Below are 57,671 nucleotides of genomic sequence, written 5' to 3' on the forward strand. Positions count from 1 at the left end.
TGGAAAAAAGAGTATAAAGACGAACTACGCCAAAAGGATAAGGACAAACTTGAAAAGTGGCTAAAACTTAAACTAGATTTAGATACTTTAGTGGTACGTAGAATTAATTAAGGCGTCATCGTTGTTTCAAACTTATTTGAAAGGTAATGCATATTCGAAAAGAATGCCATGACAATGGGTTTCGAGGATACAGGGTCTCTAAGAAATAATAAAATAGCTAGGCTAAAGCGTGTTATAGTATTATGGCTTAGAGGTCAATATTAAAATTCCAAAAAGCTTTTTTGATTTTAAGTAGATAAAGCACGAATTAAAGCTTTATTTTAAGAGAAGTATTTTGTGTTTAGGTTAAGCTTCTGCTTTACTCATGATCCTCCAAGTACATCTTACGTACCTTTTTAAAGAGGTTGGAAGAGTAAACAAAATCGGTAACCACTTCGTTATCGGTTCTAAAAATAGTGTCGTTAGAGCCTTCCCAAGCTTTTAAACCATCTTTTAGAAAAACGATTTTTTCACCTATTTCCATCACCGAGTTCATGTCGTGTGAATTAATAACGGTTGTAATTTGGTATTCTTCGGTGATCTCTTGAATTAAATTATCAATAACGATAGCTGTTTTAGGATCAAGACCAGAATTAGGCTCATCACAAAACAGATATTTTGGCTTGTTTACAATGGCACGTGCAATGGCTACACGCTTTTGCATTCCTCCAGAAGCCTCACTTGGCATTTTGTTATGCGCATTTTCCAGGTTAACACGGTTTAAAACAAAGTCAACACGATCTCTCATTTCGCTTTTGCTTTGTTTGGTAAACATACGTAAAGGGAACATCACGTTTTCTTCAATGGTCATCGAATCAAATAATGCACTTCCTTGAAAAACCATGCCTATTTCGGCACGAATGTTTCTTTTTTCATCCTCACTTAATTTGGTTAGAATTTTACCATCATAAGCGATAGAGCCGCCTTCGTAATCAAAAATACCTAATAAACATTTTAGGAAAACGGTTTTTCCTGCACCACTTTGCCCAATAATAAGACTGGTTTTTCCTTTTTCAAAGTTGGTAGTGATACCTTTTAAAATCTCTGCGTCTCCAAACGATTTGCGTAATTCTTTAACTTCAATCATTAGCTTAATAACATTTGGGTTAGTAAATAGTTTAAAAGGATGATGAAAACACTTGTCCAAACAAAAGACGTTGTACTCGCTTTACCTACTTCCAAAGCACCGCCTTTCATGTAATAACCATGGTAAGAAGGAATTGTTGCTAATAGAAACGCGAAAACACAAGTTTTTATAAAGGCATAGGTAATGTGAAACGGATTAAAATCTAATTGAACACCAGTGATATAGTCTTCCGGCGCACTAAATCCGCCATACATACAGGCTACTAATCCCCCAACTATACCCAAAAACATTCCAATACAAATTAAAAACGGATATAACATTAAGGAAATAAACTTAGGGAAAACCAGATAGTTTATCGAGTTAATCCCCATAACTTCCAGGGCGTCAATCTGCTCGGTAACTCGCATGGTACCAATACTAGAGGTGATAAATGAACCTACTTTACCAGCCATAACAATCGATACGAAAGTAGGGGCAAATTCTAGTAATATGGATTGTCTGGTGGCAAAACCAACCAGGTATTTCGGGATTAATGGATTGTCAATGTTTAATGCCGTTTGTATGGTAACCACACCGCCAACAAAAAAGGATATGAAAGCCACGATTCCTAACGACCCAATAACTAAGTCATCAATATCTTTTAATATCAGCTTTTTCATAACGCTCCACTTTGTAGGTTTGCGAAACATTTCAGCAATCATCAAAAAATAAGTTCCAATATTATGAAGGTATTTCATATGTAGTTTTGTAGCTGCTAAAGTAAAAAAAACTTAGTGGTATTTAACGTTAATTTTAAATTATGATGTTCTTAATTATGTATTTTTGACCACTTACTTAAAAATCTATAATGAAAAAAATATACGTCTTACTTATCACTTTAGCTATCTTTTGCTCTACATTTAAAACCTATAGCCAGGCGAGTTCATCGTCTAATATGGATCAAACCCCTCCAAAACTTGTTGTTGGAATCGTTGTTGATCAAATGCGCTATGATTACCTAACAAGATTTTATTCGCGCTATGGAACAGGTGGTTTTAAACGCATGATGGATGAAGGGTTTAACTGTAAAAACAATCACTTCAATTACGTGCCTACCAAAACAGCACCAGGGCACGCATCTATTTTTACGGGGAGTACACCTAAGTACCATGGAATTATTTCAAATTATTGGTATGACAAAGACACAAAAAAACAAGTTTATTGTGCCGATGATGATAGTGTGTTACCTGTTGGAACAAGTGATAAGGCAGGAAAAATGTCACCTAGCCGCATGTTAACTACCACTTTTGCTGATGAAAATAAATTGTTCACACAAATGCGAGGTAAAACCATTGGAATTTCTGTTAAAGATCGTGGCGCTATTTTGCCAGCAGGTCATACAGCTGATGCGGCTTATTGGTTTCATGGCGACGATGAAGGGGCATGGATTACCAGTTCTTTTTATATGGAAGCACTTCCAAAATGGGTTGCTAAATTCAATGCAAGTAAGCAAGCTGCATCATATCTAAAAAAGTGGGATACCTATTATGATATAGATACCTATACCGCGAGTGGGTCTGATTTAAATGACTACGAAGGCGGATTTAAAGGTAAAGAAACCGCTACTTTTCCTTATAATTTGAAGAAATTAAAAGATGAAAATGGCAACTTTAGTATCCTTAAAATAACACCGTTTGGAAATAGTTTAACCACCGATTTTGCTATTGCTGCCATTGAGGGAGAAGCTTTAGGTGCCGATGATATTACAGATGTTTTAACGGTGAGTTATTCTTGTACTGATTATATTGGACATAATTTTGGGGTAAATTCTAAAGAGATTGAAGATACTTATATTCGATTAGATCAAGATTTAGAACGTTTCTTCAAAGTGTTAGATAAAGAAGTTGGAAAAGGGGAGTATGTTGTGTTTTTAACTGCTGATCACGGTGCTGTGGATGTGCCGGCATATTTACATGCTCATAATATCCCATCTGGATATTTGGATAATAAGGCTCGCAAGAAACAGTTTGATGACTTTTTATTAGCAAAATATGGAACTGCTGAGGTAGTTGAAAATATTAGTAATGATCAAATCTTTTTAAATAAAGATAAACTACAGATTCTAGGATTAAGTGCGATTGATGTGCAAAATGCGATTGTTGAAGAACAAATGACTTACCCACACATTTCAAAAGCCTATACTAGAGAAGCTATTGTCTCTAGAGATTTCACTGAAGGGATTGAGGCTTTAATTCAAAAAGGCTTTAACCAGAAGCGTTCTGGAGATGTGGTTTTAGTGAATGATCCTGCTTATATCTCATACGGAAAAACAGGATCTACACACGGTAGTGGTTTAAATTACGACACGCATGTACCGTTATTGTTTTTCGGAAAAGGGATTAACCATGGAGCAACTACCGAAAGAACAAATATTACCGATATCGCACCTACCATGTCTAGTCTGTTAGGCATTAGTTTCCCAAATGCTTCTATCGGAAAACCTTTAGGATACGTTTTAAAATAACAAAATTTTTCTTTACTTGGTTGGATTGAAACTGTCTAAAGGGAGCTAGAAATCTAACTAAATTTAAATAGATGAATAAACGTAGTATATACGCCATTTTAGCCGCTATCATTATGATAGCGGTTTATGGTTATGATCATTTTTTAGACACAAAAGTTCAAGCCGATATAGTTGCTGAAGGCGGCAAGCCTAAAACACAAACCAACGAATTTTTCTTGCCTACAAGTACTACAGGACAAGTTATTCATCATAACGGTTATTCCTTGTCTTACAGTGAAAAAGACGAACAAGCGGAATGGGTGGCTTATGAATTGAAAAAATCGGATCTTTCAAATAGTAATTTTAAACGCCCTTATTTTGAAATTGACCCTGCTGTAAAAACCGGAGCTGCCCATTGGCGTAATTATAAAAATTCGGGTTATGATCGCGGACACCTATGTCCGGCGGGTGATAGAAAATACAGCAAAGAAGCGCACGATGAAACTTTTTTAACCAGTAATATTAGTCCGCAAGAGCACAATTTTAATGCTGGAATTTGGAATACCTTGGAACAAAAGGTGCGTTATTGGGCTGCAAAATACGACGGCGTTTTTGTGGTTACTGGAGGCATACTTAAAGGGGATATGAAAACCATTGGAACCGAAAAGGTTGCCGTGCCTAATGCCTTTTACAAAGTGCTCATAGATACCAATTCGGGCCCAACAAAAATGATAGGCTTTCTTATGCCTCATGAAAATTCTAGCAAACCTTTATACCATTTTGTAGTGCCTGTAGATTCTATCGAGCGGTTAACAGGGATTGATTTCTTCCCACAATTAGATGATGAGTTAGAGAATAAACTAGAGGCTTCAAGCAGTTATAAAGCCTGGAGTTTTAACTAAGTTTGGAGCGCATGCCTTTCCAACGGAGGTTTCTAATAAACTGGCCTTCTTTTTCATTGACTAGAAAATCCACTTGTTTCTTTTTTGCCTTGAAATAACCAGTCATATAATCTTTAAATAAAGACATACTCTGTTTTTTATAAGCGAGTTTTGCTGCCGAAATTAGCGTGATCATAAAACCATAACGCATTTTGTACATGGCTTCACCTTGTAAATACTTTGAAGCTTTATTGTAACTGATACCTGTGGGTTTTAAATGTTTCACATGAAGAGTTTCGTCAGTTAAAATGGTCCAACCGTAATATTTAGCCAACAACTCATCAACGGTATCCCAACCCATAGAAGGTTTAAGTTGTCCGATTTCGATGAAACACTTTTTGCGATAGGCTTTTAGTGCACCGCGAATATGATCTTTTCGGGTTAGGTTTTCAAGAATCCAACCGCCATTTTTTTCAATATAGCAAAACCCTGAAGCCATGCCTAAGTTGTTATTGGCTTCAAAATGATTGGCGAGTTGCGCTAAATAGTTTTCAGGGAAAATCAAATCGGCATCAAACTTACAAATCACATCGTAATCATCATCTAAAGTTTCAAATCCTTTATAAAAGGCATTAATGATTTTTGAACCTGGTAAATGTTTGTTGGATGATATGGAATTAACTAAGGATATGAACGGGTACTTTTCCGCGAAAGCGCTAACAATTTTTTGAGTATCGTCGGTTGAATTATCATTCACCACCACCACACGTTTAGGCAACAGACTTTGATTGACTAACGACTCTAAGGTTTGTCCTATCGAGGTTTCTTCGTTATGTGCAGGAATGACAATATAAAAATTCAAAGTAGAAAGGTTTTGGCGTAAAGTTAAACCCTTTCGGCATAAACGATGTAATATCTGGGGGTAAACCATCTTAAAATAGGACGAATCCCTAATTTTTTAGTAGGGTTTGTCCATTTTTGACGGTCGATAATCTTCCAGCCTGCTTTTTCTAATAGCCAATCGAATTGCCAATCTTCAAACTCATGATAGTGTCGGTCCAACATATCGGTTTTACTTCTATAAGCGGAAGAAAACCAAAGTTTCAGCGGTACACTAGCCACTAATTTATCGGCTTTAATTGATTGAAGGACGGTAAAAGGGGAGAGTAGGTGTTCGAAAATCTCGAAGGCCGTTACCACCTCGGCTTTCGAATTTGTAATGTTTTGTGTGTCATGATCTAAATCTTCACCCTGGGTGTTTTCGACAGCATAACCATGTTGTGTCATAATTTCAGAAAACGGATTTACAACGCCTAAATCTAAGATGGATTTTGAGGTTGGGATGTGTTTTTCTAAAAAATTAATGGTATGCTTAAAACGTTTATTTGGAAATGTTTTTTCGTACATCAATCTGTTTTATTACTTCATTGCCATGACCATGGAAATCTCAAATAAGGGCTCAACACTTTATACTTCGTAAACAATAGCATTAATGTTCATGCCAGCACCTACGCTTGCAAACATAATAATATCACCTTGATTAATGGCTTGTCCTTCCATTTTTTCGTTAAGAATCAAATCGTATAAAGTAGGAACCGTGGCCACACTAGAATTTCCTAATTTTCCAATACTCATAGGCATGATGCCGTCAGGCATGTCCATATTGTAAAGCTCATAAAAACGTTTTACAATGGCTTCGTCCATTTTTTCGTTGGCTTGATGGATGAGTATTTTTTTGATTTTAGAAATATCAACACCACTTTTGTCCAAGCAAGACTTCATGGCTAAAGGTACGTTGGTTAAGGCAAATTCGTAAATTTTACGTCCGTGCATTTTAATATAGCAACGGTTGTCATCTACCTTTGGGTTATAGGTTTCTCCAAAGAAAATGAAGTGGGCTTCTTCCAAAGAAAATGTTGCCGCTTCATGGGCTAAAATACCGCCTGATTGCTCGGTGGCTTCTAAAATTACGGCACCAGCACCATCGCTGTAAATCATAGAGTCTCTGTCGGAAGGATCTAAGATCCGCGATAAGGTTTCGGCACCAATAACTAGGCATTTTTTTGCAATACCCGATTTGATAAATGCTTCGGCTTGAATAACGCCTTGAATCCATCCTGGGCAGCCAAAAAGTAAATCGTAAGCTACACACTTAGGGTTTTCAATACGTAAAAGATGTTTAACACGGGAGGCAATACTAGGAACTGTATCACTTTGAATGCTATCGTGTTTGATATCCCCATAATTATGGGCAACGATAATATAATCTAAGGCTTCTCCAGAAATATCTGCTTTTTGAAGGGCTTTCTCCGCAGCAAAAGTTGCGATATCCGAGGTAGTTAAATGTGGTTTTGCATAACGCCTTTCTTTAATGCCAGTAATGGCCTTAAATTTTTTAACGATAACCTCGCTCGGGGCGTTTATTGTAGAACCATCACTATTTAAAAACTCATGATTATGAAAGTCTTCGTTTCTTTCAATATCGGCAGGAATATAGCTTCCTGTTCCTGTTATTTTTATAGTCATAAAAAAGGAAAATTGCCTGATTAAAATTAGTATCAAGCAATATATGAGTTTTTAAATCGTGATGGTTTCTATTTTATTAAAATTTACGATGTTCAACCGTGCTTTTAAGCTTCAATATAATCTTCAATCGGTGCGCAAGAGCAAATTAGGTTTCGATCACCGTATGCATCATCAACACGTCTAACACTTGGCCAAAATTTGTTTTCTTTTACATAATCTAAAGGAAAAGCGGCTTGCTCACGCGAGTATGGGAAATCCCAAGTTTCGCTAGTAAGCATGGCTAAAGTGTGAGGTGCATTCTTTAAAACGTTGTTAGTCTCATCTTTAGAGGCATTATCAATTTCACTTTTTATAGCAATTAAAGCGTCACAGAAACGATCTATTTCAGCTTTACTTTCACTTTCGGTAGGCTCGATCATTAAAGTACCAGCCACTGGGAATGATAGGGTAGGTGAATGGAAACCGTAATCAATTAAACGTTTTGCGATGTCGGTTACTTCAATACCGTTAGCTTTAAACGGACGACAGTCTACAATCATTTCGTGAGCCGCTCTACCACGTTCACCAGAATATAAAGTGTCAAAACTACCTTGAAGGCGTTGTTTGATGTAATTAGCATTTAAGATGGCTACTTTGGTAGATTCGGTTAAACCTTCAGCACCTAACATTTTAATATAACCATAAGAAATCAAACAAACTAAAGCAGATCCAAAAGGCGCCGCTGAAATTCCAGTAATGGCATCTTTACCTCCTGTTTTCACAATTGGGTTTCCAGGTAAAAATGGTACTAGTTGTTCGGCAACACAAATTGGGCCAACACCTGGACCTCCACCACCATGAGGAATCGCAAAGGTTTTATGAAGATTTAAATGACAAACATCGGCTCCAATATTTCCTGGGTTTGTTAAACCTACTTGGGCGTTCATGTTCGCACCGTCCATGTAAACTTGTCCGCCATTATCATGAATAATTTTGGTGATTTCTTTAATCGCAGATTCGTAAACGCCGTGTGTTGAAGGGTAAGTTACCATTAAACACGATAAGTTATCGGCGTGTAGTTCTGCCTTTTCACGTAAGTCTTCTACATCGATATTACCTTCTTCGGTCGATTTGGTTACCACCACTTTCATACCAGCCATAACCGCACTGGCAGGGTTCGTACCGTGAGCAGACGATGGAATTAAACAAATATTTCTATGATGATCACCACGAGATTCATGATAAGCCTTAATAACCATAAGTCCGGCAAACTCACCTTGAGCACCAGAATTTGGTTGTAATGATGTTGCAGCAAATCCTGTAATTTCGGTAAGTTGATCTTCTAAAGCTTTAAGCACTTTTAAATAGCCTTTAGCTTGTTTTAAAGGCGCAAAAGGATGAATGGTTCCCCAGTTCACCGAACTTAAAGGCAACATTTCTGAAGCCGCATTTAACTTCATAGTACAAGATCCTAGAGAAATCATAGAATGATTTAAAGATAAATCTTTACGCTCTAGCATTTTGATGTAACGCATTAATTCGGTTTCAGAATGATAGCTGTTGAAAACAGGCTCGGTAAGGAAATCTGACTCACGTTGTAAATCCGCTGCAATGTTATTATGTTGTTCAACTTCAGAAATAACAATGCTCTTTTTATTTGCAGCTTTAGCAAAAACCGAAATTAGAACGTTTAAATCTGGAATTAAAGTCGTTTCATTAATGGAAATGGCTACCGTGTTTTTGTTTGGGTAGTAGAAGTTTACTTTTTTACCATTGGCTATTTTCTCAATCTTTTTAGCGTTGGCTTTAATAAGGATGGTATCAAAAAACGAGCTGTTAACTTGTTCATATCCTAATTTTTCCAATGCATTGGCAAGCGTAACCGCTTTATTGTGCACACGGTTGGCAATAAACTTTAAGCCTTTTGGTCCGTGATATACGGCATACATACTAGCCATAACAGCTAATAAAACTTGAGCTGTACAGATGTTAGATGTGGCTTTATCACGTTTAATATGCTGTTCTCTGGTTTGTAAAGCCATACGAAGTGCACGGTTTCCGTTGGTATCTTTGGTAACTCCAATAATACGTCCTGGTAAATCACGTTTGTAAGCTTCTTTAGTAGCAAAATAGGCAGCGTGTGGACCACCATAACCCATCGGGATTCCGAAACGTTGTGTGGTTCCAACCACCACATCGGCACCAAATTTACCTGGCGCTTCTAATTTTACCAAGCTTAAAATATCGGCAGCCACAGCTACTTTTATTCTAGCTTCGTTGGCTTGTTCTATAAATGATTTAATATCGGTAATTTGACCTTCTTTTCCTGGGTATTGTAAAATAGCTCCGAAAAATTCTGAAGAAAAGTTGAAATCTTCTTCGTTACCAACCACTAGTTCAATACCAATTGGCGTGGCTCTGGTTTGAAGTACCGATAAAGTTTGAGGTAAAATGTTTTCTGAAACGAAAAATTTATTAACGCCTGCTTTTTTCTGATCGCGTTCACGCACAGCAAATAATAAACTCATGGCTTCAGCAGCAGCAGTACTTTCGTCAAGTAGTGATGCATTGGCAATTTCCATTCCAGTTAAATCAATAACCATCGTTTGGAAATTTAGTAAGGCTTCTAAACGACCTTGAGCAATTTCAGCTTGGTAAGGTGTATAAGCTGTGTACCAACCAGGGTTTTCTAAAACATTACGTTGAATAACTGCAGGTAAAACCGTTGGGTGGTATCCTAAACCAATATAAGTTTTATAAACTTTATTTTTTAGAGACAATTTATGAATATGAAGTAAGTACTCATATTCAGTCATAGGCTCGTCTAAATTAAGCGGTTTTTTTAAACGAATATCATCAGGAATGGTTTCGTAGATTAACTGATCTAACGAATCTACACCTAAGGTTTGTAACATTAAATTTTGGTCCTCCTGGTTAGGGCCAATATGACGCAAAGCAAACGCGTTTGTATTCATAAAAGTATATTTGAATAAATAATTCGCAAAAATACTGAATATTTGTTGTGTTTTATTGCGAAAAATAGAAAGTTTTCAACCAAAAGAATTCCTTAACATCGCATTAGTTACATTTGTGTTATGAATTTATCAAAGAAACTTCTCGAGTTTTATGTTAATAGTAGTATTCACGTGGCTTTAGCAGTGTGTGCTCTTGTGGGAGTAACTACGGTGGAGTTGGGGTTAGAGGCCGATAACGTAATCTTTTGCTTCGTTTTTTTTGCTACCATTTCGGGTTATAATTTTGTTAAATTTTTTGGCGTAGCAAAGTTTCACTACCAACGCTTAGCAAAGTGGCTTAAAATGATACAGATTTTCTCTTTTTGTAGTTTTTTATTATTGTGCTTTTACGGCGTTCAGTTGCAGGTTGAAACTTTAGTTATTGTAGGTGTTTTTGCGGTGTTAACTTTCTTGTATGCCATCCCTTTTTTGAAGGATAAGACCAAAAGTTTAAGACATGTTGAAGGGGTAAAGGTATATGTTATCGCTTTGGTTTGGATGGGAGTTACGGTGTTTTTGCCTGTTATAGATACAGGTTTTGAGATGACCACCAATGTCGGAATCATGGGGATTCAGAGGTTTGCCTATGTTTTAGTGCTTATGTTGCCGTTTGAAATTCGCGATTTAAGGTATGATCCTAAGGGGTTACAAACCATTCCTCAGAAAATAGGAGTAAAAAAAACGAAGCAACTTGGGCTCTTTCTTTTGGTTTTTATCGTGCTGTTGGAATGTTTAAAAGTAGATTTAGAATATTCTAAACTAATAGTTTTAGGTGTTGTAGCTTTAGTAACAGTTGGTTTTGTCTGGAAGGCGGAGTTAAATCAAGGAAGGTATTATTCGGCTTTTTGGGTAGAAGCCTTACCTATTTTATGGTTGTTGCTGTTGCTGGTCTTTTAAAGCGATATCTATGGTTTTTCGCATGGATTCCTTACAATCATGGTCCAAGCATTTCACCTTCGATCTTTTGATAAACTTCGTGAGTTTCGAGTTGGTTTTTGCGTGACTTCTGCATGTTTTACAGTAGGCTATATGTAGATTAAGTTTAAGTTTATCCCATAGGGTTGCCTCCTTATATTGGACTTTGTCACATATTAGACACACTTCTTCGCAAGGCGCAAAAACCTTTATCTTACTCATCATTATAACCAATTTTCTTTTAAACAATCTGCCATAGCGGTTCGTGCTCTATGAATGATAACCCATAGGTTAGACGCTGTAATATTCAGTTCATTACAGATAGTTTCTGTTTCGTAGTTTAAAATCGTTTTCATTTTAAAAACGTCGGCTTGTTTTTTAGGTAGCTTACTTAAACAGTTGTGTATGGCATCCCCGAGCTCTGAATTTTCCAGAGCATCTTCTGCTGTTTTATCGAAAGGATCGGCCACACGTTCTTCTAGCCAGTCGCCGTCACCATCAGCATCTTTGTAATGCATTCGTACTTCAGCTTTGCCTTTATTCGAATTTATTTTACGGTAATGATCTATAATTTTTCGCTTTAAAATGGAGATGAGCCAAGTACGCTCACTAGCTTCTCCTTTAAAGTTTTTCATGGCTTTTAAAGCCGCCAAAAAGGTATCCTGAACCAAATCTTGAGCCATATCCCTATCACTTACACGCGAAATGGTGTAATTGAATAAGTAATCGGAATATAAATCGATCCACTTATTGGGGTTAATTTGATGATCAGGCATTGTTGAACAGTTTTATTGACTCAAAAGTAAGAGAAAAAAATGGATTTCTAATTAGTAATTAACCCAGCTCTTCGCAACAAAGCTTCCGGTTTTGGTTCTTGACCTCTAAAACGTTTGTAAAGCACCATTGGGTTTTCGGTGCCACCTTGAGACAATACATTATCTTGGAATTTTTTAGCCACAGTTTTATTGAAAATCCCAGTTTCTTTAAAATATTCGAAAGCATCAGCATCTAAAACCTCGGCCCATTTATAGCTGTAATATCCCGAAGAATATCCACCTTGAAAAATGTGTGAAAAAGCCGTACTCATACAGTTTTCTTCCACTTCAGGGTAAAGGGTTGTGTTTTTAAAGGCTTCTTTCTCGTGAGCTTTCACATTGGTAATACCTGACGGGTCAATGCCATGCCAGCTCATGTCTAATAAGCCAAAACTTAACTGACGTAAGGTTTGCATGCCTTCGTGAAAAGCAGCTGAAGCTTTAATTTTTTCAATCAAATCCATCGGGATTACTTCACCAGTCTCATAGTGTGTCGCGAATAATTCCAAGGCCTCTTTTTCATAACACCAGTTTTCTAAAACCTGACTCGGAAGTTCAACAAAATCCCAATACACGCTGGTTCCAGAAATACTCGGGTAAGTGGTATTGGCAAGCATGCCGTGAAGAGCATGACCAAACTCGTGAAACAATGTGGTAACTTCGTTAAAGGTTAAAAGCGATGGTTTGCTTTTTGTAGGTTTGGTGAAATTGCAAACTATAGAAATGTGCGGTCTGCTATTTTCGCCATCTTTGATATACTGAGGTTTAAAGGATGTCATCCAAGCGCCATTACGTTTTCCTGGTCTTGGGAAAAAATCGGCGTAAAAAATAGACACTAAGTTACCGTTTATATCGGTAACCTTATAAGTTAACACATCGTTGTGATATTTGTCGATATCTTGAATTTCTTCAAAATTAAGATCGAATAATTTGTTAGCAATCGTAAAGGCGCCGTTGATAACGTTTTCTAGTTTGAAGTAAGGTTTAAGTAATTCATCATCCAAACTGAATAATTTTTGCTTCAGTTTTTCAGAATAATAAGCCCCATCCCATTTTTCTAAATGATCGATGTTATCTAAATCTTTAGCAAAATTTTCAAGGTTTTTAAATTCTTTTTCCGCCGCAGGCTTCGCTTTTTCTAAAAGCTCATTCAAAAAGGTTTTTACGGTTTCAGGTGTTTCTGCCATGCGTTCTTCCAGTACAAAATCCGCGTGAGTTTCATAACCTAAAAGCTTGGCGCGCTGATGACGTAATTTTACAATTTGAAGCACGTTGTCCTGGTTGTCTAAGGCATCACCCTTAAAGGCTTTGGCTCCGGCCTCAAGGGCTAATTTTTTTCTTAACTCGCGGTTGTCGGCATAGGTAAGGAAGGGAATGTAACTCGGATAATCTAAGGTAAACATCCAGCCCTCTTTATCTTTCGATTCTGCGAGTTGTTTTGCAGCTTCAACCGTACCTTCTGGTAATCCGGATAAATCGGCTTCATCGGTAATAAGCATTTCAAACTTATTGGTTTCAGCCAGTACATTTTCTCCAAATTTAAGTTTTAAAGCGCTTAATTTTTTGTCGATGTCACGAAGTTGTTGCTTCTTATCTTCCGCAAGGTTAGCCCCATTTCTGGAAAAACCTTTGTATTTTTTATCTAAAAGCGTGTGTTGTTCTACGGTAAGTTTTAAGTCATCTTTAGCTTCATAAACGGCTTTAACACGTTTAAATAAGGCTTCGTTTAATGTAATATCATTACTGAATTCCGAAAGTAATGGTGATACTTCTTGAGCTATTTTCTGAATGGTTTCATTCGTTTCAGCCGAATTTAAATTAAAAAAGATACTCGATAAACGGTCTAAAGTTTCTCCCGAAAAGTCTAAGGCTTCAATCGTGTTTTCAAAAGTAGGTGCCTCGCTGCTGTTGGCAATGCTATCAATCTCTCTTTTAGCACTTTTAATGGCTTCTTTGAACGCAGGAAGGAAATCTTCGTTTTTTATTTTTGAGAAAGGAGCGGTGTTATAATTAGTGTTATACGGAGTTATTAATGATTTGTTTAGCATTTTTTTAATTTAAGTGTTAAATATTTATTTTGCTATGTGTGCATAATAAAATTTTCGTATTTTTGAAGTCATAATTGCAGAGTGACTAACTCAATAGAATTATTTGTTAATAGCTGAAAAGCCCTGAATTAATTTTCGGGGCTTTTTTCATTAACAGATATTTATAAGTCTTTTGCAGATTCATGGACCTTTACTTTAAGGCCTTCTTTGTACATGACAATTTTATCGAGCACACATTTATCGCTGGCACCAATAATTTGAGCAGCTAGGATGCCTGCGTTTTTAGCGCCGTTAAGGGCTACTGTAGCCACAGGAACACCACCTGGCATTTGTAAAATAGATAAAACAGAGTCCCAACCATCAATAGAGTTGCTGCTTTTTACAGGAACACCAATAACTGGAAGTGGTGATAATGAAGCAATCATACCCGGAAGGTGTGCAGCACCTCCAGCTCCAGCCACGATAACTGAAAACCCTCTAGTATGAGCGTTTTTACCGTAATCGAATAATTTTTCTGGGGTACGGTGTGCCGAAACAATATCGACTTCCACTTCAATATCAAATCCTTTTAAGATGTCTATTGCATCTTGCATAACAGGAAGATCACTTTTACTTCCCATAATAACGCCTACTTTGCTCATATCTATTCGCTTATTACTTTAATACTATTTTTAACTTGTTCTGCAACACGTCGCGCTTCATTTAAATCTTCGTTCACTATGGTCACGTGCCCCATCTTTCTAAAAGGTCGCGTTTGTTTTTTGCCGTATATGTGTGGGGTTACACCATCCATTTTCATAATGGTTTCGATGTTTTCATAAACCACATTTCCAGAATACCCTTCAGCACCTACGAGGTTTACCATAACACCTCCAACTTTGTTATCGGTACGTCCCAAAGGTAAGTCTAAAATAGCTCTAATATGTTGTTCGAACTGTGAAGTGTAACTGGCCTCAATAGTTTGGTGACCAGAATTGTGAGGTCTTGGTGCCACTTCATTAATTAAAATCTCGTCGTCTTGGGTTTGAAACATTTCTACAGCCAATAAACCAACATGATTAAAAGCTTGTGATGTGCGTAAAGCTACATCTTCGGCTTTTTTAGCAATCTTGTCTGGAATCCTTGCCGGACAAATTACATATTCGACTTGGTTGGCCTCAGGATGGAATTCCATCTCCACAACAGGATAGGTTTTTATCTCACCCGAAGCACTTCGCGAAACGATTACCGATAATTCATTTTTAAAAGGTACTAAAGTTTCAGCAATGCATTCTACATTTGGCAAGTCTGTTAAGTCGTCAACCGATTTTACGATTTTCACTCCCGTACCATCGTATCCAAATTGTGCCGATTTCCAAACAAAAGGCAAGGTTAAACCACCGTTGTTTACAGCTTCTTTAATTTCAGAAGTATAAGCAAAACGTGTAAATGGTGCCGTTGGTAAATCATGATCCACATAAAATAACTTTTGTGTGGCTTTGTTTTGTATAGTTCTTAAGGTTTTAGAACTCGGATAAACTTTTACACCTTCCTTTTCTAAAGCTTCAAGAGCATCTACATTAATATTTTCAATTTCAAAAGTTAAAACATCCACTTGCTTTCCGAAGTTATAAACCGCATCGTAGTCCATTAAATCGCCAAGCTGAAATTGATCGCAAGCAATCTTGCATGGCGCTTCGTTACTAGCGTCTAAAACGGCGGTATAAATGTCGAATTTGCGTGTGTTGTAAAGGAGCATTTTACCAAGTTGGCCGCCACCTAAAATACCAAGTTTAAAGTCTGATGAAAAATAATTCATTAATGTGTTTTTTTACTAAATCAAAATTTGGATAGGCAAAAATACGTTTAAATCTTAAAATACTTCCTAAAATCCTAAATCAAAAAATGGTTATTGCTCAATCTATTGATTATCTTTGCCTCTTTAAAAAAATATTTAAGTTTTGATAAAGCTACACGATAAGTTTTTTAAGCCCTTTATTTCAGCCAAACAAATTGATGACGCCATGGTACGGTTGGCTAAAGAAATTGCTGATGATGTGGGTGATGAAATTCCTGTTTTTATTGGAATTTTAAATGGCTCATTTATGGTGGTTAGTGATTTCGTAAAGAAATATCCGAACCCTTGTGAGGTGACTTTTATTAAGTTAGCGTCTTATGAAGGGGTGAAATCAACCGAAGACATTCAGCGTTTAATAGGCTTAACACAAGACTTAACGGGGCGTACGGTTGTTATTCTTGAAGATATTATCGATACCGGAAACACCCTAGCTGAGGTTCACCGTATTTTTAAAAATGAAAATGTAAAATCTTTAAAAATAGCCACACTTTTCTACAAACCTGAGGCTTATAAAAAGGATTTTAAATTGCATTACGTCGGTATAGAAATTCCTAATAAATTTATTGTAGGCTATGGTTTAGACTACGATGGCTTAGGAAGAAATTTACCAGAAGTATATCAAATAAAACAAACTCAACATATGACAAACTTAGTGTTATTTGGCCCTCCAGGTGCCGGAAAAGGAACGCAAGCAGAATTTTTAAAAGAAAAATATAATTTAGTACACATTTCTACAGGCGATGTTTTTAGATTTAATATTAAAAACGAAACCGCTTTAGGGATGTTAGCAAAATCATACATCGATAAAGGTGAGTTGGTTCCAGACCAAGTAACTATTGATATGCTTAACGCAGAAGTTGAAAAAAATGCCGATGCTAATGGTTTTATTTTCGACGGATTTCCACGTACTAATGCACAAGCAGAGGCTCTAGATAACTTAATGGATTCTAAAGATTCGCAAATTAATGCGATGATTGCTCTAGAAGTTGAAGATGAAATTTTAGTTAAGCGTCTTATCGGAAGAGGAAAAACGAGCGGAAGAGCCGATGACGCGGACGAATCTATCATTAGAAATAGAATAAAAGAGTATTACGATAAAACAGCGATTTTAAAAGATTACTATTCAGCTCAAGATAAATATTTTGGTGTTGATGGTGTTGGTAGTATCGAAGATATTACGGTACGTTTAAGTGCTGCAATCGACAATTTATAAATTCCTAATCATCCGATAGCTATCGGAAAGGAATCTCATAACCAAAAACTATAGCTTTGAGATTAAAGTTATAGTTTTTGTGTTTTATATTTAAATAAAAATCTTTCGCTTTCGCGGAAAAAAGAAAAGTTAGAGTACATAAACTTTTAACTTTTAACTCATAACTTTAACTTAATATCATGACTGAAGGGAATTTTGTAGACTACGTAAAAATGTATGTGTCTTCCGGAAACGGCGGTAAAGGTTCTTCGCATTTACATCGCGAAAAGTATATTGCTAAAGGTGGTCCCGATGGTGGTGATGGAGGTCGTGGAGGCCATGTTATTGTTAGGGGGAATCCTAATTTATGGACGCTACTTCATTTAAAGTTTAAAAAGCATTTTCGCGCTGGTCATGGTGAACACGGTAGTAGTGGAAGAAGTTTTGGGGGTGATGGCGAAGATGTTTACATCGATGTGCCTTTAGGAACTGTAATTCGTGATACTGAAACGAATGAGATTCTTTTTGAAATTACCAAAGAAGGTGAAGAACGTATTTTGGCTGAAGGCGGAAAAGGTGGTTTAGGAAACTGGCATTTTAAGTCGTCTACCAATCAAACGCCTCGTTACGCACAACCTGGCATACCGATGGAAGAAAGGTATGTGACCATGGAATTGAAAGTTTTAGCCGATGTGGGCTTAGTAGGTTTTCCTAATGCCGGAAAATCGACTTTACTTTCAGTTGTGACTTCAGCAAAACCTAAAATTGCCGATTACGAGTTTACTACCCTAAAACCTAATTTGGGTATTGTTAAATATCGTGATTTTCAAACCTTTGTTATGGCCGATATCCCTGGGATTATAGAAGGAGCAGCCGAAGGACGGGGTTTAGGACATTATTTTTTACGTCATATTGAGCGAAATTCTATATTACTGTTTTTAATTCCAGCCGATGCTGAAGATATTAGAAAGCAGTATGATATTTTGTTAGACGAACTACGTCGCTATAATCCTGAAATGTTAGACAAAGAGCGCATCATTGCCATCTCTAAAAGCGATATGCTAGATAGCGAGCTTAAAGCTGAAATGAAAGCGGAATTAGATAACGAATTACCTGTGCCTTATTATTTTATTTCTGCTGTAGCCCAACAAGGGATTACCGAGCTTAAAGATGTACTTTGGAAGTTGCTTAATTAAAGAGCGCCTATTCTGCCATTTTTGAAGTTGGTACATAGCGTGCTGCCTATTTAAAAGTGGTTTTGTTTTTTGAATGATTCGTCATGTAAAAAAATTGAGTTGTTTTATTACTTTTTGAGGTTAGTTTGATCTTTAATCTTGGATATAAGCTTAGTGTAATTTATTGATTGTCGTCTACTTACTAGTTTCTTTGTGGAGTTTGTATTCAGTTTTTATTTGTAAATTAGGTAATTAGATTGGAGGCCAGTTGTAACCAAACTGCTGCTTGCAACTTTAATTATGAATAGGACTTTTGCATTATTACTTGGATTAAGTGTGTTTTTTGGCAGTTTTAACTTGTCTCAATCGCAAGAAAAAATTTTCTATTCATCTTTTAGGCCACAAGGTTGGGATATATATTTATCCAAAGATGAAGGTAAAACTTTTGGCCAGTTTACTAAAGATTCAAGTCTTGACTACGATGCTAAGATTTCTCCAGATGGCCGTTGGATCGTATTTACTTCGGAACGTCTTGGTCGGCCCCACTTATTTATAAAAAGTACACAAAACGATTCTGTTCCAAGACTTTTAGTGAGTAGCCATTCAATGCAAGACCAAGTGGACTTTTCTCCTGATGGTAAATGGATTGCCTTTGTTTCAACCCATGAAGGAAACGCGGAAATATATAAGCTGCCCTTTTCACCACTAGAAACGCTAAATATTGATATGGCAGTAAACTTAACCAACAATGATGGTGGCGATTTTAGACCCAATTTTTCTAATGATGGAAAAAAGATAGCCTTTTCTAGTGACCGCGCTCACCCTACCACACCCATGAAGCGCTTTGTTTTTGCATTACAAAGAACAGGAGATATTTATACCATGAATTCAGATGGGAGTAACCCCAAGCGCTTGACGCGTTCAAAAAATTGGGATGGTAGTCCGGTTTGGACAAATGATGACCTGGAAATCATATTTTATTCTGCAAATAATAATGAATCATACGATCTCTTTAAAATAAAGCATTCTGGAGAAGATCCTGTAAAGGTTGGTCCCATTGGATATAAGTGTCTTTCTCCTTTTACGAAGAAAAATGGAGATATATTATTTACCAGTTTTGTTGAAGGTTCTAACGGATATTCTATCCTCAAATTTAATCCACAAACCAAAGCCATAGATTCAAGTTTAGTTCAAGAAATGAATATGATGAACGTTGATTATCACCAATCCGGAATCATGGTGTATCACGGTGGCAAAACCCCAAATCCGGAACCCACTAACTTGAGCGATTTTCCAGGAGACCTATTGGTTAAAAATAGTCCTGAAATCATAACTGATTTTCCAGATAAAAATCTTCTACTTTATGGTGTTAGACATTCGTTTGCGGCACCTCCAACACCTGATGGAAAGATTGTATATAGTATTTCTGGGGCTAATGGTATTCAAGATGTTATAAACCCGATTTCATATGTCTTTTTGTTCATTCCATTTTTTGCCATAGTTTGGTTTGTAGTAGGTGTTTTTAAAAGTGTAAAAAAGAGAAAAACAATAACTTTTTGGAAATACCTCCTTTTTTCTTTTACCGCACTGTCAGTTGGCCTTTTCTTAATAGGGGTTACATATTATTTATTATTTCCTCAGATGAAGTCTTTAGATGAAATTAAGACCATCATGTTAATAATAGCTTTAGTGCTTTTATCACTTGGAATTATGTTTTATTACTTTTTCAAAAATAGAAGACAATTACAGAAACCAATCGCTTCTTTATATAAAGCATACTCGATTCAGTTTTTCGTATATGCTTTAGTGCTATTATGTTCAAGCCTATTTATCAAGGATTTTTTTAACACTGTAAACGATTTTTATGCCGTTGATTATACGAAAAATGAGATAGAGCATCTGTTTGAATTTCAGCCTGATAAAAGTTTAAATCCTCAGTTTTCAAATATTATTGACATTAAAATGACTCCCGATGGTCAATACCTTCAGTTTTCGGTGGGAGGCTTTAGACAAAATCCAGATGCCAAAGGTGCCGTATACCGATATCATTTCGGGAATAAGGATATTAAGCCTATAACTGATCTGGAAAGCAATACGGGTTTTGCAGACTATTCAGAAGACAATAAAGTCATGGTTTACAGAAGCGGAAGATCAGGTAATATGGATATTTATGTAGAAGAAAATGGTCAAATAACCAATATTACTAATAGTCCTGACAAGGAGAATTTCCCTGCCATTTCTTATGATGGAAACAAAATTGTTTTTTGTTCCGATGTAAATGGAGTTGATAAAGAGGGCATTATCAAAACTATGGATCTTTATATTACAGAGCGGGTTGAAGGTGGATGGAGCATTCCAAAGCAACTTACTACCTATAATGGTCAAGAGGCTCATGCACACTTTTCTCCAGATGGAAAGTGGCTTATTTATACTACAGAGGAATTCGGGATTAATGACGAGCAGCCACTTGTTCAACCCTATATTTTTAGTCCTCAGATGTATGGGGAAATCACAGCAATTAGGTTAGAAGATGGTGAAAAAATAAGATTAACCCATAACAAATGGGAAGACGGAGCTCCAATTTGGCTCCATGAAAAATAATTTTATGCTGAAAATAAAGAGGGTGTTCCAACGATAGAAAAATAAAGAATCCCATTTAATTTTCATTTAAACTTTTTTACTTTTTTGGTACCTATATTAGAGTTTTTAGGAAGTGCAAATCACAGGAGCTTAAATAATTTCACTAACTTTATCTCTAAAACAAGTAGAAATGCGGTGGCTTTCAATCATTTTAGTGACATTCGTTTTTGTGGGATGCGCACCCATAAAGGTGCAATACGATTACGATAAAAATGTCGATTTTTCAACCTATAAAACCTATCAGTATTTTGCAGATATGGACACCGGTTTGAGTACTTTCGATACTAAGCGATTATTAGACGCTATCGATTTAAAAATGCAAACACTAGGGTTTAAAATTTCTGAAACCCCAGATTTCTATATCGATATTAAATCGAAAGCTTTTCAGACGAATCAACATAGTAGTGTTGGCGTCGGACTAGGAGGCGGTGGTGGTCATGTTGGTGGCGGACTCTCGGTTGGAATACCCATAGGATCTTCTCAAACCAATGCCGAACTTACCATCGATTTTGTAGATCATGGTAAAAATCAACTCTTCTGGCAAGCCAAAAGTACCTTTAGTTTTAATGCCAATCAAACCCCAGAACAAAAGGAGGCTCTATTTAAGACTCTCGTTGAAAAAGTACTAGCTGAATATCCTCCCAAAGGATTATAGACTTGATGCTTTTGGTTTTACGTTGAATACGATATGCGCAAAACAAATACGCGATGACGATCAATAAATAACCTATAATTATTTTAATTTGTGTAATGAGGAGGTAAATACTGTAAGCTTTATGCAATAGGCTTTATAGTAAATTATAAATAATCAATAAAAATTAAACGCATCATGAACACATTAAAAGATAAAGTAGCCTTAATTACAGGAGGTACAAAAGGTATAGGTTTAGGTATTGCTCAAGCGTTGTTAAACGAAGGGATTCATGTGGCTATAACCAGCAGAAGTGCTGAAGCCGCTGAAGAAGTTGCCAAGCAATTAAATTCTAGTACAAGCAAAGCAAAGGCTATAGGTGTTAAAGCTGATGTTCGCGATTATGAAAGTCAGAAAAATGCTGTACGCTTAGTATTAAGTGAATTTAAACAATTGGATTTTGTGATTGCGAACGCTGGTTTAGGGCATTTTGCAAGTATCGAGGAATTAACTTTAGAACAGTGGCAGGACACTATTGATACCAATTTAACAGGCGCTTTTTATTCGATAAAAGCCAGCGTTGAGGCCTTAAAAAAATCTAAAGGCTATTATATTTCAATTTCTAGTTTGGCAGGGGCAAACTTTTTTGCCAAAGGCGCGGCTTACAATGCTAGTAAGTTTGGCTTAACCGGATTTACACAAGCTGTGATGTTAGATTTAAGACAACATGGTGTGAAAGTGAGTACCATTATGCCAGGATCGGTTTCTACGCATTTCAATGGAAATGAGCCTGATTCTAGTGACGATTGGAAAATTCAAATTGAAGATATTGGCGAGTTGGTAGTCGATTTACTAAAAATGAATCCACGTACATTACCTAGTAAAGTAGAAGTGCGCCCTACGATGCCGCCATCAAAATAAAATGAAGAATTACCCTTGGTTGTGTTCGGTAATTAAATTTGAAATGACCTCCTCAGTTAGTTCATGACCTGGTAAGCTAGGCCAACCTTCCCAAACCACAATGCCTTCTGGGTTTATTATAATACAGTGTGGTATTCCTTGAATTTCAAGTTTGTTATACATGCGTCGTTTGGTATCTACCGCACTATGATATTTGATGTTAATGGCGGGATTGTTTTTAACTTTTTCAACCGGCTCATCACTTAAGCCAATAACCACTAAGTCCTTTTTAAATTGCTCTTGAAAATCGTTTAGTTCAGGAATAACTTTTCTGCAAGGCATACACCAAGTCGCCCAAAAATCAATCAACATAAACTTGCCTTTAACCTCTGGAGATTCTGAAATCCATTGTTCCACCACTAATTTTGGCGCCTTTTGGTTGATTACAGATTTAGCCCATAATTGCTTGTGTTGAGCATTAGAGATGTAAAAACTTAAACTTAAGGTTAGTAGTAGCACTATTTTTCTCATGTTGAAAAGTGGTTTGAGTTAATGACTTATTGTTTGATAAGTTGTTTGCTAGAAATTAAAACAGGACCTGAGTAAAAACGTACTAAGTAAACGCCAGTACTTAAAAAGCTTAAATCTATTTTTTGATCTGTTAATGGCGATAAATTCATGCTTTTAATCAGTTTGCCATCCATACCAACAAGTTCCAATCTTAAAGGCTGTTGATTATTGTTTTCATAGGAGATATTCAAATAATCACTAACAGGATTTGGATAAAAGGAGAGGCTAAACTTTTGTGTGCCACTTTCAATATCCGTTAGCCCTAAAGTGTCGTAATTGAGAGTCCATGTTACCGTGTAAGCATGTATCGTTTCATGATTATCAACTTTTAATAAGCTAGTGTCATCGGTAATGACTGTTGTTAGGGTGTTTGTGCCTTTCAATAAATCAGCTTCAGAAATTGAAACTACATCCACATTACTTGCTATGTCGTTGAGGTTTAAAGTCCAAGTACTCTGTAAAGTATTCGGATTAGGCTTGGTCAAATCTAAAGCAAATTCTAAGGGAAAGCTTTCTACTTCTACTGTAGATTCATTAGGTGTATAGGCGTTAATCGGACTGGTGAGTTCATGAATTTTTTCAACAATACCTTCTTTGCATACATGACAAAAAGGTTTGTCTACGCTTTCCATTATACAAGTCCCGCTATTAGGCTTATACCAATCTTTAGGAGTGCCTTTGTAATGGTGTTGGTGTATTCCAGCTTGGTTAGCGTTGTACCAATTTTTCCAACGTATTTTGGTGGGGTCGGTCTCTTGGGTCATATTAATGCCTTCACCAGCTAAATCATCTCCAGGATAATACTCATCAAAAAGCTTAAAAAGGGAATGCCCCATTTCATGCATGGCTACGGCAGCGCCCCAGTAGCCTGAATAGCTTACTGGAAAATCACCCCCACTGCCTCCGTAATGTGCTGTGTTTACCAATATTAAGCCCTGATCGTAATTTGGGAAATTATCGGCTAGTACATTGATAATTTTAGTTTCGGTGTCGTTTGCAGAAGCGCTATCTATTTCATAATAGAGTAGATAGTGTTTGCCAAAAGAATCGAAAGTCGAATTAAAATAAGTGTCGACATACTTTACTGGATGTAAAGGTTCGGTGTAATCGGTAGCTGTTCCAGGATGATCGGCACCACTTTCATTAGATGGTATTTTTAAGGCATAAACATTAAAATAGCTGCTGTATTCTTTAAAGGGGCTTGTGTTGAATATTCTATTGGTAAAGGTTGTAGCATCAGAAATAAATTTATCCAATTCACCCGCTTGATATCCTTCACTTAAAATTACAATATTGATTTTCTTGTCATCATCACCTGAATTTTTGATAACGGCAATAGGAAAGGTCTGTGCGGTAAGGCGACCGATGGTTAACAAAATAGAAATGACAAGGATAAGTTGTTTTTTCATTCTAGTGTTATCTTAGTACTAATCAGTTTTTTTGAGTCTGCAAAGTTACTAATAGTAATAATTTTAGTTTCGTTTTTTAACCCGATTCTAATTGAAAATTTTGTTTTTTGAAGGTTCAACGCTGTCGATTCAAAACTTTGAGATGGCGTTAAAGATTCAATGGTTTTATTTAACGGATTTTTAATTAAACTACGACTTATAAGTTTTGATTGGCCGTCGAACTGCGAGCAAATTAAATCACCTTCAGTTGCATTTTTTATGGTATTTGAACTGTTATTTTTTAACTGACCCTCAACGATTTTTTGACTTACAAAACTCATGCTTCTTTCTCCCGAAGGGGCTTCAGAAATCATGTAAGTTAGAAAGATGATTTTTGAATGTTCTTCAACTGCTATAGGTTCTTCATTATTTGACTTTTTTATGCCGCAAGCACATAAAAACAACAAAAGTGTGCCAATCGTAAAAGTAGTGATATGTGGTTTTTTAATAAACCTATTCAAAATCATTATTCAATTTTAATTCTTAATCCATCACTATGACTGCTAAATTCTGGAGCATACATACTTTGTATGGTAGTGATGCCGTTGCTCATACTGCCGGCGTTATTAACACGTAAATCATATTCAAATACATACACCCCTTTTGGCAAGTAGTCCATAAAGAAGTTGGTACTGGCATCTTGAGTACTCTCATAATAACCTAAGCCATCTTGTCTCTTGTATTTCGAAATCACATTAACAGGCTCTAGACCTGAAGCGCGCATGTCTTTCATATGAAGAAATTCTAGGTTTCGGTCGCTTTTTAACTCAATGCGTACGCGCACTAAATCACCTACATGGAGTTTGGTGTTCGTCGTGATTTCTGTGATTTCTTCTCCAAAATCGGTATTCTTTTTAAGAAATAGTTTTTTGTTTAATTGTAGCGAGGTTTCTGCTGATGTGATATGATCCAAATCTTCAAAATACTGCCAATACAAACCTGCCCATGCGATACCTTCACCCGTTTTAGTGAGCGTCACTTGTCCCATGTCAGGTGTGATTTCTGAAGCCTGCCAAGAGGTTTTAAAATAGCCGGTTCCCGCCTCAACTTTAACACTCTCCAATTTAGTTGGATTGATGGTTTTATTGCCAATTTTTACATCAACCATTTCTGTAACCGATAGCCAATCGCTGCCTTGAAGCAGTAATGCGTAAACGGCATCGGTAGTGGCTTTTGTAGTTTTCCATTGGTTGGTTTGCTTGTTTTTAAGTAACCAGATTTTTAAATTGTCAATGGTATTGGTGTCCTTTGAAATTTCTGAAAAGGCTTCAATTAGAAGAGACTGCGTTTCTATTGGGGCCTGACTCCAATGCCAAGAGCTCTTGTTTTCTTTCCAATACATACCCATTTCCTCGGAAGTGATACTGTTTTCTTCAAGGGATGCGATAATTTTATGCGCAGTTTTTTCCTGGGTATTTCTAAAGGTTATTAAAGCCATTAAGCCTTTGGCGTATAAAGTTTGACTTAGCCAATGTTTTTCAATTTGAGATAAGTAATAAGCTTTGGTCGCTTCAACTTTATCCGATGCTTTAATTTCGGGGAAGAAGCTTCGTAAGTATAAATAATGTAGTTGAATCGGATTTAAATGATCGTCTTCTAAATTAACTTTTGGGTTGTGTAGCTTTAGGTTTTCGTAAGTCTTTACAAACTCTGAATCTAAATATGCTAGGGCTTTTTCAAGCATTTCCGTAGGGTTTTCAAAAGTCACATTTAAATGCTTAAGATGCCCGAAACCCGAAATGATATGTTGGGTGATGAAACGGTTCTCACGGCCGCCCTCGAACCAAGCCCACGCACCAGATTCTAATTGATTTTTTGATAATTTTTGAATGGCTATTTGGCTTTCAGAAATCATTTTATTCAAATCAAATAATAGGGAAATACGTTTTTTTTGTTCAGTTTCACTCTGGGCATCGCGTAACCAAGGCGTTTCTTGAATGAGTATGGATTTTAAATCTTCATTCTTTTCTAGGTTTGAAATTAAAACATCTTGATTTTTCCATTGTTCAAAAACTGCTTTAATTTTCGGATTAGCCTGCACCATAAAATGCCCTAATGTATTGGCGTAATATCGGCTAAATGTTTGTTCGTTACACTGGTAAGGGTATTCCATTAAATAGGGCAGGGCTTGAACAGCATACCAGACAGGGTTTGAAGTAACTTCTAAAGTTAATTTATGATTTTTCAAGGTGCTAGAGTTCGCCGAATGATTTTTTAGCTTGTCTAAACTGAAAGTTTTAGTATCGGCGCTTTTAATCCACATAGGCAAGGTTTCTGTAACCAAAATGCGGTTAGAAAGGACGGGAACCGTGTTTTGTTCGCCATCGCTAAACGTTGCCGATTTAGCAATTACTTTGTAATCTATGGCTTGAATGTTTTTAGGAATATTTAAGCTCCAAGAAACTTCGGTGTTACCATGCGCTTTGGTCGTAAAAGCTTTGCTGTTTATTGCATTTCCTAGGTTTACATTAATATCTGTTCCTGTAAGCGCATCGCTAAGCATTAAAATAGCTTCACCTGTAATAGCTTTATCTGTAAGGTTTGAAATTTTAGAACTGATGGTAATTTGGTCGCCTTCGCGTAAAAAACGTGGTGCATTTGGGGTAACCATTAATTCTTTTTGTGTCACCGTAGTTAAGGTTTTTGTAGCACTCTCCATACTTGTTGTATGGGCTAGCAATTGCAGTTTCCACTGGGTTAAAGCTTCAGGTGTAGAAAAACTAAAATTGATGTTTCCTGATTTGTCGGTTTTTAACTGCGGAAAGAAAAAAGCGGTTTCTTTCAAGTTTTTCCTAATATCCACTTTCTGAATGTTTTTCAAACCTTGCTTGGTTTTAACTACCACAACTCCATTTGAAGCCTGACTACCGTAAATGGCGGTAGCTTCATTAGCTTTTATAACATTTACGGATATAATGTCTTCCGGTGCAAGGTTGCTAATATCTTTTACAATTTTACCATCTACAACATAAAGTGGTTTATTGCTATTAGAAAAACTGCTATTGCCTCGAATAGATACAACAGCGCCTGTGACATTTGAAACATCGGCTTCGTCATCTAAACTGGTTATTTTACTAGCTGAATTTATCTCGGTGACTGCTGGTGGTGCCGCAGCATATCCTAGAACAACCACTTCATCTAAATGAGCATTATTTGAAGTTAAGTAGGTATGAAAAAAGTTTTTGTCTTTTATTTGAATGTCTTGAGTGTCAAAACCTATATAGCTAATTTCTAAAATATCTCCTTTTTTGGCTTCTAATGAGTAATTACCATCAAAATTGGTCATTGTCCCTCGAGTCGTTCCTTTAATAATAACGTTTACTGCAGGAATAGGTGCTCCAGTTTCGTCGTAAACAGTACCGGCAACGTGACCTTTTTTTACTGAGCTACTGTGTTTAGACTCATGTTTAGAGCGTATTTGGTTTAGGTAACGCTTGTGAGCTTTATCGTCATTCATATTAAAGCCATACCAATTGAATTCATCATATTCCTGTACGGGATATTTTGTAAGGTGCTCGGGGTTGTAGACTTTAAAGTTTTGTGTTCCGAAACTGTTGTAGGCTCGAGTGAAATTTCGGGAGTAATATATAGGTTCCGAAATGGGTTTGAAATTCCATGTATGTGGTTTGAAAACATCCAATGAGGCATCGTACATGCTTACTAATAATTCTGTACTTACTTTTTCACCTTGAGGCCCTTTAATTTTAAACTGCCAAGTTTCATCAGTTCCTGGTTGGGTTTTGTCTCTAAATGTTATGGTTTGAATGTCCAATGAGGTACTTGGGTACGGTACTGAAATTGCAGTAATGCCTGAAACGAAACTATTAAAAACAGCAAAGCTATAGTGCACAGCAAAACCGCCAACATCTTCTTTTGTAACAGGAATACTAATAGTTTTCTTGTTGTTATTCGGTTTTATAATTTCTGTTTTAACAATCTTTTTGTCTTTCTCGATACTTATTTTCACTGAAACATTATGAGCAGATGAACCAATAGTAATAAGAGCCGTATCATTAACGTTGTAAGTGCTTTTATTGGTTGTTATGCTAAATAATTGGTTATCGGCTAAAGTTTTGTCATTATCACTATAAAGTGTTGTTTTTACTTCATCGGTTACCACTTGCCCGAATTTATCCTTGGTTTCTAGTGCAACCAAATATTGTCCAGACTCCCAGTCGTTTATTTGGCCTAACTCTATACTAGTTGCATCTTTTGTATTGAATTGTTTTTCTAAAACCAATGCTCCTTTTTTCCATTGGTTGGAGTCGTTTTCATTGTTATAGGATTCAAATGGGAATAGGTCTCTAAAAGTATTTTCAGGGATGTCTTGGTAGTCTGGCGCAGGCCATGGACGTTCTCTTAATACGTAATTAGGCGCTTGTAGTTTGTAAATTTTTATGCGGCCGGATGTTGGTACAAAACTACCGTTTAGGTTTTCGGTTACCAGATCGATATGGTGGTTTACTTTAGTTTTATCTAATTCAGTGGCTAGCTGCATGGTCGCTGTTAAGGCATGATATCCAACTTTTATAGTGGTGGTTTGGCTATGGGTTTCACCATTAATGTCGGTAACATCGGCAGTGACTTCATAATTAAAAATTGGTAAGCTTTTAGGGTTCGTACTTTGGTCTGGAATGGCTTTAAATATAATGTTGAAATGTCCTAAAGCGTCTGTTGTGGTCTCACCATGTGTTATCTCCTGACTCGAATAGGAGTTTTGGATAGGTTGGTAAAAATAGAATCTCGGATATTCCACTTTACGTTGTACGCGGTACACCACTTTAGCATCGGAAACCTGACTTCCAGAAAAAGCCAAAGCTTGACCCTTCACCGTTATAGAATCGTTTACCTTAAAAGTTTCTGTAATCGGTTCAAAAGTCGTTTCAAACTTAGGACGCTTGTAAGCTTCAACAGAAAAAAATGTGGTAGAAGTGAGAGGCAGCTTACCATCTTTCTCATCAATTCTAATAGAATAGCTTCCCGTTAGTCCGTTGTTTGGTAGGATAAACTCGCCCGAAACCGAACCAAAATCATTGGTCGTTAGTGCCAATTTTCCTACTTCTTCTCTATTAACATTGTAAAGTGTCGCTCGAATTGGGGTGCTTTCTAAAACTTGCGATTTTCCTCGATTCACTTGCATGGCAATCGCCTTAAAATAAACGGTTTGTCCGGGACGGTAAATACTGCGATCGGTAAAAATAAAGGACCTATAAGTGGTATTTGATTGGTCTTGTTGCGTGTATAACTTGTTAAGATAGTAGTCACCAAAATAAGCCGTGTCTTGGTCTTTGGTAACTTTTAGTTTGATGTTTCTTTGCCAGTTTTCGCCTTTTTTAATTTGAAATTCTCCTAAGTGATCCGTTTTATACGATTTAGTTTCTAGTGTTTTTGAATTGTTTGGGTAATACGATGCTTCAACCTGTGCATTTACAATAGGCGCCCCATGATTTCGATTTATAATTTGGATGGTTTTATACTCCTGACTTTCAGTTTCTAGAACTGCCAAATCCGTTACTTGAATATGTTCAAAAGCAAAGGTGTCTTCGTCTTTTTTTACTGTAGCAACTACTAAATAATTGCCGCTGTTTAGCTTAGGTATAATGATTTCGGTAGTGTGACTTTGGAAATCCTGTTCGTTTCTTAGCTTGCTAATCCAAGTTTCAGTAGGTTTGAAATCTTTTAAAAAGGTGACTTTCTGATCTTTTCGGTATAAGTCATTAAATGTTTTGCTTTGTTCTTTAGTGAATTTATAAACTTTAAACTCTAAACTATCTAGATTTTTATAAGTAACAAGTAATCGTGATGGTTTTTGGATAGGAATTATTTTTTCAGAAAGAACCTCAAGTTGCAAGTTTTCAATTTGCGATTTTAAAACCACACATTTTTGTGCAGCTCTACTTTTTGGAAACGCCGAAATAATAGAGTTGCAAATATCTAAAGCTTCTTTGGCTTTCCAGCGATTGTTTTCACCAATTTGGGGTTCGTATAACTTGCTTTGTTCAAAGTAAATGGATGCGATTTCAAAACGATAAAGACCTGTGCTTTCTTGGTCTGTAATAGCGTTGCTTGCATTCTTAAGGGCTTTCAGTTCTAATGCTTCCTTGTTTTTAAAAGTGGCATATTCCGATACAAAATTAATGCGTTCAATGTCTACATCACTAAGGGCTTGAAAATTGTTTTGTTTAAGATGAAATTTAATAAGTGATTGATAAATTTTTAAGGCATTATATTGAAGCGAAGTAGAATCTTTAGAAGTGATTTTTATTTCAGAAAACGTTTTGGCATCTGCTAAATATGCCTGATCGTTTAGTTCAAATTTATAAGATGGCTTGGTGATTTGGGTTTCATCTGTTTTATAAAATTCTAAGGCATTATGACTTAAAAAGTCAAATAAAGTAGGTCTGTAGGTACTAGAATTGTTCTTTTTTACAATGAGCGCATGATAATCATTTAAAGACTCCTGCTTTAAAACGTCTTCATTACGTAAGGCATTTTGATAATGTATATGAATTTCATTAAAAAGGGTTTGTAAATCCCAAGTTCTAAAATCTTCGTGGTTTGCTTTTTCAGACGTTTTACTGCGTTTATATATTTGATGTTTATGCTGTGTGTAGTATTGCCAGTATAAATGTGCTAGAATATTTTCGAGAATGTTTTTGGTAGGACTCTCATTCTTAGTGATTTCAGATTTAAACTCTTCAATAATTTTAACCTGAGCATCTTCCTCTAAAATCAGGTTGAATTTGCTCTTGTAGAGCAAAACTTTTACAATTTGTTCGTGATTTTCAGATTTTTTGGCCTTTTTTTCAATGCTTCGTAACGTTTTTAAAGCCGATTGCGGTAAGCCTTGTACTTCAAAAGCTTCAACTTTTGCCCATAAATCGGTATAAGGGTTTTGCGCGTTAGAGAGGGTAGAAAAGAGAAGAGTTATAATTAATAATAGCGTATGCCTCATATATGCTGAATTTGTTTTCAGAATGTATTTATTTTGTAGTTTAGTGGGGTCTCAAAAGCCGTTCCAAAAGATAGTTTTTGAAAAAGCATTTGTTTAATCGCGTAAGTTAATGATTTTACCTAGAAATAAAGGGGCTAATTTACCATATTTATTTCATTGAATTCAATAGATTCTAGAACGAAAATAGCGATTACATCAGATTTAATGTACACAGTTATGTCTAAAATTTGGATTTTCATTTTGTTGCCTATCATCAGTTTTTCTCAAGTAAATAAAGCTGAGGTCGATGCGTTATTTCAAAAAAAGCAGTATCAAAAGGCTGAAATATTTTTGCTGAATTACTTAAAAAAAGATCCAAATAATATTCAAGCACAGGCGCTTTTAGGCGATGCTTATGGTTATCAAAAACAATGGGATGAAGCTATTGATAGTTATGAAAATGTGCTTGAAAAAGAAACCAAAAATGCGCAGTATTTTTACAATTACGGGATGGTTTTAGGCATGATGGCTATAGAGAATAAACTCAAAGCCATGATGTATGTAAGTGATATAAAAATGGCTTTTATAAGAGCATCCGAATTGGATAAAACACACATCGATGCACGTTGGGCGCTAGTTCATTTGTATATGAAAATGCCAGGCATTGTTGGTGGTAGTATGACTAAAGCACTTCAATATGCAGCGGAACTAAAAGCGCTTTCAAAGGTAGATGGTTATCTCGCTAAGGGTTTTATTTATGAGTATGACGATGACTTTGCACAAGCTGAAACCAATTACAAAAAAGCGGTTCAAGTAGGTGGCTCTCTAACCTGTTATTTTTCATTATTTAATCTTTATGAGGCCCATAATAAACCAAATAAAGCGATTGAAATTTTAGAACAGGCACAGGAAAAACTCAATCAAAATATTCTTAAATATCAGATAGGAAAAGTGGCTGCTAAATTTCAAATTCAACTAGAAAAAGGGAAACAGAATTTAACTTCCTATCTTGAAAATTTTAAAACTGGCGATGAAGCGCCAGAGTCATGGGCGCATTACCGAATGGCACAAATTTATCGCTATCAAAACAAAAAAAATGTGGCTTTAAAACATATAAACCTCTCACTTAAAGCTTTACCTAATCAGTCAGAATTTAAAGATGAAAAAATAGAGATTCTAGGCATGTAATTTTTTGGCGCTACCACAAGGGTCGTGCTTTTCGTTACTAGTTTTGGCTCGATGCAGCCGCTCGCCAAAAGCTATCCTCTGCAATCACTAGCGCAGACTCTTTACTAAAGGCGTTACAAGATTTAAAGTATAATTCTATATTTTCAAAGGCTTTCATTCGCGATTTCAGCCCGAAAAAACTATATTTGGTACATTCAAAAATACAGCATGAACGTACACTTTATAGCTATTGGCGGTGCAGCTATGCACAATCTTGCCATCGCACTACATAACAAAGGATATCAGGTCACTGGGAGTGACGACACCATTTTCGAACCGTCAAAATCACGCTTAGAAGCGAAGGGCTTATTGCCAGAAGCTTTTGGATGGTATCCAGAAAAAATAAACAATGGTTTAGATGCTGTGGTTTTAGGAATGCATGCTCAAGCCGATAATCCAGAACTGCTTAAAGCTCAGGAACTCGGACTAAAAATATACAGTTATCCAGAATTTTTATACGAGCAGTCCAAAAATAAAACACGGGTTGTTATTGGAGGAAGCCATGGTAAAACCACCATAACTTCTATGATTTTGCACGTTATGCATTATCACGATCGCGATGTCGATTATATGGTTGGTGCCCAGTTGGAAGGTTTTGATGTGATGGTAAAACTCACCGAAGAAAATGATTTCATCGTTTTAGAAGGCGATGAGTATTTAAGCTCACCAATTGACAGACGTCCTAAATTTCATTTATACAAGCCGAACATCGCCTTATTAAGCGGTATTGCTTGGGATCATATTAATGTGTTTCCAACTTACGAGAATTACGTAGAACAGTTTAGTATTTTTGTGGATTCTATTGTAAATGGAGGTAATATTAATTATAACGAAGAGGATCCCGAAGTAAAGCGTGTTGTAGAAGCCAGCCCAAATCCAATTCGTAAAATACCATATCATACACCAGATTATACGGTTCAAAATGGCGAAACCATTTTAGAAACTTCCGAAGGCGATTTACCTATTGAAGTTTTTGGTAAGCACAACTTAAATAATCTTGCTGGCGCCAAATGGATTTGTCAGCATATGGGTATTGATGAAGATGATTTTTACGAGGCCATTGCAACCTTTAAGGGGGCTAGTAAACGCTTAGAAAAAATTGCCCAAGGTAAAACTAGTGTTGCCTATAAGGATTTTGCACATTCACCTAGTAAAGTGGCAGCCACAACCCAAGCGGTAAAAGAGCAATATCAAGATAAAACTTTAATTGCTTGTTTAGAGCTTCACACCTATAGCAGCTTAAATGCTGAGTTTTTAAAAGAATATAAAGGCGCTTTAGATGCTGCCGATGTTCCTGTAGTATTTTATTCTCCAGATGCCGTAGAAATAAAGAAATTGCAAAAGGTGACTCACGAACAAATTGCGCAAGCTTTTAAGCGCGACGACTTAATTATTTATACAAACCCTGAAGATTTTAAAAACTTCCTGTTTACTCAAAATTTAGAAAATAAAGCATTGCTTTTAATGAGTTCAGGGAATTACGGTGGTTTGAATTTTGAAGAAGTCAAGACTTTGGTTGTGTAAAGTGCTGGTTTTTGTTGTTTAACTGTTGATATGTTTAATCGTGTAATCGCGAGGTTAAAGCGTCAATTTGTAGCTTCCATTAACCATTAACCATTAACCTACTTAACAGGTTCAGCATCGGCATCTGGGCCATCACTGTCTCCATTACTGTTAGACCCATCAGAATCCATATCCGGTTTTAAAGGATCTACGATAGGACGTTTCATGTTTTTATCCAAATCTTCTTCCTTGTCCATGTTGGGAATTTCAGTCGGGATCTGAGTAGGATTGAATTGAAAAGATTCTGGAACATTTCTAATATTAAGATCGCGTTGTGGGAACGGAATTTCAATGCCTTCTTTTTTAAATCTGTTGTAAATACCAATTGAAATATCACTTTTTGCTTGTAAGCCTAACTCATAATGTACCCAAAAAAGTAATCTGAAGTTTAATGAGCTATCACCGAAATTATTAAATAAGGCGCGAGGTTCAGGGTCTTTTAAGATATAATCAAAACTTTTTGCGACTTCGGTTAATATCTTTAAAATTTCATTAGGATCAGAATCATAAGTTGTTCCTATTAAAATTTCAATACGTTTTATGTTATTTGAGAGTGTCCAGTTTATTAGGTCATTGGAAACTAAATTGTTGTTGGGTACTACTACTTCCGAACCATCAAATGTGCTAATGTTGGAAGCACGGATGCCAATACGGGAAACGGTACCTAAAAGGTTATTCACTTCAACGGTGTCACCAGGTAATATAGGGCGTTCAAAAACTAAAATTAAGCCCGAAATAAAGTTGGAGACTATGTTTTGCAATCCGAAACCAATACCCACACCCAAAGCGCCGGCCATGAGGTTAAATTTGCTTAAATCAATACCTAAAGCCGATAAGGCTAATATGGTTCCAAAGCCAATAATGAAATAACGAATCACTAAGGAAATCGCAGCAGGAATCCCTTTAGGGAGTTTTAAAAAACGAAGTATCCCATCACCATCATTAATTAAAAAGGAAACTAGTTTGGTAAGAGTAAAAGATAAGAACAGGATAAGTGAAAAACTAACAATAGCTCCCAAGGTAAAAGTGAGGCTTCCTATTTTATAGGGTTCTGATAGTGTGTCGCCTAAGAAAGTAAAGATAAGACGAAGTAAATCGACCATGCCTAAAAAGAATATGCCCCAGAGTATATAGGCCGTAATTCGTATGCGTTTTAAAGCTTTGTTTTCAATATTTTTTCGTTCTACAAAACTGTAGGTTTGTTTTACTGTAAAATGTCGATGAATAACGCTAATGGCAATACCGTTAATAATTAGTGTTATAGCATAAAAAACCATGGTTATAATGCCACCTTGAGTACTAATTTTCAGGGTAATATCTGTTAAATTCGTAAAGCCTAAAATATTAGATATAATGGATACACAACTTAAAAAATACACCACTGGAACCAATTGAAAAAGGAGTTTGCTAAACCCTTTTTTAAAAGTTTTTAATGTTTTAAGATAGGGTGATGTAAAATGATAGAGAATGATAATTACGACAATGGCTTCTCCAAGTAGATACAGTCTGTAACCTAAAGAAGAATACCATAAGTATGATTTTGAGGTGTTTAGGATAAAAAATAGTACAACACAAAATAAAATTCGCTTATACTTTTCAGACATGATAGGCATAATGAGGGGGATGGCCGTAAAAAGTGTGAAAAGCGTAATGATATCACTTGCTAATTTGGGTAAGTTGCTAAAAAACATTTCGCCGAAGAGTAGTGATAAAAACAATACACAAAGTTTGTCTTTTTTTAATATGAGGTTTTTGGCATCAATGATTCTTTCGTCCTTATCTTCATAAGGGTATTTTAAAAATCCCCGTTTAAAATACCTAAATAATAGGGTGAAAAGTGCAATGAAAATGAGGAACATGATAAAGCCCTTCATGTAGCCATCGTCCAAATTAGGGATTGAAGCAGATTCTTCTTCTAATTCGTTAATTTGTTTCTGTTCCTCTAACTCTTTAGGGGTGCGTTTAAAAGAGGTTTTCCAAATAGGGGGATGCCTTAAGTGGAACAAATTATAAACTTCAGAGTTTTTTAAATTTAATAAGTCATTTCTAACATCCTCAACATAGTTGGTTTGCTCGCTTAATTTGGTCTCTAATCTTAGGTAATAATTATTGTTCTCTAAGATGGTTTTTTTAGTGTTTTCAACAGCATCTAAGGTTTTTTTAATTCCATTTAAAATTTCTTCAGGAGCTTCGTTTTCAAAGGCATTATGATAACTTAATCGCCAAACCTCGGCTTTGTTAAGTATGTCCTCAATAAGTATGGAATTACGCTCTACTTGATCGTTTATTGTTTCTGTCCATTTCGATAGGTACGATAAGTACTCACCCCATGTAATCATGGTTTTGTTTACTTTCTGGCTATTTGGATTGGCTTTTATAAAATGTTCGGTACGCTTGCCTTCTAGCTCTAGAAACTGGGAGTACATTGGGAGAAGCGAATCAATTTTTTTAATACTTTCAGGAATTTTAATTTTTCTCTGAATATTTTTAATCTCGTTATTCGTTTCTTCTATACTCCGTACAATACTGATAAGAGGAATGGCCTCTGGCTGTACCTTGGTAGAATCTATTTTCGTTTTATCGGCTTGTTCTTGTTCAGGAATGATTCCTTGAGCACTTGTTGTTTCTACGTTTACAAGAATAGAGAAACATAATAATAATGCTGATAAAAAATACTTAGGTGTCATTTTTTAGGCTGAATTTATCATACAAATATACTGTTTTGTATAATGTATTAAGAGGTTTCAGAGGCTTTAAAAACAGGGTTAAGCGACTGTAATTCGAATTAAACCAAGTGCTTTTTAAAAAAATCTATGGTTCTTGTCCAAGCTAATTTTGCTGCAGCTTCATCATATCTAGGTGTCGTATTATTATGAAAACCATGATTGGCTCCGGGATAGATAAAAGCTTCATAGGTTTTATTGTATTTTTTTAATGCGGCTTCATAATCAGGCCAACCGGCATTTACACGGGTATCTAGTTCTCCAAACTGAAGCATTAACGGTGCTTTAATCTTTGAAGTTTCTTCTTCTGTGGGTTGTCCGCCATAAAAAGGAACCGCAGCACCTAAAGTTGGAATTTTAACCGCCATCATATTAGAAATCCAGCCACCAAAACAAAAGCCAACAACGCCAACATGTCCATTGCATGCCTCGTGAGATTTTAAGTAATTATAGGCTGCAATAAAATCTTCTAGCATCTCATTTCGGTCTCTTTTTCGCTGTAAAGCTCGGCCATCGTCATCATTCCCTGGATAACCGCCTAATGGTGTTAGGGCGTCAGGTGCTAGAGAAATAAAACCTTCTAAAGCCGTGCGTCGTCCTACATCCTCTATATAAGGGTTTAATCCGCGATTTTCATGAACCACGATAACACCAGGTAACTTTTTATAGGAGTCTTTAGGTTTAGAAAGTAGGCCTTTTATAGAGCCACCGCCTTGAGGTGAATTGTAATGAATGTAGTCGGAATCTAAAGCAGGATCATCGGGGGCAACCATAATACTGTCCTTATAATTTGGCGAAACAAAGCTTAACAGCGAAGGTAAGGTAAGTCCGCCAATCGCAAATAAAGAGAGCTTTTCAACAAATTGTCGGCGGTCTATTTTATTATGAGCATAGTCATCGTATAAATCGTAAATGTCTTGACTGAGATCTTCTTTTTTTATAGGTTTCATAAGGATATAGGTTTTAAATCAATTTAGATGAATAATTAAAATGCTTCAATGAATTCAAATTTAAATTATCCATTGTTGATTTATAAATTTACAATATTTATATTTATCAGATGCAAGATAAACCAGCCTCCTTTTCCATAAAGCATTGGAGTCAAGACGATCAGCCCAGAGAAAAACTTCTTTACAAAGGAAAAACGGCTTTAAGTGATGCCGAGTTAGTAGCTATTTTGATTGGTTCGGGAAACCGTGATGAAAGCGCTGTGGCTTTATGTAAGCGAATTTTAGCCAGTACCAATAACAATTTAAGTGCTTTAGGACGCTTGTCTATAAAGCAACTTATGGCGTTTAAAGGTATTGGTGAAGCTAAGGCTATAACTATTTTAGCTGCCTTAGAGTTAGGAAGGCGACGTCGGGGAGAGGAAGCCTTAGAACGCTATAAAATAAACTCTAGTCGTTCGGTTTTCGAATTGATGCAACCGGTTATTGGTGAACTTCATCATGAAGAATTTTGGATAATTTATTTAAACAATTCAAACAAAGTACTACAAAAAAATCAGCAAAGTAAAGGTGGGATTACAGGAACTTTAGTGGATGTGCGTTTGGTTTTAAAAACGGCTTTAGAGGTAGGAGCAACGGGTATAATTTTAGCACATAATCATCCCTCAGGAACATTAAAACCAAGTGAAGCCGATAAGCAAATTACTCAGAAATTAAAAAATGCAGCCCATAGCTTAGATATTCAGGTTTTAGATCATTTAATAATAACAGAATCGGCTTATTTTAGCTTTGCTGATGAAAGCTTGTTGTAATGCTACTCGTATATACCCATCACATATCGCCCCGTTTAAACTATATCTTCAAGCATATATGCACAAGAATATTAGGTTTTGAAGTTAAGTTTACAACTAAGATTGAAGAATTTATTGCGCACGATAGTTTGAAAATGTCCTATACAAAACAGGCTCTGGGGAATGAATTCTTTGTTAAAAGTCATGATATTTTATTTGAGCAAGGCTTGAGTGATGTCGATATCAATATTCAAAAATGGGATAATACCAAATGTTTTTTTTCCAATGGTGATAGGAGTGCCATTCCTTTCGATATATTCTCAGCTTCATTTTATATGTTATCGCGTTATGAAGAATATTTACCCCATGTGAAGGATGAATTCGGACGCTTTACTGCCGAAGAGAGTTTAGCTTACAACTCCGGTTTTTTGCATCAACCTGTGGTCGATATTTGGGCCTATAAATTTAAAGCAGCGCTGCAAGCGCAGTTTCCAAATTTTAAATTTCCTAATAAAAATTATTCTGTAAAGCCAATCATTGATGTGCCTAGTCCCTATAAGTATAAACTTAAAGGGTTTTTACGAACTGTAGTTGGGGTATTGTCCGATTTTTCAAAGTTTAGAATAGTAAGCCTCTATGATAGGTTTGGGGTTTTACTTCGATTTAAAAACGATCCTCATGATACGTTTAAGTATTTGTTAAATAGGCAAAAAAATACGCGATTTAAATTCCTGTTCTTTTTTTTAATTGGAGAGTTAACTACTTACGATAAAGGGGTAAGTCCAAATAAAAGAGATTTTGTTTCTCTTATCAAACACGTGGCAGATTATTGTCGAGTGGGTTTAAAAATATCATTTTTTGCCTTAGAAGATGAAAAACGCTTGAAACGAGAGAAGGCGAAAATGGAAGATATTTTAAACACGAATTTAATTGATTCCAGGCAATCCCATTCAAAATTGAACTTACCCGAAACCTATAGGTACTTAATTTCTTTAGAAATTAAAGAAGATTATACCATGGGTTATCCAAATCATATTGGATTTCGTGCGGGCTCATGCACACCTTTTTTATTTTATGATTTAGACTATGAAGTGCAAACACCATTAAAAATTACGCCCTATCAACTCATGGATGTAGCGCTTTTAAAACAGTGGTCCTTATTAGACAAAAAAAAGGTGCTAAATGAACTGATAAGCAGTATTAAAGCAGTCAATGGCGAGTTTGTTCCTGTGTTTCATAATTATACCTTTTCGGAAGATAAAGAATGGGAGGGTTTTAAGGAGTTATTTAATCTCATTTTAGACTCGGTCGATGAAGGTTAATACAAGGGATTAAACATTTTTCATTCCTATAAGCCATAGATTTTATGAGTTTTGTAACATTTACGATGGAATTGAACCTTTTGAAAAATTGTATCTTTACAACTGTGTTTAAATTAATAACTAGAATAAAATGAAGTTGAAATTATTATCATTCTGCTTAGCATTGTTTTCGATATCGATGGCTTTCGCACAGAAAAACCTAAATGCTTATAAATATGTTATTGTACCTAGTAAATATGAGTTTTTAAGTGAACCCGATTTATATCAACTCAATTCTTTAACCGCCTTTTTATTTGAAAAATATGGTTTTACCGCGGTGATGGATAATGGCGAGTATCCAGAAGATTTATTAAATAATGGTTGTATCGCTTTAAAATCTAATGTATTAAAAAGCTCGGGGTTGTTTAAGACGAAATTAACGGTAGTTCTTCAAAATTGTTCCGGTCAAACTGTATATAGTTCTAAAGAAGGAGAAAGTCGTGAAAAAGAGTTTAAAGCGGCTTATAATTTAGCCTTAAGAGATGCTTTTAAGTCATTTGAGACTGTTAACTATAAATATGATGGTACAGTAGCTACATCACCGGTTCCTCCAGTTGCGAGCAATAATGTGCCTGCGCCTCCTGCTACGGCATTAGTGTCGGCAGCACCCGTAAAAACTTCAGCACCAAACGGTACATTATACGCTCAAGAAACAGCTAATGGTTATCAGCTAGTTGATAATACCCCAAAAGTGGTTTATAAATTGCAAAAAACCAATGCTAAGGATGTGTTTTTGGTTCAGGGTAAAAGTGCAACCGTCTGCAAAAAAGATAATCAATGGGTTTTAGAATATTATGAGGGGGATGTGCTAAAACAACAAGTACTTAACATTAAGTTTTAGTTTGCTTAAAGACTAGTAGTTGTACTTGTCTTTCCAGCGATTTTTTAAAAACTCACGATGCGATTGTTCTCTGGAATTGTTTCCAGGGTCGTATAATTTTGTGTTTTTTATGGCGTCTGGTAAGAATTCTTGAGATGCAAAATTGTTTTTATAGTTATGAGCGTATTTATAATCTTCGCCATAACCTAATTCTTTCATGAGTTTTGTGGGGGCATTTCTTAAGTCTATAGGGACACTTAAATCACCAGTCTGTTTTACTAATTGTTGCGCTTTACCTATGGCGGCATATGCAGCATTACTTTTAGGAGAGCAGGCCAAATATGTGGCACACTGACTTAAAATAATTCGAGACTCAGGGAAACCAATAGTTGATACAGCCTGGAAGGTGTTATTCGCAATTACTAATGCCGTTGGATTAGCATTGCCTATATCCTCGCTAGCAGCAATAAGTAAACGGCGGGCTATAAATTTAACGTCCTCACCGCCTTCAATCATGCGCGCTAACCAGTAAACAGCAGCATTAGGGTCACTACCACGAATGGATTTTATAAATGCTGAAATAATATCGTAATGTTGTTCGCCTGTTTTGTCGTATCGAACTGTATTGTTTTGTATGCGTTGTAAAACGGCCTCATCGGTGATTTCAACTACATCCGAATCATAGGAGTTTACTAACAGTTCAAAAATATTAAGTAGTTTTCTGCCGTCACCGCCAGAGAGTTTTAAAAGTGCACTAGTTTCTTTTAAAATAATAGTTTTCTTTGAGAGGAATACATCGGTTTTAATAGCACGATTTAGTAGTGTTTCTAAATCATGTTTGTCAAAGGCATTGAGAATATAAACCTGGCATCGGGATAGAAGGGCAGAAATAACTTCAAAGCTAGGGTTCTCTGTAGTCGCTCCTATAAGGGTAATCCATCCTTTTTCAACGGCTTGCAACAAAGAATCCTGTTGTGATTTACTGAACCTATGAATTTCATCAATAAATAAAATAGGATTTTTAACGGTAAAGAGTCCGCCGCTGTTTTTAGCTTTTTCTATAACGTCACGGATGTCTTTAACTCCAGAATTTATGGCGCTTAAGGTATAAAAAGGTCTTCCAGATTCTGTTGCAATAATATTAGCAAGGGTTGTTTTCCCAGTTCCTGGTGGTCCCCAAAAAATCATGGAAGGGATTAAACCTTGTTTGATATGCTGTGTTAATGAACCGGTTTCACCTACAAGATGGGTCTGACTTACGTAGTCATCCAGTGTTTTAGGTCGTAGGCGTTCAGCTAATGGTTCATTTGCATTCATATTGTAAAATTAAAACATTTATCATGCAATGCTTAGAAATCAGGTAAACATTTTTTAAAGGCTGAAAACATGCCAATTTAACATACAATCGAATTTGGATAACATTTTGCTATATTTATTTCAATGAAGAAAAAGGAGTCTTTTCAATTTAGCACAGGGGTTATCGCATATCCCTTGTTTTTTATTCTAACCATTTGGTTCGTATTTTGGTTTGAAGTTCGATTTGGGCAGCATTTCAATACCTATGGTATTTACCCACAAACATTAAAAGGTTTAAGGGGTATCGTATTTAGCCCTTTTATTCATGGCGATATCGAGCATCTATATCATAACACCATACCCTTGTTTGTGCTTTCTGCGGCCTTATTTTATTTCTACCGCCCCATTGCTTGGAAAATTTTGGCTTATGGAATTTTATTATCCGGTTTGCTAACTTGGTGTATTGGTCGTCCTTCTTATCATATTGGGGCAAGCGGACTCATTTATGTTTTGGTGAGTTTTCTTTTTTTCAAAGGCATAATTGCTAAATACTATAGGTTAGTAGCCTTGTCTTTAGCTGTGGTTTTTCTTTACGGAAGTATGATTTGGTATACCTTTCCGATTAAAGAGGGGATATCCTGGGAAGGTCACCTGTCGGGTTTAATATGTGGATTGTTTTTCGCTATTATTTTTAAAAAGCAGATCAAAAAACCTATTAAGTATGTTTGGGAGGCACCAGATTACAATGAAGCTGATGATCCCTTCCTAAAACATTTTGATGAAAATGGAAATTTTATCGAAAGTATTGAGGTCGATGATGTTGAAGATACAGAAACCGAAAATCCTGTGACTTATAATTATATTTATAAAAGAGATAGCGAAAGTGAAAAGTGAAAAGTGAAAAGACTCTTTTAAACTCTTAGATTTAAATTAGAATTTTATACTTTTTAAGAGTTAAGATCCAATATCTCAGAAAAATTAACTAAAATCTAAAATTGAATTTTTATTTTCCAATAACCAATAACCAATAACCAATAACCAATAACCAATAACCAATAACCAATAACCAATAACTAATCACGTCTCTGTCTAAGTACTTCATATAAAAAAGCACCACAAGCTACCGAAACATTTAAAGACTCAATCTCACCTAGTAAAGGTAGTTTGGCCTTTGCATCCGATACCTTTATTATCGAAGGGTTGATACCGCGGCCTTCCGATCCCATGACAATAGCGCAGGGTTCATTAAAGGATACATCGTATAGCGTATCATTAGTTTTTTCGGTAGCAGAAATGACTTTTATTCCAGATGCTTGCATAAAAAATACGGCATCTTTAATATGATCTACTTTACAAATAGGGACTTTAAAAACCGCTCCGGCACTAGTTTTTATGGTATCTCCGTTTACAGGAGCACCTCCTTTTTTCTGAATAATAATGCCATCAACTCCGGTACATTCGGCAGTTCTAATAATGGCACCAAAATTTCTAACATCACTAAGTTGATCTAATAGTAGAAATAATGGGGTTTTACCAGATTCAATCACATTAGAAACTAAAGTTTCCATATCATGAAAGGCAATTGGCGAAATCTGTGCCACAGCCCCTTGATGGTTTCCTTTTGATAGCTTATTTAGTTTTTCAACTGGAACATAAGACTTGTTTATCGACTTTTTATTAACTAAAGTCTCTAATTCTGAAAATAAATCACCCTGTAATCCTTTTTGAAGAAAGACTTTATCTATAGTTTGATTGGCGTTAATAGCCTCAATGATAGCGCGAATACCGAATATTTGTGTTTGATTTTCCATTGGGGTAAAGGTATAAAAAAAACCACCTCAAATGAGGTGGTTTAGAATCATAATTCAATTAATAATTCAAATATTAATTAATATGAGGATTGTTTTGAACTTCACTTTGTGGAACTTCAAAAGTTAAAATATCATCATTATAAAGCCAAGAGTCACCAGCGAAGTACACGTGGTTAGCTCCTCTAGTTACAGTGCCTTTATTTCTTTTAAGTGCAAGGAAACTTTTACCTTCACCAAAGAATTCAATTCTTGTTTGTAAGTATATTTCATCTTGTAAAGCTTGACCTGAAAGTGCATCTACATAAGCGTAATCTGCAGGATCGTCAAAACGTTCAACTAAAATTTCTTTAAGCCTGTCTTTAGCTTCAGCTTCAAACCCTTCTCTTGCAGATAATTCAGCAGATAAAAGATATAATTCATCTATTCTCATAAAAACGTAATCATCTTCGATAACTCTTTGTCCTCCTCTTACACGGTTTCCGTTGTAGAACTTTTTGAAAGGAATTAACAAATCAGTATCACCTAATTGATTTGCCGGGTCAGCTATATCTGTAGCCGTTGCAAATTGCGTTTTTCTGATGTCATTATCGTCGATTTCATTGTATAGGTTTTCATCAATGGCTTTTTTATCTCCAGCCCATTGGTAGCTATAGGTGTAAATATCCATTTGTCCCCACCATGAGATTAAGTCTAAACCAGCATCTGTTGTAATATCAATACCCCATAACCAACTTGGGTTGTTTTCAATGCGATTAAATCCACCAACAGTTTGAGTTTTATTAGTTATAGGTAAACCAGCTTCTGCAATCACTTCATTAGCTAAATCTCTAGCCATTAAGTTATTTGTACTTCCTCCAATTGCAGAGTAAACATAGGCTAATAACGTCTTAGCTACAGCTTGATTTACTTGGTATAGTTCACTTCTTGAGTAACCGTCTAATAAAGTAACCGCTTGAGTAAGATCGTCAACCATTTGTGCGTAAACTTCTTGAGTTTCACTTTGTGGTAAGGATACACCGCTTGAATCTATGTATAATGGTAGGATTTTAGACGATGGTGTGTACTCAGGAATATATAACTGAGTTAAGTAGAAATAAGCATATGCACGCATGGCCTTTGCTTGTCCCATAGTTACGCGATTCGCATCTGTAATAGTAGCATTGTTACCGCCTACAGCATCTATAATGCCGTTAGCATAGGATATCAATCTATAGTAATATCTCCAAGCCGTGTAGTTACCAATTGTTTGTGTGAAATCATTGGTTGTTTGGAATTGTACAAATCGACCATATCTGTTATAATTATTAGCCGTTAAAGCTAAGTCACCAGATAGGAAATCTAAATAGATATCGTATCCTTTTTGACCGAAATCTTCATGGTCCGTAGTGCCACCGGTTCCGGTTGTAAATGTGGCATTAGAAATACCAGTAAGAGTACCAGCTAATACGCCAGCATAAATCTCTCCCGTTTTAGCGACATCGTCTACAGATATATCTTCTGTTGGAGTTTCTACTAAGAAATCAGAACTACAACCTACAGCAAAAACTGAAATAGCTGAAATTAATAGTGTTTTTAAATATGTTTTTTTCATTTTCTTTTTTTTTTAAAATTTAACTCTTACACCTAATGTCACAGTAGTAAGTGGTGCATAATTGTAAGTGCTTGACGCAGCTGTTTCTGCTGTATTTGGGTTAAATCCTGGTCTTTTGCTGCTTACAAATAAATTGTCGGCAGTTAAAGAAAAGTTCACACCAGTAAGACCAGTATTATTAAGGAAAATACTTGGTAATGAGTAAGCAAGACTTGCATTGTTTAGAGCTATATAATCAGTAGATGTAAGGAATCTTGTAGATGTAGAATTAACAGTTGTGTTTAATCCGCTAATTAATCTAGGAACGTTTGTTACATCTCCTGGTTCTTTCCAGCTGTCTCTAACATCTGTATGCCAATTGTTTCCTCCAATATTGTCGTTGCTCATTAAACGAGCATAAGCAGAATCGTATCCGTATCCACCTAAACTATATGTGAACTGCGTGCTAAGGGTAAAGTTTTTAACTTTTGCGTTTATTCTAAAAGCTCCACTAACATCTGGTATAACAGAATGTCCTGTATATTTTTCAGTGGCATCCGCATAAACACTAGTTGTTGTTTTTTTAATGTTTGTGCTGTTTGGGTTTTCGCTCTCATACTCCGTTAAACTACTAATTGCTTCACCAGTATCAACTACACCATTGTCGTTAGCATCGTTATAATATTGGTTCCAAAGTGGATTACCATTATCACTATCTACTCCTGCCCATTCTCTCATATAAAAATCATAAATACTGTGTCCTTCTGATCGGCCATAAATAGTATTTTGATCTAAAACTTTTGGTAAGCCAGTTGATTCTTCAATTGGCATTCTTGTTAACTCATTGTTTATAAAAGCACCGTTTACAGAAACACTTAAACCATAGTCTTTAGTTTTAATAATGTTTGCTGATAAATCAAACTCTAAACCTCTATTCGCTAACTCACCGTCATTTACAGTAATTAAGGCTTCACCTGTAGAAGGTGCTAATCTTTTATCGAAGATTAAAGCATCTGTATTTTTAATGTAATAATCTAGGTTTAAGTCGATGATGTTATTAAAAAATGTTGATTCAATACCAGTTTGAAACATTTTTGAAGTTTCCCAAGTTAGAGTTGGGTCTTGTATGGCGTTAGGGATTAATGAAATTTCACCGATTAAGTTGTTGATATTGTAAGAATTTTGCCCACTGTAGTAATCAACACCACCATCGTCACCAACTAATCCATAACTCGCTTTAAGTTTTAAGAAATTAACAGCTTTTGAAGAAGATAAGAAATCTTCACCGCTAATTACCCATGCAGCACCCACAGAACCAAAAGTACCCCATTTGTTCTCATAGAATCTAGAAGAACCATCACGTCTTATCGATCCTGTTAAATAGTATTTTTGGTTGTAGTTGTAATTAAGTTGTCCAAAATAACTTTCCATGGCTCTTGCTCTGCTGTATCCTGTTGGAGGAGAGGATACTACGACATAGTTGTTAGCTTGGTCTAAACCGTTTTCTAAGTTTACAACTTTATTTTTACTTATAGTTGCATACTCGTAATCATTCTGGTTTGTTTCAAATGCAGCAAGAACTTCTAAACCGTGATCTCCAAAAGTTTTGCTATACCTAAGCATGTTTAATAAGTTTTGTGTGATTTCTAAGGTATTAACTTTAAATAAGCTACCACTTTGTCCAACCGCCGAGCCGTAAAAAGGGTTGTTTATAACGTTACGGATACGGTTATAGTATTGTACACCATAACGTGTTTCGAAACTTAGATCTTTAGTAATATCAAATTTTAAAGAGAAAGATCCATTAACGTAGTGGCTACTGTTTCCATCAAAATCATATTGAGAATCTGCTATAGCATTTGTTAACCCACCAAAGCCTCTTGTGTTTCCGTAATCATATTGATAACCTCCATAGTAAGGATCTTCAACTTTGTCTCCATTAGCATCTCTTAAAAATAATGGGTAAATTGAAGGAATGTTGTCAACAAACCAAAATACACTACCTGAGTCTTCAGATTGTCCATTGGCTACTGTTTCGTCATAACTATAACTTAAATTAGCAGTAGCGGTTAGCCAATCTTTAGGTTTATGATTTACGTTTAAACGTGTTGAGTAACGCTTGTAATTAGAGTTATTCATATAACCTTCTTGGTCTAAATAACCAAAAGAAGAAAAGTATCTCGTTTTGTCGTTACCTCCACTCATTTTTAAGTTTACTTCTTTCATGATTGAAGTTTGGAAAGCATAATCTTCCCAGTTTTCTGGGGTGTATTTTGTTGTAACACCTGGTAACATTTTACCTGTAGTTGGGTCAATTAACTGAGATCCATCTGCAGCGTTGTAGTTGTTATACGTTGGGTGAATACCTAAGTTTGTACTATATAGGTATTGATTTGCATAATCCACAGAATTAAATGTTGGATAGTCAAGTTCGAAATAATTTTTAAGCGCTCCCCAAGATAACTCAACGTATTCATTCGGGTCTTTAATAACATCGTATCTAGGAATAGCTTGGAAATTCACACCAGTTCTAACATCCACATCAATAACACTTGTGCCTTTTTTACCAGCTTTTGTCGTAATTAATACAACACCATTTGCACCACGTGCACCATATATTGCGGTTGCAGTCGCATCCTTTAATATAGTAGTTGACTCGATATCTGCAGGATTGATAGCGTTTAATGCGTCGTTGTTAACAGCAGCACCATTTTCATCAAATGTTGAAGAAGTTGTTAATGGCACCCCGTCAACCACGTAAAGTGGATCTCTGTTTCCATTAACCGATCCAAAACCACGAATACGAACTGTAGCAACAGTTCCTGGCTGTCCAGAAGTGTTAATTACATTTACACCGGCAGCCTCACCAGCTAAAGCTTGAGAAACGTTAGCGTAGTTTTTAGTTTCTAAAACCTCTGATTTAATTTCATTAACTGTACCTGCAAAGGCTTGTTTTGTTGATGTACTATAACCAACAATAATTACTTCATCTAACGACTCAGTGTCTTCAGGTAAAGTCACATTAATACTGCTTGAAGCAGCTACTGTCACATTTTGTGTTGTGTAACCTACAAAACTAAAGACAAGAACGTCTCCGGTTTTCGCTAAGATCGTGTATTTACCATCGAAATCTGTTGAAGTACCAGAAGTTGTTCCTTTTACTAAGACTGTTGCTCCAGGAAGCGGTAAGCCTGTTTCATCTGAAACCGTACCTGAAATTGTCTTTTCTTGTGCAAACGATAGTTGCACAACTAGCGCTAGTAATAGCGTTAGAATTCCACTAAACTTTGTTTTCATTTTATAATTATTTGAATTAGTCAGGTCAAAAATCATAATAAAAAGTTAATAAAACAACAAATAATGGTTAAAATTTATGAATTAGGTGCTAAATTGCCATAAAACTGTAATCTAATACTAAAAATTAGCTATTAAACTTAAATGTATCTTAGAATTTGAAAGTTTCGCATTTTCGTTTTCTGTTTTTCCAAGAGCATAGTTGAATTTAAATAAACCGGCTTTTGTTAGAAGACCAAATCCGAAGCCAAATCCGTAGAGTTTCTGGTGAATGTTTGTTATTTTATTTTCATAATATGCAGCATCAATAATGGAGTTAATATATATGGTGTTGCTTAATTGGAATCTGTATTCGTTATTTATAACACCGTAAAGTGAGGCGTAAATGCTGTTCTCTTCGAAACCTCTTATCGAGTTAATGCCGCCAAACCTTAGTAATTCATTTTCATAATAGGTATTAGAGATTAAGGCTCCTCCGTTTACCCTTAGGAAGATGCTGTTTTTTTGATTTAGGTTAAATATTTTAAAGGCGTCTAATAATGCTAAAGTTTGGTTTTCTTTTGAAGCGCTGGTTTTTCGCTTACCGAAACTTACGTCGGTATATATTTTGGAATTCCATGGGAATAGTAAATTCATAGTTCTAGAACTTGTGAATTCGTAACCTAGGGTGTAATTAAATGTAGAGTAATCCGAAATTAAACTTGTTGTGTTCTCAGAAAGCAGGTTGTTTGATTCTGTTGAAGAGATGCCTGCGAATGTTTTGTTTTTTGCATTTATTTGATAATGCAGTTTGGCAGATTGGTTTGCTGTGGTGAATGATGAGTCTTTTTTGAATAGACGTAGCATCAACTCTATGCCAATAGGGGTTTTAAATAAGTATGGTAATGATAAGTTGGTTTCAAATGTTCGCTGGTCGTTTTCGTCACTTTTGTATAAAATTCGGAATTCTTCTCCAAAATTTAAATTGTTTGTGAGGTTTAGGGTTAAATAACCGTCAAATTCTAGTTTGTTTGTTTCTTCATTGGTTCCAAATCCAATAAAGCCATCAAAGGTGTTGCTCTGTGTTTTTTCTAAATAAAGGTAAAGACTTGTGGAATCTTTTGAGAAAAGAACCTCTGGACTTTTGGTTTCTCGAGCAAAATTTAAATTATTAAGTTGTTCCGTTTTTAATTTAATTTGGTTTAAATCGAAAGTTTGACCTGGTTTAATTTTTAAAAAATGTTTTAAATAGGACTTAGGGAACTTTTCATATCCTTTTATAATAATATGGTCTATAGTTCTTTTTTTATTTGTAGTGTCTAAAATTAAATGGGCTTTAAGTGATGTTGAGTCGTGCTTTACAATGTTTGAAAGCTTTAGGTTGGTAAAGGGGAAACCTTTTTTTGCGTTTTCAGCATTTATATAACTTAAAGTATTTTCTAAATTAGGAAGTGTTATTGCGAAACAGGTGTCGTTTATTATCTTGAACACATGGCTTATTTTGGATGTATTTATTTCCTTTTTATTATGGTATATATATATGGTGTCGATTTTGTTCTTTAAATGGATGGCAGATTCGAATGTAGAATCGTTTATTTTTTTAATAAACTTTAATTCGTTTTCAATATATCCCATTTTTAAAAGGGTGTTTTGAATACTGTCAACCTCAGATTTTACAGACTTGTAGTTTTTGTGAAAGGAGGTGTAATTTAAATTTTTAATTATTGAAGTTTCATAATCTGTTTTGCCGTATACTTTTAAACCTAAATTTTGTGCAAACCCATTTAGCGATAAAAGCATGGAGAGTATGATTATGAAATAGATAGGTTTTTTCACGTTTTGGGTGGTCGTTTTTTTATTGTAAATCTAACGGAAAATACCACTTGATAATATAAGTCAATAAATAAATTTCATTTTAGGTTGAAAATTAATGAATTAGGATTTGAATAATAAAATTTAATTTCTACCTTTGCAGCCCTCTTAGAAGAGGATAATAAAATTTATATATAATATATATGCCAACAATTTCGCAATTAGTAAGAAAAGGAAGAGCCAAAATTACCAAGAAGAGTAAATCGGCTGCTTTAGATTCTTGTCCGCAAAGACGTGGTGTGTGTACTCGTGTTTACACAACGACACCTAAAAAACCTAACTCAGCAATGCGTAAGGTAGCAAGGGTTCGTTTAACAAACGGAAACGAGGTTAATGCATACATCGGTGGTGAAGGACACAATCTACAAGAGCACTCGATAGTATTGGTAAGAGGTGGAAGGGTAAAAGATTTACCAGGAGTTAGATATCACATTGTACGTGGTGCTTTAGACACAGCAGGTGTTTCAGGTAGAACGCAACGTAGATCTAAGTATGGTGCTAAACGCCCTAAGAAGTAAAATTAAAGTTAGAAGTTAGAAGTTAGAAGTTTGAAAAAGCCAATAACTAATAACTAAAAACTAAAAACTCAAAAAGAAGACATGAGAAAAAGAGCAGCAAAAAAGAGACCGCTTTTACCAGATCCACGTTTTAACGACCAGTTAGTAACTCGTTTCGTTAACATGATGATGTGGGATGGAAAGAAATCGGTAGCTTTTAAAGTATTCTACGATGCAATTGATATTGTAGATTCGAAAAAAACTGACGAAGAGAAAACGGCTTTAGAGATCTGGAAAGATGCTTTATCAAATGTGATGCCTCACGTAGAAGTACGTAGTCGTCGTGTTGGTGGTGCAACATTCCAAATTCCAATGCAAATTCGTCCAGACCGTAAAGTTTCTACGGCTATGAAATGGCTTATTAGCTTTTCACGTAAAAGAAATGAAAAGTCTATGGCGTTACGTTTAGCAACCGAGATCTTAGCAGCAGCTAAAGAAGAAGGTGCAGCGGTTAAGAAAAGAGTTGATACGCACAAGATGGCGGAAGCAAACAAAGCATTCTCTCACTTTAGATTTTAATAAGAAATGGCAAGAGATTTAAAATTCACTAGAAATATTGGTATCGCTGCACATATTGATGCAGGGAAAACCACTACTACAGAACGTGTACTTTATTATACAGGTGTTTCTCATAAAATTGGTGAGGTGCATGATGGTGCTGCAACAATGGACTGGATGGAGCAAGAGCAAGAAAGAGGTATTACAATTACTTCTGCTGCAACAACTTGTTCTTGGAAATTCCCAATGGAAAATGCACAACCATTACCTGAAACAAAAGATTACCACTTTAATATTATCGATACTCCGGGCCACGTTGATTTTACCGTTGAGGTAAACAGATCTTTACGTGTTCTTGATGGTTTAGTATTCTTATTTAGTGCGGTTGATGGTGTTGAGCCTCAATCTGAAACTAACTGGAGACTAGCTGATAACTATAAAGTGCCTAGAATTGGTTTCGTTAACAAAATGGACCGTCAAGGATCTAACTTTTTAGGTGTTTGTCAACAAGTAAAAGATATGTTAAAGTCTAACGCTGTGCCAATCGTTTTAAACATTGGTGATGAGGCAGACTTTAAAGGAATTGTCGATTTAGTAAAAAACCGTGCTATTATTTGGCATGATGAAACTCAAGGGGCAACTTTTGATGTGATCGATATTCCAGAAGATATGAAAGAAGAAGCTCGTAAATACCGTGCCTTACTTATTGAAGAGGTTGCTGGATACGACGAGAATCTATTAGAAAAATTCATGGAAGATGAAGATTCTATTACAGAAGAAGAAGTGCACGCTGCACTTAGAGCTGCTGTAATGGATATGTCAATCATCCCTATGATTTGTGGTTCTGCTTTCAAAAATAAAGGAGTACAGTTTTTATTAGATGCTGTATGTCGTTATTTACCTTCTCCATTAGATAGAGATAGTGTTGTTGGAACTAACCCATCAACAGGTGACGAAGAAAAACGTAAGCCAGATGTAAAAGAGCCATTCGCGGCTTTAGCATTTAAAATTGCTACCGATCCTTTCGTAGGACGTTTAGCTTTCTTTAGAGCATATTCAGGTCGTTTAGATGCAGGGTCTTATATCTTAAATAACCGTTCAGGTAAAAAAGAGCGTATTTCACGTATCTATCAAATGCACTCTAATAAACAAAATGCTATCGATTTTATCGAAGCAGGTGATATTGGAGCAGCAGTAGGATTTAAAGATATCAAGACTGGTGATACTATGTCTGATGAAAAGAATCCTATCGTTTTAGAATCTATGGACTTCCCTGATCCAGTAATTGGTATCGCGGTTGAGCCTAAAACTAAAGCAGATGTAGATAAAATGGGTATGGCTTTAGCTAAATTAGCTGAGGAAGATCCAACGTTTACTGCTAGAACTGATGAAGCTTCAGGACAGACTATTATTTCTGGAATGGGTGAGCTTCACTTAGATATTATTGTAGACCGTCTTAAACGTGAGTTTAAGGTTGAAGTAAATCAAGGTCAACCACAAGTTGAGTACAAAGAGGCTATTACACAACGTGCAGAACACAGAGAAGTTTACAAAAAACAATCTGGTGGACGTGGTAAATTTGCTGATATCGTATTTACACTTGAGCCTGCTGAAGAAGGTAAAGTTGGTTTAGAATTTGTTTCTGAAATTAAAGGTGGTAACGTTCCTAAAGAATTTATCCCTTCAATTGAAAAAGGATTCAAAATGGCCATGATTAATGGACCATTAGCAGGATATGAAGTTGATGCTATGAAAGTAACATTAACTGATGGTTCTTACCACGATGTGGATTCGGATCAATTATCTTTCGAATTAGCTGCAAAATTAGGATTTAAAAACTCTGCAAAAGCTGCAAAAGCGGTTATTATGGAGCCTATTATGAAACTTGAGGTTATTACTCCTGAAGAAAACATGGGTGATATTGTAGGTGATTTAAATAGAAGAAGAGGTCAGGTTAGTGATATGGGTGATAGAGCTGGAGCAAAAACTGTAAAAGCTACTGTACCATTATCGGAAATGTTTGGTTATGTAACAACATTAAGAACATTGTCATCTGGTCGTGCAACATCAACAATGGAATTTTCACACTATGCTGAAACACCTTCAAATATTTCTGAAGAGGTTATTAAAGCAGCAAAAGGAGAATAATCTTAAAAAGTTAAGAAAATGAGTCAAAAAATCAGAATAAAATTAAAGTCTTACGATCATAACTTAGTAGACAAGTCTGCTGATAAGATTGTAAAAACAGTAAAAAGTACTGGTGCTGTTGTAACTGGACCAATTCCATTACCAACACACAAGAAAATTTTCACTGTATTACGTTCTCCACACGTTAACAAGAAATCTAGAGAACAATTTCAATTAAGCTCTTACAAGCGTTTACTTGATATTTACTCTTCATCTTCAAAAACGATTGATGCTCTAATGAAATTAGAGTTACCAAGTGGTGTAGAAGTAGAAATTAAAGTATAAGTAGATTAAAAGTTTAAACTTTTAATACTTTATAAAATAAAGCATCAGGATAAGTTATTATTCTGGTGCTTTTTTGTGTTTATAGTCGTTTTATTAGTGTTTCTGGAACTTTTCAAGGCACTTTAAGGGCTTAAACCGCCTTGTTTTTACTGTGCTTAATAATGCTAAATTGGTGCAAATTGTACTAATTACGTGGTTATAAAGAATTTATGCAGAATTATTTGATAATCATTTTTTTAAATCAAAATAAAACTCTACATTTGCACTCCTAAAATGTGGAGTTTAACTTCATATTTACATGTCCCACCAATGCGGTTGCGGGAAAAACGGCAAAAATACACTTCAAGGCTGAATGGTATTTTCAGCCTTAAATGTTTTTAATAAATAAGTAAATCATTAATAAATAATTAAATATGTCTGGGTTAATTGGAAAGAAAATCGGTATGACCAGCATCTTCGATGAAAACGGGAAGAACATTCCTTGTACAGTTATCGAAGCTGGACCATGTATCGTTACCCAAGTCAGAACTGAAGAAGTTGACGGTTATAATGCTGTACAACTTGGTTTCGATGACGCGACAGAAAAAAGCGCTACTAAAGCAGACTTAGGTCATGCTAAAAAAGCGGGTACTTCTGTTAAGCGAAAACTCGTTGAATTCAAAGGTTTTGATGCGGAGTACAAATTAGGAGATGCTGTTACTGTAGATCACTTTGCTGAAGGTGAATTTGTTGATGTAGCAGGAACATCTAAAGGTAAAGGATTTCAAGGTGTTGTAAAACGTCATGGTTTCGGTGGTGTAGGTCAAGCTACTCACGGTCAACATAACCGTTTAAGAGCGCCAGGATCAATTGGAGCTGCATCTTACCCTGCAAGAGTTTTCAAAGGAATGAAAATGGCAGGAAGAATGGGTGGAGACACAGTTAAAGTTCAAAATTTAAGAGTTTTAAAAGTAGTTGCTGAAAAGAACCTACTAGTAGTGAAAGGGTGTGTACCTGGACACAAAAACGCTTATGTAATTATTAGAAAATAATGAAAGTAGCAGTTTTAGATATAAACGGAAAAGACACAGGTAGAAAGGCAGACCTTTCTAAAGATGTGTTTGCTATTGAGCCTAATAATCACGCTGTATATTTGGATGTTAAACAATATTTAGCAAACCAAAGACAAGGAACTCACAAATCTAAAGAGAGAGCTGAGATTTCTGGATCTACGCGTAAGATTAAAAAGCAAAAAGGAACTGGTACTGCAAGAGCAGGTAGTATTAAGTCTGGTGTATTTAAAGGTGGTGGTCGTATGTTCGGTCCAAGACCTAGAAACTACAGCTTCAAACTTAATAAAAACTTAAAGCGTTTAGCGCGTAAGTCTGCCTTAAGTATCAAAGCAGGAGAAAAATCAATTACAGTTTTAGAAGACTTTAATTTTGATACTGTAAAGACAAAGAACTTTACAGCTGTTTTAAAAGCTTTAGAGCTTGAAAACAAAAAAACTTTGTTCGTATTAGGTGCTGCAAATAACAATGTTTATTTAGCATCTCGTAACGTACAACGTACAGAGGTTATTACTGCTTCAGAATTGAGCACTTACAAAATCCTAAATGCAGGACAAGTTGTTTTATTAGAAGGAGCATTAGCAGGAATTGAAACAAACTTAAGTAAATAAGAAACAGATGAGTATCTTAATTAAACCTATAATCACAGAAAAAGCGACTGCAGATAGCGAGTTAAGAAATTGCTATACTTTCGCAGTGAACACTAAGGCGAACAAGGTAGAAATCAAAAAAGCGGTTGAAGCTGCTTATGGTGTTTCTGTTGAAAAAGTTCGTACTATAAATGTCCGTCCAGATCGTAGTACCAAGTTTACTAAAACTGGTATTCAACATGGTAAAACAAATGCTGTTAAAAAGGCAATTGTACAACTGGCGGAAGGTGAAATGATTGATTTATACAGTAACATGTAATTAAAGACAAATGTCAGTAAGAAAATTAAAACCAATCACCCCAGGACAGCGTTTTAGAGTAGTAAATGGTTATGACGCCATTACTACTGATAAGCCGGAAAAGAGTTTACTCGTTCCGAATAAAAGGTCTGGTGGTAGAAACAGTCAAGGAAAAATGACCATGCGCTATATTGGTGGTGGTCATAAAAGAAAGTATCGTATTATTGATTTTAAAAGAGACAAAGCAGGAATTCCAGCTGAAGTAGCTTCTATTCAATACGATCCAAACAGAACAGCTTTTATCGCTTTATTGAATTATCAAGATGGTGAGAAAAGATACATTATTGCTCAAAACGGTTTACAGGTTGGGCAAAATGTAGTATCTGGTACAGAAGGTATCGCTCCAGAAATTGGAAATGCTATGCCATTAAGTGAAATTCCATTAGGAACAATTATTTCTTGTGTAGAGTTACGTCCAGGTCAAGGTGCTGTTATGGCACGTAGTGCTGGTGCTTTTGCTCAGTTAATGGCAAGAGATGGTAAATTTGCTACAGTAAAATTACCTTCAGGTGAAACAAGATTAATTCTTGTAAACTGTATGGCTACTGTTGGTGTTGTTTCTAACTCAGATCACCAATTATTAGTAGGTGGTAAAGCGGGTAGAACAAGATGGTTAGGTAGAAGACCACGTACTAGACCAGTAGTAATGAATCCAGTTGATCACCCAATGGGTGGTGGTGAAGGTAAATCTTCAGGTGGACACCCACGTTCTAGAAACGGTGTGCCAGCTAAAGGATACAGAACCCGTTCTAAGACGAAAGCAAGTAATAAATATATTGTAGAACGTAGAAAGAAATAAGACATGGCAAGATCATTAAAAAAAGGACCTTACGTTCATTATAAATTAGAGAAAAAAGTTGCTGTAAATGTTGAAGGAAACAAAAAAACAGTAATCAAAACTTGGTCAAGAGCAAGTATGATTACTCCAGATTTTGTTGGACAAACAATCGCAGTACACAATGGCCGCCAATTTGTACCAGTATACGTTACTGAGAACATGGTAGGACATAAATTAGGAGAATTTTCACCAACACGTTCATTCCGTGGACATGCAGGTGCTAAAAATAAAGGTAAAAAGTAGTAAGCTATGGGAAGTCGTAAAAAACAAATGGCAGACGCTATTAAGGAAGGAAAAAAGCAAGTTGCTTTTGCTAAACTTAATAATTGTCCTACATCACCGAGAAAAATGCGTTTAGTAGCCGATTTAGTAAGAGGTGAAAAAGTAGAAAATGCACTTAATATCTTAAAATTCAACCAAAAAGAAGCATCTGGTCGTTTAGAGAAATTGTTATTGTCTGCAATTGCAAACTGGCAAGCTAAAAACGAAGAAGGTAACATCGAAGAGGCTGGATTAATAGTAAAAGAGATTAGAGTTGATGGTGGATCTATGTTAAAAAGATTGCGTCCAGCACCTCAAGGTCGTGCACACAGAATTAGAAAACGTTCAAACCACGTAACATTAGTGGTAGGAGCTAAAAATAACACACAAAGCTAAGATAGAAGTATGGGACAAAAAACAAATCCAATCGGAAATCGCTTAGGTATTATCAGAGGATGGGAATCTAACTGGTACGGAGGTAATGATTATGGAGATAAGCTTGCCGAAGACGATAAAATTAGAAAATACGTTCACGCGCGTTTATCTAAAGCTAGTGTTAGTAGAGTAATTATTGAAAGAACTTTAAAACTTGTAACCGTTACTATCACTACTGCTAGACCTGGTATTATTATCGGTAAAGGTGGTCAAGAGGTAGACAAGTTAAAAGAAGAGCTTAAGAAA

General features: G+C 35.8%; 47 protein-coding genes (2 of these 47 running past the window's edge). 26 read left to right on the forward strand and 21 right to left on the reverse strand.

The window, feature by feature from the left end; translation table 11 throughout:
• On the forward strand, positions 1–111 hold the 3' portion of the coding sequence (locus A6I66_RS07575; RefSeq protein ID WP_067147262.1) for a DUF389 domain-containing protein. The gene continues 1,392 nt to the left of window position 1, outside the view; the window shows 111 of its 1,503 coding nt (coding positions 1,393–1,503); the start codon falls outside the window, past its left edge; the stop codon is at positions 109–111.
• Positions 112–358: 247 nt separating this feature from the next.
• Here A6I66_RS07575 and A6I66_RS07580 read toward each other — a convergent pair whose 3' ends face one another.
• Both A6I66_RS07580 and A6I66_RS07585 read right to left on the reverse strand, forming a co-directional pair.
• Complete coding sequence (locus A6I66_RS07580; protein ID WP_067147263.1) at positions 359–1,126, reverse strand: ABC transporter ATP-binding protein; 768 nt, start codon at positions 1,124–1,126, stop codon at positions 359–361.
• Positions 1,126–1,863: an MlaE family ABC transporter permease gene (locus tag A6I66_RS07585; RefSeq protein WP_067147265.1), complete on the reverse strand. Its 738-nt coding sequence runs from the start codon at positions 1,861–1,863 to the stop codon at positions 1,126–1,128. The genes A6I66_RS07580 and A6I66_RS07585 overlap by 1 nt, the downstream gene beginning before the upstream one ends.
• Before the next feature lie 110 nt (positions 1,864–1,973).
• Here A6I66_RS07585 and pafA point away from each other — a divergent pair, with 110 nt between their 5' ends.
• Entirely contained in the window at positions 1,974–3,629 is a 1,656-nt protein-coding gene (gene pafA, locus A6I66_RS07590) for an alkaline phosphatase PafA (protein ID WP_067147267.1), read from the forward strand.
• Positions 3,630–3,700: 71 nt separating this feature from the next.
• A complete protein-coding gene (locus A6I66_RS07595) occupies positions 3,701–4,510 on the forward strand; it encodes a DNA/RNA non-specific endonuclease (protein ID WP_067147269.1) in 810 nt (269 codons plus the stop codon).
• On the opposite strand, the gene A6I66_RS07600 is transcribed toward A6I66_RS07595, so the two are convergent.
• The 4 genes from A6I66_RS07600 to gcvP all read right to left on the reverse strand — a co-directional run bounded on the left by A6I66_RS07600 (position 4,503) and on the right by gcvP (position 9,969).
• Positions 4,503–5,351 carry a glycosyltransferase family 2 protein gene (locus A6I66_RS07600; RefSeq protein ID WP_067147271.1) on the reverse strand — a complete coding sequence of 283 codons (849 nt, stop codon included), beginning with the start codon at positions 5,349–5,351 and terminating at the stop codon, positions 4,503–4,505. The genes A6I66_RS07595 and A6I66_RS07600 overlap by 8 nt on opposite strands.
• Before the next feature lie 23 nt (positions 5,352–5,374).
• Complete coding sequence (locus A6I66_RS07605; RefSeq protein ID WP_067147273.1) at positions 5,375–5,896, reverse strand: methyltransferase domain-containing protein; 522 nt, start codon at positions 5,894–5,896, stop codon at positions 5,375–5,377.
• Between the two features lie 60 nt (positions 5,897–5,956).
• Entirely contained in the window at positions 5,957–7,015 is a 1,059-nt protein-coding gene (locus tag A6I66_RS07610; protein WP_067147278.1) for a 3-oxoacyl-ACP synthase III family protein, read from the reverse strand.
• A 104-nt stretch (positions 7,016–7,119) separates the two neighbouring features.
• Complete coding sequence (gene gcvP, locus A6I66_RS07615; RefSeq protein WP_067147280.1) at positions 7,120–9,969, reverse strand: aminomethyl-transferring glycine dehydrogenase; 2,850 nt, start codon at positions 9,967–9,969, stop codon at positions 7,120–7,122.
• A gap of 120 nt (positions 9,970–10,089) precedes the next feature.
• Between gcvP and A6I66_RS07620 the strand changes: the two genes are divergently transcribed.
• On the forward strand, positions 10,090–10,905 hold the full coding sequence (locus A6I66_RS07620; RefSeq protein ID WP_067147282.1) for a UbiA prenyltransferase family protein: 816 nt from the start codon (positions 10,090–10,092) through the stop codon (positions 10,903–10,905).
• A 242-nt stretch (positions 10,906–11,147) separates the two neighbouring features.
• Here the strand turns inward: A6I66_RS07620 and A6I66_RS07630 are convergent, their stop codons facing one another.
• From A6I66_RS07630 to A6I66_RS07645, 4 genes are all read right to left on the reverse strand, one after another.
• A complete protein-coding gene (locus A6I66_RS07630) occupies positions 11,148–11,699 on the reverse strand; it encodes a sigma-70 family RNA polymerase sigma factor (protein WP_067147284.1) in 552 nt (183 codons plus the stop codon).
• A gap of 47 nt (positions 11,700–11,746) precedes the next feature.
• Entirely contained in the window at positions 11,747–13,786 is a 2,040-nt protein-coding gene (locus A6I66_RS07635) for a M3 family metallopeptidase (RefSeq protein ID WP_067147286.1), read from the reverse strand.
• A 161-nt stretch (positions 13,787–13,947) separates the two neighbouring features.
• The gene (purE, locus tag A6I66_RS07640; protein WP_067147288.1) at positions 13,948–14,427 is read right to left on the reverse strand and encodes a 5-(carboxyamino)imidazole ribonucleotide mutase; all 480 of its coding nucleotides are present in this window, start codon (positions 14,425–14,427) and stop codon (positions 13,948–13,950) included.
• Between the two features lie 2 nt (positions 14,428–14,429).
• A complete protein-coding gene (locus tag A6I66_RS07645) occupies positions 14,430–15,584 on the reverse strand; it encodes a 5-(carboxyamino)imidazole ribonucleotide synthase (RefSeq protein ID WP_067147295.1) in 1,155 nt (384 codons plus the stop codon).
• 142 nt (positions 15,585–15,726) lie between these two features.
• On the opposite strand from A6I66_RS07645, the gene A6I66_RS16475 reads away from it, so the two are divergent.
• The 5 genes from A6I66_RS16475 to A6I66_RS07670 all read left to right on the forward strand — a co-directional run bounded on the left by A6I66_RS16475 (position 15,727) and on the right by A6I66_RS07670 (position 22,182).
• A complete protein-coding gene (locus A6I66_RS16475; RefSeq protein ID WP_084399559.1) occupies positions 15,727–16,836 on the forward strand; it encodes an adenylate kinase in 1,110 nt (369 codons plus the stop codon).
• A 179-nt stretch (positions 16,837–17,015) separates the two neighbouring features.
• The gene (gene obgE, locus A6I66_RS07655) at positions 17,016–18,011 is read left to right on the forward strand and encodes a GTPase ObgE (protein ID WP_067147298.1); all 996 of its coding nucleotides are present in this window, start codon (positions 17,016–17,018) and stop codon (positions 18,009–18,011) included.
• Positions 18,012–18,290: 279 nt separating this feature from the next.
• The gene (locus tag A6I66_RS07660; protein ID WP_067147300.1) at positions 18,291–20,591 is read left to right on the forward strand and encodes a PD40 domain-containing protein; all 2,301 of its coding nucleotides are present in this window, start codon (positions 18,291–18,293) and stop codon (positions 20,589–20,591) included.
• A gap of 169 nt (positions 20,592–20,760) precedes the next feature.
• Positions 20,761–21,285, forward strand: coding sequence for a DUF4136 domain-containing protein (locus tag A6I66_RS07665; protein ID WP_067147302.1), 525 nt, complete (start codon positions 20,761–20,763; stop codon positions 21,283–21,285).
• 174 nt (positions 21,286–21,459) lie between these two features.
• A complete protein-coding gene (locus tag A6I66_RS07670; protein ID WP_067147304.1) occupies positions 21,460–22,182 on the forward strand; it encodes an SDR family oxidoreductase in 723 nt (240 codons plus the stop codon).
• 9 nt (positions 22,183–22,191) lie between these two features.
• On the opposite strand, the gene A6I66_RS07675 is transcribed toward A6I66_RS07670, so the two are convergent.
• From A6I66_RS07675 to A6I66_RS07690, 4 genes are read right to left on the reverse strand one after another with little or no spacing between them, the layout of a single operon-like run.
• Positions 22,192–22,692, reverse strand: a complete 501-nt coding sequence (locus A6I66_RS07675; protein ID WP_067147306.1) for a TlpA family protein disulfide reductase — start codon at positions 22,690–22,692, stop codon at positions 22,192–22,194.
• Positions 22,693–22,718: 26 nt separating this feature from the next.
• The gene (locus A6I66_RS07680) at positions 22,719–24,140 is read right to left on the reverse strand and encodes a T9SS type A sorting domain-containing protein (protein ID WP_067147308.1); all 1,422 of its coding nucleotides are present in this window, start codon (positions 24,138–24,140) and stop codon (positions 22,719–22,721) included.
• Positions 24,137–24,646, reverse strand: coding sequence for a hypothetical protein (locus tag A6I66_RS07685; RefSeq protein ID WP_067147310.1), 510 nt, complete (start codon positions 24,644–24,646; stop codon positions 24,137–24,139). Before A6I66_RS07685 ends, A6I66_RS07680 begins: the two co-directional genes overlap by 4 nt.
• Positions 24,646–31,134 (reverse strand): alpha-2-macroglobulin family protein, encoded by a 6,489-nt coding sequence (locus A6I66_RS07690; protein ID WP_067147312.1) that lies wholly within the window; start codon positions 31,132–31,134, stop codon positions 24,646–24,648. Before A6I66_RS07690 ends, A6I66_RS07685 begins: the two co-directional genes overlap by 1 nt.
• A gap of 156 nt (positions 31,135–31,290) precedes the next feature.
• Between A6I66_RS07690 and A6I66_RS07695 the strand changes: the two genes are divergently transcribed.
• Entirely contained in the window at positions 31,291–32,301 is a 1,011-nt protein-coding gene (locus tag A6I66_RS07695) for a tetratricopeptide repeat protein (RefSeq protein WP_245683444.1), read from the forward strand.
• 207 nt (positions 32,302–32,508) lie between these two features.
• Positions 32,509–33,864, forward strand: coding sequence for a UDP-N-acetylmuramate--L-alanine ligase (locus A6I66_RS07700; protein WP_067147313.1), 1,356 nt, complete (start codon positions 32,509–32,511; stop codon positions 33,862–33,864).
• Positions 33,865–33,962: 98 nt separating this feature from the next.
• Here A6I66_RS07700 and A6I66_RS07705 read toward each other — a convergent pair whose 3' ends face one another.
• Both A6I66_RS07705 and A6I66_RS07710 read right to left on the reverse strand, forming a co-directional pair.
• Positions 33,963–36,590, reverse strand: a complete 2,628-nt coding sequence (locus A6I66_RS07705) for a mechanosensitive ion channel family protein (protein ID WP_067147314.1) — start codon at positions 36,588–36,590, stop codon at positions 33,963–33,965.
• Between the two features lie 98 nt (positions 36,591–36,688).
• Positions 36,689–37,576, reverse strand: a complete 888-nt coding sequence (locus A6I66_RS07710; protein WP_067147315.1) for a dienelactone hydrolase family protein — start codon at positions 37,574–37,576, stop codon at positions 36,689–36,691.
• Between the two features lie 110 nt (positions 37,577–37,686).
• Between A6I66_RS07710 and radC the strand changes: the two genes are divergently transcribed.
• The 3 genes from radC (at position 37,687) to A6I66_RS07725 (ending at position 40,566) form a co-directional block, all read left to right on the forward strand.
• Positions 37,687–38,385: a RadC family protein gene (gene radC / locus A6I66_RS07715; RefSeq protein WP_067147316.1), complete on the forward strand. Its 699-nt coding sequence runs from the start codon at positions 37,687–37,689 to the stop codon at positions 38,383–38,385.
• Positions 38,385–39,686, forward strand: coding sequence for a polysaccharide deacetylase family protein (locus A6I66_RS07720; RefSeq protein ID WP_067147318.1), 1,302 nt, complete (start codon positions 38,385–38,387; stop codon positions 39,684–39,686). Before radC ends, A6I66_RS07720 begins: the two co-directional genes overlap by 1 nt.
• Before the next feature lie 130 nt (positions 39,687–39,816).
• Positions 39,817–40,566, forward strand: a complete 750-nt coding sequence (locus A6I66_RS07725; RefSeq protein ID WP_067147320.1) for a hypothetical protein — start codon at positions 39,817–39,819, stop codon at positions 40,564–40,566.
• A gap of 12 nt (positions 40,567–40,578) precedes the next feature.
• Here the strand turns inward: A6I66_RS07725 and A6I66_RS07730 are convergent, their stop codons facing one another.
• A complete protein-coding gene (locus A6I66_RS07730) occupies positions 40,579–41,862 on the reverse strand; it encodes a replication-associated recombination protein A (protein ID WP_067147322.1) in 1,284 nt (427 codons plus the stop codon).
• A gap of 123 nt (positions 41,863–41,985) precedes the next feature.
• Between A6I66_RS07730 and A6I66_RS07735 the strand changes: the two genes are divergently transcribed.
• Positions 41,986–42,735, forward strand: coding sequence for a rhomboid family intramembrane serine protease (locus A6I66_RS07735; protein WP_067147324.1), 750 nt, complete (start codon positions 41,986–41,988; stop codon positions 42,733–42,735).
• Between the two features lie 179 nt (positions 42,736–42,914).
• Here the strand turns inward: A6I66_RS07735 and rlmB are convergent, their stop codons facing one another.
• The 4 genes from rlmB to A6I66_RS07755 form a co-directional block, all read right to left on the reverse strand.
• Positions 42,915–43,652 (reverse strand): 23S rRNA (guanosine(2251)-2'-O)-methyltransferase RlmB, encoded by a 738-nt coding sequence (rlmB, locus tag A6I66_RS07740; protein ID WP_067147326.1) that lies wholly within the window; start codon positions 43,650–43,652, stop codon positions 42,915–42,917.
• Between the two features lie 73 nt (positions 43,653–43,725).
• Positions 43,726–45,243 (reverse strand): RagB/SusD family nutrient uptake outer membrane protein, encoded by a 1,518-nt coding sequence (locus tag A6I66_RS07745; protein WP_067147328.1) that lies wholly within the window; start codon positions 45,241–45,243, stop codon positions 43,726–43,728.
• A gap of 12 nt (positions 45,244–45,255) precedes the next feature.
• Positions 45,256–48,519 (reverse strand): SusC/RagA family TonB-linked outer membrane protein, encoded by a 3,264-nt coding sequence (locus A6I66_RS07750; protein ID WP_067147479.1) that lies wholly within the window; start codon positions 48,517–48,519, stop codon positions 45,256–45,258.
• Positions 48,520–48,636: 117 nt separating this feature from the next.
• Positions 48,637–50,295 (reverse strand): POTRA domain-containing protein, encoded by a 1,659-nt coding sequence (locus tag A6I66_RS07755; RefSeq protein WP_067147330.1) that lies wholly within the window; start codon positions 50,293–50,295, stop codon positions 48,637–48,639.
• Between the two features lie 215 nt (positions 50,296–50,510).
• On the opposite strand from A6I66_RS07755, the gene rpsL reads away from it, so the two are divergent.
• The 11 genes from rpsL to rpsC all read left to right on the forward strand — a co-directional run.
• A complete protein-coding gene (gene rpsL, locus A6I66_RS07760) occupies positions 50,511–50,885 on the forward strand; it encodes a 30S ribosomal protein S12 (RefSeq protein WP_019386263.1) in 375 nt (124 codons plus the stop codon).
• A gap of 81 nt (positions 50,886–50,966) precedes the next feature.
• Positions 50,967–51,443: a 30S ribosomal protein S7 gene (gene rpsG, locus A6I66_RS07765; RefSeq protein ID WP_067147332.1), complete on the forward strand. Its 477-nt coding sequence runs from the start codon at positions 50,967–50,969 to the stop codon at positions 51,441–51,443.
• Between the two features lie 6 nt (positions 51,444–51,449).
• Positions 51,450–53,570 (forward strand): elongation factor G, encoded by a 2,121-nt coding sequence (gene fusA / locus A6I66_RS07770; protein WP_067147334.1) that lies wholly within the window; start codon positions 51,450–51,452, stop codon positions 53,568–53,570.
• Positions 53,571–53,588: 18 nt separating this feature from the next.
• On the forward strand, positions 53,589–53,894 hold the full coding sequence (rpsJ, locus tag A6I66_RS07775) for a 30S ribosomal protein S10 (RefSeq protein ID WP_007650482.1): 306 nt from the start codon (positions 53,589–53,591) through the stop codon (positions 53,892–53,894).
• Positions 53,895–54,307: 413 nt separating this feature from the next.
• Positions 54,308–54,925: a 50S ribosomal protein L3 gene (gene rplC / locus A6I66_RS07780; protein WP_067147336.1), complete on the forward strand. Its 618-nt coding sequence runs from the start codon at positions 54,308–54,310 to the stop codon at positions 54,923–54,925.
• Positions 54,925–55,554 carry a 50S ribosomal protein L4 gene (gene rplD, locus A6I66_RS07785; RefSeq protein WP_067147338.1) on the forward strand — a complete coding sequence of 210 codons (630 nt, stop codon included), beginning with the start codon at positions 54,925–54,927 and terminating at the stop codon, positions 55,552–55,554. The genes rplC and rplD overlap by 1 nt, the downstream gene beginning before the upstream one ends.
• Before the next feature lie 7 nt (positions 55,555–55,561).
• Positions 55,562–55,852 (forward strand): 50S ribosomal protein L23, encoded by a 291-nt coding sequence (rplW, locus tag A6I66_RS07790; protein ID WP_019386269.1) that lies wholly within the window; start codon positions 55,562–55,564, stop codon positions 55,850–55,852.
• 10 nt (positions 55,853–55,862) lie between these two features.
• Positions 55,863–56,690 carry a 50S ribosomal protein L2 gene (gene rplB, locus A6I66_RS07795; RefSeq protein WP_067147340.1) on the forward strand — a complete coding sequence of 276 codons (828 nt, stop codon included), beginning with the start codon at positions 55,863–55,865 and terminating at the stop codon, positions 56,688–56,690.
• 3 nt (positions 56,691–56,693) lie between these two features.
• A complete protein-coding gene (rpsS, locus tag A6I66_RS07800) occupies positions 56,694–56,972 on the forward strand; it encodes a 30S ribosomal protein S19 (protein WP_067147342.1) in 279 nt (92 codons plus the stop codon).
• A gap of 6 nt (positions 56,973–56,978) precedes the next feature.
• The gene (gene rplV / locus A6I66_RS07805) at positions 56,979–57,386 is read left to right on the forward strand and encodes a 50S ribosomal protein L22 (protein ID WP_067147344.1); all 408 of its coding nucleotides are present in this window, start codon (positions 56,979–56,981) and stop codon (positions 57,384–57,386) included.
• A gap of 9 nt (positions 57,387–57,395) precedes the next feature.
• A protein-coding gene (rpsC, locus tag A6I66_RS07810) for a 30S ribosomal protein S3 (RefSeq protein ID WP_067147346.1) crosses the window boundary here: on the forward strand, positions 57,396–57,671 show its start. The gene runs 453 nt beyond the window's last position; the window shows 276 of its 729 coding nt (coding positions 1–276); its start codon is at positions 57,396–57,398; its stop codon lies off the right edge, out of view.

This window comes from Pseudotamlana agarivorans, assembly GCF_001642835.1.
GTDB classification, from domain to species: Bacteria; Bacteroidota; Bacteroidia; order Flavobacteriales; family Flavobacteriaceae; genus Pseudotamlana; species Pseudotamlana agarivorans.

Coding starts and splice junctions, on each gene's coding strand:
- A6I66_RS07755 (WP_067147330.1), bottom strand. CDS start 50,295: ATGCTTTTATCGCTAAATGGGTTTGCACAAAATTTAGGTTTAAAAGTA.
- A6I66_RS07750 (WP_067147479.1), bottom strand. CDS start 48,519: ATGAAAACAAAGTTTAGTGGAATTCTAACGCTATTACTAGCGCTAGTT.
- A6I66_RS07580 (WP_067147263.1), bottom strand. CDS start 1,126: ATGATTGAAGTTAAAGAATTACGCAAATCGTTTGGAGACGCAGAGATT.
- A6I66_RS07645 (WP_067147295.1), bottom strand. CDS start 15,584: ATGAATTATTTTTCATCAGACTTTAAACTTGGTATTTTAGGTGGCGGC.
- A6I66_RS07710 (WP_067147315.1), bottom strand. CDS start 37,576: ATGAAACCTATAAAAAAAGAAGATCTCAGTCAAGACATTTACGATTTA.
- obgE (WP_067147298.1), top strand. CDS start 17,016: ATGACTGAAGGGAATTTTGTAGACTACGTAAAAATGTATGTGTCTTCC.
- rpsJ (WP_007650482.1), top strand. CDS start 53,589: ATGAGTCAAAAAATCAGAATAAAATTAAAGTCTTACGATCATAACTTA.
- A6I66_RS07685 (WP_067147310.1), bottom strand. CDS start 24,646: ATGATTTTGAATAGGTTTATTAAAAAACCACATATCACTACTTTTACG.
- radC (WP_067147316.1), top strand. CDS start 37,687: ATGCAAGATAAACCAGCCTCCTTTTCCATAAAGCATTGGAGTCAAGAC.
- A6I66_RS07675 (WP_067147306.1), bottom strand. CDS start 22,692: ATGAGAAAAATAGTGCTACTACTAACCTTAAGTTTAAGTTTTTACATC.
- A6I66_RS07725 (WP_067147320.1), top strand. CDS start 39,817: ATGAAGTTGAAATTATTATCATTCTGCTTAGCATTGTTTTCGATATCG.
- A6I66_RS07680 (WP_067147308.1), bottom strand. CDS start 24,140: ATGAAAAAACAACTTATCCTTGTCATTTCTATTTTGTTAACCATCGGT.
- rlmB (WP_067147326.1), bottom strand. CDS start 43,652: ATGGAAAATCAAACACAAATATTCGGTATTCGCGCTATCATTGAGGCT.
- rplD (WP_067147338.1), top strand. CDS start 54,925: ATGAAAGTAGCAGTTTTAGATATAAACGGAAAAGACACAGGTAGAAAG.
- A6I66_RS07665 (WP_067147302.1), top strand. CDS start 20,761: ATGCGGTGGCTTTCAATCATTTTAGTGACATTCGTTTTTGTGGGATGC.
- A6I66_RS07690 (WP_067147312.1), bottom strand. CDS start 31,134: ATGAGGCATACGCTATTATTAATTATAACTCTTCTCTTTTCTACCCTC.
- rplV (WP_067147344.1), top strand. CDS start 56,979: ATGGGAAGTCGTAAAAAACAAATGGCAGACGCTATTAAGGAAGGAAAA.
- fusA (WP_067147334.1), top strand. CDS start 51,450: ATGGCAAGAGATTTAAAATTCACTAGAAATATTGGTATCGCTGCACAT.
- rpsG (WP_067147332.1), top strand. CDS start 50,967: ATGAGAAAAAGAGCAGCAAAAAAGAGACCGCTTTTACCAGATCCACGT.
- gcvP (WP_067147280.1), bottom strand. CDS start 9,969: ATGAATACAAACGCGTTTGCTTTGCGTCATATTGGCCCTAACCAGGAG.
- A6I66_RS07730 (WP_067147322.1), bottom strand. CDS start 41,862: ATGAATGCAAATGAACCATTAGCTGAACGCCTACGACCTAAAACACTG.
- rplB (WP_067147340.1), top strand. CDS start 55,863: ATGTCAGTAAGAAAATTAAAACCAATCACCCCAGGACAGCGTTTTAGA.
- A6I66_RS07735 (WP_067147324.1), top strand. CDS start 41,986: ATGAAGAAAAAGGAGTCTTTTCAATTTAGCACAGGGGTTATCGCATAT.
- A6I66_RS07620 (WP_067147282.1), top strand. CDS start 10,090: ATGAATTTATCAAAGAAACTTCTCGAGTTTTATGTTAATAGTAGTATT.
- rplC (WP_067147336.1), top strand. CDS start 54,308: ATGTCTGGGTTAATTGGAAAGAAAATCGGTATGACCAGCATCTTCGAT.
- pafA (WP_067147267.1), top strand. CDS start 1,974: ATGAAAAAAATATACGTCTTACTTATCACTTTAGCTATCTTTTGCTCT.
- A6I66_RS07660 (WP_067147300.1), top strand. CDS start 18,291: ATGAATAGGACTTTTGCATTATTACTTGGATTAAGTGTGTTTTTTGGC.
- rplW (WP_019386269.1), top strand. CDS start 55,562: ATGAGTATCTTAATTAAACCTATAATCACAGAAAAAGCGACTGCAGAT.
- A6I66_RS07630 (WP_067147284.1), bottom strand. CDS start 11,699: ATGCCTGATCATCAAATTAACCCCAATAAGTGGATCGATTTATATTCC.
- A6I66_RS07670 (WP_067147304.1), top strand. CDS start 21,460: ATGAACACATTAAAAGATAAAGTAGCCTTAATTACAGGAGGTACAAAA.
- A6I66_RS07595 (WP_067147269.1), top strand. CDS start 3,701: ATGAATAAACGTAGTATATACGCCATTTTAGCCGCTATCATTATGATA.
- rpsL (WP_019386263.1), top strand. CDS start 50,511: ATGCCAACAATTTCGCAATTAGTAAGAAAAGGAAGAGCCAAAATTACC.
- A6I66_RS07705 (WP_067147314.1), bottom strand. CDS start 36,590: ATGACACCTAAGTATTTTTTATCAGCATTATTATTATGTTTCTCTATT.
- A6I66_RS07610 (WP_067147278.1), bottom strand. CDS start 7,015: ATGACTATAAAAATAACAGGAACAGGAAGCTATATTCCTGCCGATATT.
- purE (WP_067147288.1), bottom strand. CDS start 14,427: ATGAGCAAAGTAGGCGTTATTATGGGAAGTAAAAGTGATCTTCCTGTT.
- A6I66_RS07700 (WP_067147313.1), top strand. CDS start 32,509: ATGAACGTACACTTTATAGCTATTGGCGGTGCAGCTATGCACAATCTT.
- A6I66_RS07585 (WP_067147265.1), bottom strand. CDS start 1,863: ATGAAATACCTTCATAATATTGGAACTTATTTTTTGATGATTGCTGAA.
- A6I66_RS07745 (WP_067147328.1), bottom strand. CDS start 45,243: ATGAAAAAAACATATTTAAAAACACTATTAATTTCAGCTATTTCAGTT.
- A6I66_RS07635 (WP_067147286.1), bottom strand. CDS start 13,786: ATGCTAAACAAATCATTAATAACTCCGTATAACACTAATTATAACACC.
- A6I66_RS07605 (WP_067147273.1), bottom strand. CDS start 5,896: ATGTACGAAAAAACATTTCCAAATAAACGTTTTAAGCATACCATTAAT.
- rpsS (WP_067147342.1), top strand. CDS start 56,694: ATGGCAAGATCATTAAAAAAAGGACCTTACGTTCATTATAAATTAGAG.
- A6I66_RS07720 (WP_067147318.1), top strand. CDS start 38,385: ATGCTACTCGTATATACCCATCACATATCGCCCCGTTTAAACTATATC.